Source organism: Enterococcus malodoratus (assembly GCF_027659535.1).
Lineage (GTDB): Bacteria > Bacillota > Bacilli > Lactobacillales > Enterococcaceae > Enterococcus_A > Enterococcus_A malodoratus.
This window is the reverse complement of the sequence record NZ_JAQDPG010000008.1, coordinates 124,042-181,712: the sequence shown is the minus strand read 5'-3', so window position 1 is coordinate 181,712 and position 57,671 is coordinate 124,042. Positions and strand designations below refer to the sequence as shown.

The 57,671-nt window shown below is 38.5% G+C and carries 45 protein-coding genes, 1 tRNA gene, 1 pseudogene and 1 other annotated feature (2 of these 48 only partly in view); of the genes and pseudogenes, 42 read left to right on the top strand and 5 right to left on the bottom strand.

What is annotated here, in order from left to right; translation table 11 throughout:
• From murD to ileS, 11 genes are all read left to right on the top strand, one after another.
• Window positions 1–900: the 3' portion of a UDP-N-acetylmuramoyl-L-alanine--D-glutamate ligase gene (murD, locus tag PGP85_RS14280; RefSeq protein ID WP_010740485.1), read on the top strand. Its footprint begins 465 nt before the window's first position; only the last 900 of its 1,365 coding nucleotides appear in the window; its start codon lies off the left edge, out of view; its stop codon occupies window positions 898–900.
• 9 nt (window positions 901–909) lie between these two features.
• A complete protein-coding gene (gene murG, locus PGP85_RS14275; protein ID WP_010740484.1) occupies window positions 910–2,001 on the top strand; it encodes an undecaprenyldiphospho-muramoylpentapeptide beta-N-acetylglucosaminyltransferase in 1,092 nt (363 codons plus the stop codon).
• Between the two features lie 3 nt (window positions 2,002–2,004).
• Complete coding sequence (locus PGP85_RS14270; protein ID WP_408639901.1) at window positions 2,005–3,129, top strand: cell division protein FtsQ/DivIB; 1,125 nt, start codon at window positions 2,005–2,007, stop codon at window positions 3,127–3,129.
• Window positions 3,130–3,294: 165 nt separating this feature from the next.
• A complete protein-coding gene (gene ftsA / locus PGP85_RS14265) occupies window positions 3,295–4,620 on the top strand; it encodes a cell division protein FtsA (protein WP_090402013.1) in 1,326 nt (441 codons plus the stop codon).
• Window positions 4,621–4,641: 21 nt separating this feature from the next.
• A complete protein-coding gene (ftsZ, locus tag PGP85_RS14260; protein WP_010740481.1) occupies window positions 4,642–5,880 on the top strand; it encodes a cell division protein FtsZ in 1,239 nt (412 codons plus the stop codon).
• A gap of 14 nt (window positions 5,881–5,894) precedes the next feature.
• Window positions 5,895–6,572, top strand: a complete 678-nt coding sequence (locus tag PGP85_RS14255; RefSeq protein WP_270328144.1) for a YggS family pyridoxal phosphate-dependent enzyme — start codon at window positions 5,895–5,897, stop codon at window positions 6,570–6,572.
• A 9-nt stretch (window positions 6,573–6,581) separates the two neighbouring features.
• Entirely contained in the window at window positions 6,582–7,199 is a 618-nt protein-coding gene (gene sepF, locus PGP85_RS14250; RefSeq protein WP_178981928.1) for a cell division protein SepF, read from the top strand.
• Between the two features lie 13 nt (window positions 7,200–7,212).
• A complete protein-coding gene (locus tag PGP85_RS14245) occupies window positions 7,213–7,488 on the top strand; it encodes a YggT family protein (protein WP_010740478.1) in 276 nt (91 codons plus the stop codon).
• A 12-nt stretch (window positions 7,489–7,500) separates the two neighbouring features.
• A complete protein-coding gene (locus tag PGP85_RS14240; protein WP_010740477.1) occupies window positions 7,501–8,283 on the top strand; it encodes a YlmH family RNA-binding protein in 783 nt (260 codons plus the stop codon).
• Window positions 8,284–8,304: 21 nt separating this feature from the next.
• A complete protein-coding gene (locus PGP85_RS14235) occupies window positions 8,305–9,012 on the top strand; it encodes a DivIVA domain-containing protein (protein WP_010740476.1) in 708 nt (235 codons plus the stop codon).
• Window positions 9,013–9,014: 2 nt separating this feature from the next.
• Window positions 9,015–9,221: a binding site (T-box leader), on the top strand.
• Window positions 9,222–9,273: 52 nt separating this feature from the next.
• Window positions 9,274–12,057: an isoleucine--tRNA ligase gene (ileS, locus tag PGP85_RS14230; protein ID WP_270328141.1), complete on the top strand. Its 2,784-nt coding sequence runs from the start codon at window positions 9,274–9,276 to the stop codon at window positions 12,055–12,057.
• A gap of 98 nt (window positions 12,058–12,155) precedes the next feature.
• Here the strand turns inward: ileS and zwf are convergent, their stop codons facing one another.
• Both zwf and PGP85_RS14220 read right to left on the bottom strand, forming a co-directional pair.
• Entirely contained in the window at window positions 12,156–13,670 is a 1,515-nt protein-coding gene (zwf, locus tag PGP85_RS14225) for a glucose-6-phosphate dehydrogenase (RefSeq protein WP_178981932.1), read from the bottom strand.
• Window positions 13,671–13,748: 78 nt separating this feature from the next.
• Window positions 13,749–14,396, bottom strand: coding sequence for a metal-dependent transcriptional regulator (locus PGP85_RS14220; RefSeq protein ID WP_010740473.1), 648 nt, complete (start codon window positions 14,394–14,396; stop codon window positions 13,749–13,751).
• 210 nt (window positions 14,397–14,606) lie between these two features.
• Between PGP85_RS14220 and gltB the strand changes: the two genes are divergently transcribed.
• Together gltB and PGP85_RS14210 are read left to right on the top strand one after the other, a co-directional pair.
• Window positions 14,607–19,103, top strand: a complete 4,497-nt coding sequence (gene gltB / locus PGP85_RS14215) for a glutamate synthase large subunit (RefSeq protein WP_408639900.1) — start codon at window positions 14,607–14,609, stop codon at window positions 19,101–19,103.
• A 1-nt stretch (window position 19,104) separates the two neighbouring features.
• On the top strand, window positions 19,105–20,541 hold the full coding sequence (locus tag PGP85_RS14210; protein WP_178981936.1) for a glutamate synthase subunit beta: 1,437 nt from the start codon (window positions 19,105–19,107) through the stop codon (window positions 20,539–20,541).
• 35 nt (window positions 20,542–20,576) lie between these two features.
• Here the strand turns inward: PGP85_RS14210 and PGP85_RS14205 are convergent, their stop codons facing one another.
• Entirely contained in the window at window positions 20,577–20,933 is a 357-nt protein-coding gene (locus PGP85_RS14205) for a DUF4828 domain-containing protein (protein ID WP_010740470.1), read from the bottom strand.
• A 250-nt stretch (window positions 20,934–21,183) separates the two neighbouring features.
• Between PGP85_RS14205 and sfsA the strand changes: the two genes are divergently transcribed.
• The 4 genes from sfsA (at window position 21,184) to PGP85_RS14185 (ending at window position 24,395) form a co-directional block, all read left to right on the top strand.
• The gene (gene sfsA / locus PGP85_RS14200) at window positions 21,184–21,915 is read left to right on the top strand and encodes a DNA/RNA nuclease SfsA (RefSeq protein ID WP_178981938.1); all 732 of its coding nucleotides are present in this window, start codon (window positions 21,184–21,186) and stop codon (window positions 21,913–21,915) included.
• 14 nt (window positions 21,916–21,929) lie between these two features.
• On the top strand, window positions 21,930–22,931 hold the full coding sequence (locus tag PGP85_RS14195; protein ID WP_178981941.1) for a Gfo/Idh/MocA family protein: 1,002 nt from the start codon (window positions 21,930–21,932) through the stop codon (window positions 22,929–22,931).
• An 8-nt stretch (window positions 22,932–22,939) separates the two neighbouring features.
• Window positions 22,940–24,118: a DEAD/DEAH box helicase gene (locus PGP85_RS14190; RefSeq protein ID WP_178981943.1), complete on the top strand. Its 1,179-nt coding sequence runs from the start codon at window positions 22,940–22,942 to the stop codon at window positions 24,116–24,118.
• A gap of 203 nt (window positions 24,119–24,321) precedes the next feature.
• A tRNA-Arg gene (locus PGP85_RS14185) sits at window positions 24,322–24,395 on the top strand.
• Between the two features lie 47 nt (window positions 24,396–24,442).
• Here PGP85_RS14185 and PGP85_RS14180 read toward each other — a convergent pair.
• Window positions 24,443–25,681 (bottom strand): aminopeptidase, encoded by a 1,239-nt coding sequence (locus tag PGP85_RS14180; RefSeq protein ID WP_178981945.1) that lies wholly within the window; start codon window positions 25,679–25,681, stop codon window positions 24,443–24,445.
• A gap of 111 nt (window positions 25,682–25,792) precedes the next feature.
• The gene (locus PGP85_RS14175; protein WP_178981947.1) at window positions 25,793–26,236 is read right to left on the bottom strand and encodes a flavodoxin; all 444 of its coding nucleotides are present in this window, start codon (window positions 26,234–26,236) and stop codon (window positions 25,793–25,795) included.
• 217 nt (window positions 26,237–26,453) lie between these two features.
• On the opposite strand from PGP85_RS14175, the gene map reads away from it, so the two are divergent.
• The 25 genes and pseudogenes from map to PGP85_RS14055 all read left to right on the top strand — a co-directional run.
• Window positions 26,454–27,218, top strand: a complete 765-nt coding sequence (map, locus tag PGP85_RS14170; protein WP_010740464.1) for a type I methionyl aminopeptidase — start codon at window positions 26,454–26,456, stop codon at window positions 27,216–27,218.
• Between the two features lie 15 nt (window positions 27,219–27,233).
• A complete protein-coding gene (locus PGP85_RS14165; RefSeq protein WP_010740463.1) occupies window positions 27,234–28,157 on the top strand; it encodes a YihY/virulence factor BrkB family protein in 924 nt (307 codons plus the stop codon).
• 88 nt (window positions 28,158–28,245) lie between these two features.
• The gene (locus tag PGP85_RS14160; RefSeq protein WP_010740462.1) at window positions 28,246–29,364 is read left to right on the top strand and encodes a glycosyltransferase family 4 protein; all 1,119 of its coding nucleotides are present in this window, start codon (window positions 28,246–28,248) and stop codon (window positions 29,362–29,364) included.
• A 15-nt stretch (window positions 29,365–29,379) separates the two neighbouring features.
• Window positions 29,380–30,174 carry a glycosyltransferase gene (locus PGP85_RS14155; protein ID WP_270328129.1) on the top strand — a complete coding sequence of 265 codons (795 nt, stop codon included), beginning with the start codon at window positions 29,380–29,382 and terminating at the stop codon, window positions 30,172–30,174.
• A gap of 15 nt (window positions 30,175–30,189) precedes the next feature.
• Window positions 30,190–30,927 carry a glycosyltransferase family 2 protein gene (locus PGP85_RS14150; protein WP_010740460.1) on the top strand — a complete coding sequence of 246 codons (738 nt, stop codon included), beginning with the start codon at window positions 30,190–30,192 and terminating at the stop codon, window positions 30,925–30,927.
• A gap of 152 nt (window positions 30,928–31,079) precedes the next feature.
• Window positions 31,080–31,949, top strand: coding sequence for a glucose-1-phosphate thymidylyltransferase RfbA (gene rfbA, locus PGP85_RS14145; RefSeq protein ID WP_010740459.1), 870 nt, complete (start codon window positions 31,080–31,082; stop codon window positions 31,947–31,949).
• Between the two features lie 11 nt (window positions 31,950–31,960).
• On the top strand, window positions 31,961–32,533 hold the full coding sequence (gene rfbC / locus PGP85_RS14140) for a dTDP-4-dehydrorhamnose 3,5-epimerase (RefSeq protein ID WP_099050646.1): 573 nt from the start codon (window positions 31,961–31,963) through the stop codon (window positions 32,531–32,533).
• 131 nt (window positions 32,534–32,664) lie between these two features.
• Entirely contained in the window at window positions 32,665–33,693 is a 1,029-nt protein-coding gene (rfbB, locus tag PGP85_RS14135; RefSeq protein WP_270328127.1) for a dTDP-glucose 4,6-dehydratase, read from the top strand.
• 58 nt (window positions 33,694–33,751) lie between these two features.
• Window positions 33,752–34,597: a dTDP-4-dehydrorhamnose reductase gene (gene rfbD / locus PGP85_RS14130; protein WP_270328125.1), complete on the top strand. Its 846-nt coding sequence runs from the start codon at window positions 33,752–33,754 to the stop codon at window positions 34,595–34,597.
• Window positions 34,598–34,615: 18 nt separating this feature from the next.
• A complete protein-coding gene (locus PGP85_RS14125; protein WP_270328123.1) occupies window positions 34,616–35,473 on the top strand; it encodes a glycosyltransferase in 858 nt (285 codons plus the stop codon).
• Window positions 35,445–37,547, top strand: a complete 2,103-nt coding sequence (locus tag PGP85_RS14120) for a DUF7657 domain-containing protein (protein ID WP_270328121.1) — start codon at window positions 35,445–35,447, stop codon at window positions 37,545–37,547. The genes PGP85_RS14125 and PGP85_RS14120 overlap by 29 nt, the downstream gene beginning before the upstream one ends.
• A gap of 20 nt (window positions 37,548–37,567) precedes the next feature.
• On the top strand, window positions 37,568–38,827 hold the full coding sequence (locus PGP85_RS14115; RefSeq protein WP_251866253.1) for an EpaQ family protein: 1,260 nt from the start codon (window positions 37,568–37,570) through the stop codon (window positions 38,825–38,827).
• A 351-nt stretch (window positions 38,828–39,178) separates the two neighbouring features.
• Window positions 39,179–39,562, top strand: coding sequence for a hypothetical protein (locus tag PGP85_RS14110; protein WP_178981955.1), 384 nt, complete (start codon window positions 39,179–39,181; stop codon window positions 39,560–39,562).
• A 47-nt stretch (window positions 39,563–39,609) separates the two neighbouring features.
• Complete coding sequence (locus PGP85_RS14105) at window positions 39,610–40,269, top strand: DUF2922 family protein (protein ID WP_178981957.1); 660 nt, start codon at window positions 39,610–39,612, stop codon at window positions 40,267–40,269.
• Between the two features lie 352 nt (window positions 40,270–40,621).
• The gene (locus tag PGP85_RS14100) at window positions 40,622–41,434 is read left to right on the top strand and encodes an ABC transporter permease (RefSeq protein WP_010740450.1); all 813 of its coding nucleotides are present in this window, start codon (window positions 40,622–40,624) and stop codon (window positions 41,432–41,434) included.
• Between the two features lie 14 nt (window positions 41,435–41,448).
• Window positions 41,449–42,654 carry an ABC transporter ATP-binding protein gene (locus PGP85_RS14095; RefSeq protein WP_010740449.1) on the top strand — a complete coding sequence of 402 codons (1,206 nt, stop codon included), beginning with the start codon at window positions 41,449–41,451 and terminating at the stop codon, window positions 42,652–42,654.
• A gap of 2 nt (window positions 42,655–42,656) precedes the next feature.
• Entirely contained in the window at window positions 42,657–45,818 is a 3,162-nt protein-coding gene (locus PGP85_RS14090) for a glycosyltransferase (protein WP_178981959.1), read from the top strand.
• A gap of 4 nt (window positions 45,819–45,822) precedes the next feature.
• The gene (locus PGP85_RS14085) at window positions 45,823–47,967 is read left to right on the top strand and encodes a glycosyltransferase family 2 protein (protein ID WP_090402054.1); all 2,145 of its coding nucleotides are present in this window, start codon (window positions 45,823–45,825) and stop codon (window positions 47,965–47,967) included.
• 92 nt (window positions 47,968–48,059) lie between these two features.
• Window positions 48,060–49,769, top strand: coding sequence for a hypothetical protein (locus PGP85_RS21325; protein ID WP_333490241.1), 1,710 nt, complete (start codon window positions 48,060–48,062; stop codon window positions 49,767–49,769).
• A 32-nt stretch (window positions 49,770–49,801) separates the two neighbouring features.
• Window positions 49,802–51,049: pseudogene (locus PGP85_RS21320) on the top strand (LTA synthase family protein).
• Window positions 51,050–51,557: 508 nt separating this feature from the next.
• The gene (locus PGP85_RS14075) at window positions 51,558–52,523 is read left to right on the top strand and encodes a glycosyltransferase family 2 protein (RefSeq protein ID WP_090402057.1); all 966 of its coding nucleotides are present in this window, start codon (window positions 51,558–51,560) and stop codon (window positions 52,521–52,523) included.
• A 203-nt stretch (window positions 52,524–52,726) separates the two neighbouring features.
• Window positions 52,727–54,055, top strand: a complete 1,329-nt coding sequence (locus tag PGP85_RS14070) for a glycosyltransferase family protein (protein ID WP_333490240.1) — start codon at window positions 52,727–52,729, stop codon at window positions 54,053–54,055.
• 461 nt (window positions 54,056–54,516) lie between these two features.
• Window positions 54,517–55,908 carry a sugar transferase gene (locus PGP85_RS14065; protein WP_270328112.1) on the top strand — a complete coding sequence of 464 codons (1,392 nt, stop codon included), beginning with the start codon at window positions 54,517–54,519 and terminating at the stop codon, window positions 55,906–55,908.
• A gap of 14 nt (window positions 55,909–55,922) precedes the next feature.
• Window positions 55,923–56,963, top strand: a complete 1,041-nt coding sequence (locus tag PGP85_RS14060) for a glycosyltransferase family 2 protein (protein ID WP_090402063.1) — start codon at window positions 55,923–55,925, stop codon at window positions 56,961–56,963.
• 15 nt (window positions 56,964–56,978) lie between these two features.
• Window positions 56,979–57,671: the 5' portion of a LicD family protein gene (locus PGP85_RS14055; protein WP_090402065.1), read on the top strand. 180 nt of this gene lie beyond the right edge of the window; the window shows 693 of its 873 coding nt (coding positions 1–693); it begins with the start codon at window positions 56,979–56,981; its stop codon lies beyond the right edge, outside the window.

Sequence of the window (57,671 nt, the reverse complement as noted above, 5' to 3'; positions counted from 1 at the left end):
GTGGCTGCTAAAGCAATGGCAGAAGATGATATCGTTATGGAACTCTCTAGTTTTCAATTAATGGGAATAAAAGACTTCAAGCCACAGATCGCTGTTATTACTAATATTTATGAGGCACATCTGGACTACCATAAAACACGTGAAAACTATGTAGCGGCTAAATGGTCGATTCAGGAAAATATGACCGCAGATGGTCATCTAATTCTAAATTGGAATTCTAAGGAATTACAAGAAATGAGCCAACAAACTAAGGCGCAAGTTATTCCTTTTTCAACAAAGGAAAAAATTGCTAATGGGGCTTATTTATTAGACGGTGGTTTATATTATGAAGAAGAAAAAATCATGGAGGCTGCTGAACTGGGTGTACCAGGTGCACACAATATTGAAAATGCGTTAGCAGCAATCATCGTTGCAAAACTAAAAGGTGTTTCTAACGAAGGAATTCGAACAGCATTGAGCAATTTTCATGGTGTACCACATAGAACTCAATACGTGGATACAATCAACGGACGAAAATTTTACAATGACTCGAAAGCAACGAACAGTTTAGCTACTGAAATGGCTTTAAGCGGTTTTGATAATGACCGTTTGATTTTATTGGCCGGTGGCTTAGACCGTGGAAATGGGTTTGATGAATTGATTCCGGCTTTTGAAGGGGTCAAGGCTGTCATTCTGTTTGGCGAAACGAAGGATAAATTGGCTGATACTGCAAGGCGTGCCGGGATTCAAACAATTATTATGACCTCAAATGTTGAAACGGCAGTTCCTTTGGCCTATGAACAAAGTGAGGCCGGTGATAATATTTTGTTATCCCCTGCAAATGCAAGTTGGGATCAGTATCCTAACTTCGAAATTCGCGGAGATAAATTTATGCATGCTGTAAAGCAATTAGAAAAGTAGGGAAATGAAATGAGAATACTTGTTACAGGCGGCGGCACGGGTGGACATATATATCCAGCCTTGGCATTTATCCGCTACGTACAAAAGATCCAGCCTGATTCTGAATTTTTATATGTAGGTACTCATCGTGGGTTGGAAAATAAAATCGTGCCTGAGACAGGCATCTCTTTTAAAACAATCAAAATTCAAGGGTTTAAGCGGAAGCTTTCGCTCGATAATATCAAAACGGTTCAATTATTTCTTGAGAGTATCAAGCGGTCAAAAGAAATTCTGCGAGAATTCAAACCCGATGTCGTAATTGGAACGGGTGGTTATGTTTCTGGATCGGTGGTTTATGCAGCCGCTCGGATGAAGATTCCGACGATTGTTCATGAACAAAATAGTGTTCCAGGTATGACAAATAAATTTTTAAGTCGTTTTGCTGACCGAGTGGGAATTTGTTTCCCTGATGCAGCTCAATATTTTCCAGAAAGCAAAACTGTCTTAGTGGGCAATCCAAGAGCACAAGAAGTTGTGACTAGTGGCAAATCGGAAGTTTTGGAGCAATATGGTTTATTACCAGATATTCCTACCGTATTGATTTTTGGAGGAAGCCAAGGAGCTCTTAAAATCAATCAAGCAGTTATTCAGGCACTACCCAAATTTTCACAAAAAGATTATCAGGTTCTCTACGCATCAGGTGATCGGTACTATAACGAAATAAAAGAGAAATTCGACGTAGAAAAAATCAACCGAAATTTATCATTGCAACCGTACATTAAAAATATGACTGATGTTATGGCAAATGTTGATTTATTGATTGGACGTGCCGGTGCAACGTCAATCGCAGAACTTACAGCTTTGGGATTACCGGCAATCTTGATCCCAAGCCCATATGTGACAAATGACCATCAAACAAAGAACGCTCAAAGTTTGGTTAATGCTGGTGCTGTAAAAATGATTCCAGATGCTGACTTAACGGGTGAGAGTTTGATAGATGCAGTAGATGAAATTATGAACGACTCTGAAAAAAGAGAGGCGATGGCGAAAGCCTCCCGCCAAGAAGGAATACCGGACGCGGCGGAACGTCTATGGTCATTGGTAAACGAGATCGTCGGATAATTTTTGGAGGTGAGGATCATTAGTCGTGAAGAGTTTCCAGAAGAAAATAAGGAGCAGCAAGAAGAACAAAAACCAAAACAAGAAAATTTGACTCCATGGCAATTAGCAAACATGGAATACTTAAAACAAAAAAATCTTGAAAATGGTGAAGCTGAGCCATCACAAGTACCACAGAAAAATCCTGAACAATCTGTCGAAACGGCAAGCACTAATGAATCTGTCATTGAAAAAAAGGAAGAACCTAAAAAGCCAGATTCAGAAGTGGTAGATGCCGTTATTGAGGAAGATGAGACAGAAGCGGTATCCAATGGACCAAAAAATGGCTCCTTTTTAGACCGATTACCGAATATCAGACATGAACGCAATCGTCGCCTCTTACGCAGAACTTCCATTCTGATCGGATTATTTTCGATACCTGCTGTGTTACTATTGTATTATATTTCGCCGTTGGGTAAGCTGGGCGGAGTGAGTGTAAAAGGCAACGAGAATATTTCGGCAGAAGTAATAGAAAAAGAACTCAATTTTACTATTGGCGATAATCTTTGGAGTCAGTATTTTGATCGTGAAGCGAATGTAAAACGATTAAAGAAACAGGAGCTGCAAATTGAGAACGCGGAAGTTCACATTGACGGTCTCAATAGTTTTGAAGTGAAAATCAAAGAGTATCCTGAAGTTGCCTATTTGGAAAGTGATGGGAAGTATTCTCCGGTTATTTCAAATGGAAAAATTATTCCAATCGAAGTCCCAAAAAATAATGGTGATTTGCCTATCTTAGAAAGTTTTACGGGTTCGAAACGAATTCTAAAGGTATTAGAAGGGTATAAAAAATTATCCGGAGAAGTAAAACAGGGAATTTCTCAGATAAAATACGCACCAACGAGTGAAAATAAAGAACTATTGGAAATTTTCATGAATGATGGAAATAAAGTTCTGGTAAGTATCAATGATTTGGGAGAAAAAATGAAATATTATCCCCAAATCGCTAAACAAATGAATGACAAACAAATTAAAGGTGTCGTAGATATGGAGGCTGGGATATACAGCTATCCATACGATGAAAAATCCGATACAGAGGATGCGACACAAAACTCGACAGATCAATCTGGAACGGCTGTTGGAAATGATTAAATTTATTACAAGAAAATGTTGAATCTTCTTTTTCATTCTAGGCAAAATGTGTTAAAATTGAAGGCAGTGAATTACTTGCAAAAAATTATATTTCATGCTTAACAGTAACTTAAAATATTAAATCTGAATAAAGCATTTATTTGAAAATAGGAGGGAATCCCATTCATGGCAAAAGCAGGAATGTATGTAGGCCTTGATATCGGGACAACATCGATAAAAGTTGTTGTTGCCGAGTACATCGATAGCCAAATGAATATCATTGGTGTTGGAAACGCAAAATCAGAGGGAATCAACCGTGGGATTATCGTAGACATCGATAAAACAGTACAAGCGATTCAACGGGCAGTAAAACAGGCCGAGGAAAAAGCTGGGATTCAAATTAAAAGTGTCAGCGTAGGATTACCTGCCAACTTATTAGAAGTTGAGACTTGTCAGGGGATGATCGCTGTTAACAATGAGTCAAAAGAGATTATGGATGAAGATGTTCGTAATGTCGCTTCAGCAGCAATGGTTCGTTCTGTTCCTCCTGAAAGACAAATTGTTGCGCTATTACCTCAGGAATTTACTGTTGACGGTTTTGAAGGAATTAAAGACCCAAGAGGAATGATCGGCGTTCGTCTTGAAATGTTCGGTTTAGTCTTTACTGGTCCTAAAACAATCATTCATAACATTACAAAATGCGTAGAAAAGGCAGGGTTATCTGTTGCTGAAACAGTGATTACATCCCTAGCTTTAACAGAATCGACATTATCTGATGGTGAAAAAGATTTTGGAACGATCGTAATTGATATGGGTGGCGGACAAACTACAACGGCAGTTATGCACGATAAACAATTGAAATTCACTCACGTAGATCAAGAAGGTGGAGAGTTCGTTACAAAAGATATCTCCATCGTTTTAAATACATCATTTAATAATGCAGAAGCTTTAAAAATCAATTATGGGGATGCGTATCCTAGCCGTACATCAGCTGATGAGGATTTTCCAGTTGATGTCATTGGGAAGACAGAACCAGTGAAAGTTGATGAACGGTATTTAGCTGAGATTATCGAAGCTCGGTTAGAACAAATTTTCCGTAAAGCAAAAGAATCTTTAGATGAGATTGAAGCACTTGATTTGCCGGGCGGAGTTGTTTTAACTGGTGGAGCTGCAAGCTTACCGGGCGTGGTCGACTTGGCCGAAGATATTTTTGGTACGACAGTTAAATTGCATGTGCCAAATCAAATGGGCTTGAGAAATCCGGTCTTTACAAATGTCATCAGCATCGTCAATTATTCAGCTGAATTAAGCGATGTTTACCATTTGGCGAAATCAGCTGTTACGGGTGAAAAAGTATCTTTATCTTCTTCACCACAGACAAATGCAGTATCAACAGCACCTGTATACGATGATTACGAAGCATCAAATGATTATGAAGAAGAAACAAAACCAAAAAATGAAGAAAAAGTAACCGGGAAGATTAAAGACTTCTTCTCTAATATTTTTGACTAATCTGTAGGAGGAATAAAAAACATGGAATTCTCAATAGATAACAATATTAACGAAGGTGCTGTTATTAAGGTTATCGGTGTTGGCGGTGGCGGTGGCAATGCCATCAACCGTATGATCGAGGAAAACGTCAAAGGCGTTGAGTTCATCGCATCAAACACTGATGTACAAGCCCTTAAAAATTCAAAAGCAGAAACAGTTATTCAATTAGGCCCTAAATATACTCGTGGTTTAGGTGCTGGATCACAACCTGAAGTTGGTCAAAAATCAGCAGAAGAAAGTGAACAAGCAATCCAAGATGCCTTAGAGGGTGCAGACATGGTCTTCATTACAGCCGGCATGGGCGGAGGTACTGGTACGGGTGCTGCTCCGATCGTTGCGAAAATCGCTAAAGACCTTGGCGCGCTGACAGTTGGTGTAGTTACACGCCCATTCAGCTTTGAAGGACCAAAACGTGGTCGTTTTGCTGCAGAAGGTATCTCATTATTAAAAGAGAATGTCGATACGTTATTGATCATTTCAAATAACCGTTTACTTGAAGTTGTTGATAAAAAGACTCCGATGCTTGAAGCATTCCGTGAAGCAGACAATGTCTTACGTCAAGGGGTTCAAGGTATTTCAGACTTGATCACTGCTCCTGGTTATGTGAACTTGGACTTCGCCGATGTGAAAACAGTGATGGCTAATCAAGGAACTGCCTTGATGGGTATCGGTGTAGCAAGTGGTGAAGATCGTGTAGTTGAAGCAACGAAAAAAGCTATTTCATCTCCATTATTAGAGACATCAATCGATGGAGCAGAACAAGTACTATTAAATATTACTGGCGGCTTAGATATGACGCTATTTGAAGCACAAGATGCTTCTGACATTGTTGCAAGTGCGGCAACAGGCGATGTAAATATCATCTTAGGTACATCAATCAGCGAAGAATTAGGCGATGAAATTCGCGTTACAGTAATTGCGACAGGAATTGATCCAACAAAAAAGGAGCGTAAGGCTACACGTAATACACAACGTGCTAGTCAAATCCAATCAGTTCCGCAAAAGCAAAATTTAGATATTGAGCCTGCAAGAAATAATGAAGGCCAATCTGCTTTTGGTGAATGGGATATTCGTAAAGAAGAAAACATCCGTCCAAAGGTTGAAGAAACGCAATTTGATAACATCGAAAAGAAAGAGTTCGAAACTTTCAATCGTGAAGAAGTAAAACCTGAAAAAGACGAAGAACTTGATACACCACCATTCTTTCGCCGTAGAAAATAAGAGGGGGAGAGCACATGATCGCTGAAAACTTGCATAGAATCGAGCAAGAGATTCAGGAGTCGTGTGCTCTTGTTTCACGTAACCCGGAAGATATTACCATGGTTGCGGTGACCAAGAGTGTCGACTCCAATGCAGCAAATGAACTCGTTGAATTAGGTGTAACAGATTTAGCAGAAAATCGAGTAGATAAGTTACTTGAAAAAAAGCAAAGTCTTTCGCAAAATCAACAGATTAAATGGCATCTTATTGGCAATTTACAGCGTCGCAAGGTAAAATTGATTATAAATGAGATTGATTACTTTCATGCATTAGATAGTTTACGTTTGGCACAAGAAATTCAAAAACGTGCAGAACACCAAATAAATTGTTTCATTGAAGTAAATGTTTCGGGGGAAGAATCAAAGCATGGTATCCAGCCAAAGGAGCTTCCTTCCTTTATCGAAGAGTTAGAAGGATTAGATAAGATAAATGTGATCGGCTTGATGACAATGGCTCCTTATGAGGCTAGTCAGCAAGAGGTTCGCGATATTTTTTCTACCTTGAAACTGCTTCAAGAAAGTATGAAAAAATTAAACTTGCAGTATGCGCCATGCACAGAATTGAGTATGGGAATGAGCCAAGACTTCAAAACGGCAATTGAAGAAGGTGCCACCTTTGTTCGAATCGGAACGGCACTATTTAGGAAAGGTTAGGTAAAGTTAATGGGAATTAGTCTAGCAAAGATCACTGATTTTTTTGGTTTAGCAGATGATGACATGTATGAAGAAGTAGCAGCGCCTGCACCAAAAAAGCAGGTTAGCCGCCCAGTAAGCACGCCTAAGAAAAAAGAACGCGTGACGGCACGTCCTATATACCAAAAACAGGAACGTCCAAAGGAAAAAACTCAGCCAGTGGTGAATAGTCAACCGACGAATAGACGGGCTGAGAATGTAGTAAAAAAGGCAGAAAGTATGCCGAAGAAAAATGAAAAAGTAGTCTCTATGCCAAACAATAACACTCGGGCACAACGACTTGCACCAAGGGTGGAAGAAAAGAGAAAAGACCGTATTTCAGTAGTTGAACCAAGAGCCTACAATGAAGCGATGACTATCGCAAAACGAGTGGGTCAAGGTGAAGTGGTCCTGATCAACTTCCAATCTCTAGATGAAATGAAAGCACGCCGCGTCGTAGATTTTCTAACCGGCGCAGTCTTTATGATCGATGGTGATATCAAACGTGTCGGAAATGAAATGTTTTTATGTACACCAACGAATGTTGAAATTACCAGCTCTACATTGAGTTCTATGGTTGATGACGACATTTATGGATTAGAAATGTAAAGGAGCCGCTTATTTGGAACTGATTATTACACTTTTTAATATTTTGAATCGATTGGTTTATCTCTATACGATTCTTTTAGTAGTTTACGCATTGATGTCATGGTTCCCAGGAGCTTATCAATCGAGATTTGGCCAGCTTTTAGGTCGAATCTGTGAGCCCTTTCTTGATTTGTTTCGACGTTTGCCTTTACAATTTGGCGGAATCGATTTTTCAATTATGGCAGCTATCTTAGCATTGAATATTGCGATGGAGGTTTTACAAAAAATTCTGATTAATCTTATTTATTAAGGAGGTGGCAATATGAATGCAAATGTCTATCAACATTTTAGACCGGAAGAGCATCCATTTGTTGAAAGTGTTGGCGATTGGTTAGAACAAGTTGAAAGCCAATATGCTCCTTATTTAACGAATTTTTTAGACCCTCGACAGGCATATATATTGGAAACTTTGATTCGTGAGAACAGCGAATTGAAATTCTCGTTTTATGGCGGATATGAAAATGCGGAACGTTGTCGTTGTATGATTTACCCAGATTATTATGAACCTCAATTAGATGATTTTGAGTTAGTAATGATTGAGATCAATTATCCGCAGAAGTTTACCGAGCTTTCTCATGGGAAGATTTTGGGAACACTGATGAATGCGGGAATCAAGCGAGACTATTTTGGTGATATTATTTCTGACGGTGATCGTTGGCAAATTTTCTTAGCAAAAGAATCCGCTAGTTATATCGAGAATCAAGTAACTAAAATTGGACGTGTAACCGTTCATTTAGAGGAACGTCCGTACACAGATATCATTATTCCCAAGGATAGTTGGGTCGAAGAAACTACGACGGCTACTTCACTGAGATTAGATGCGATTATTTCAACCGTTTATAATATCTCACGCCAACGTTCAAAACAGTTAGTTGAAGCTAATAAAGTTAAAGTAAATTGGTCGGTTAATGAACGGCCGGATTACTTACTTGATTTATTAGATGTTATTTCTGTTCGTGGATTCGGACGAATTCAAATTCAAGGTCTAGAAGGAAAAACAAAGAAAGAAAAATTTCGTTTGCGCTTAGGCGTTTTGCGAAAATAAATTTATGAGGTGAACAAAAAAATGGCATTAACTCCATTAGATATTCAAAACAAAAGTTTCTCCACCAAGATGCGTGGTTATAATCAAGATGAAGTCGATGATTTTTTAGATATGATCGTCCGTGACTATGAGGACAGTATCGCAAAAAATCGTGAATTAGAAAAATCACTGAAACATTCAGAAGAAAAGCTGGAATACTTCAATGAATTGAAAGAAGCTTTGAATCAATCAATCGTTGTAGCGCAAGATACTGCTGATAAGGTTAAATCTTCAGCTAGCAAGGAATCTGAAGTGATTGTTACGTCCGCTCAAAACCGGGCAGATGAACTAATCTCTAATGCAATGCAAAAAGCGAACTTGTTAACGACAACAGCTGAAGACAAAGCGAAAGAAATCTTAACTGATGCAACTTCTAAAGCACGTCAATTGGCTGCTGAAACAAATGACTTGAAGAAGAAAACACGTGTGTTCCACCAACAATTACTATTGTTGTTAGAAACACAAATCGATCAAGCGCGCAGCGGCGATTGGGAAGAAGTGCTTAAGCCAATGTCTTCATACGTTGGTGATGGACATGAAATTCTGAAGGAAGTTTTAGCGAACGAACTTGACAATGATGCTTCGCTTGCAGTAGACTCAGGTGAACCAATCATCACTCCTGAACCTCAAGATGAAGATATGGGATTAACGATTGATATTCCTGAATTGATTAAATCAGACGAAGATTAAGCTATCTAGAACAGAAAAGCTGATTAGATTCTTTTAGCGAGCCGATGACAGTGAAAGTTCGGCAGACCCTCTAATCGGAAAGATCCTCTAGATCATTTGATTGTGAACTATATAATAGTAGCAATCAACGCGTCATTGCGTTAAAGATGGTTAGAGGAAACTTTTTGAGTTTCAAATTTGGGTGGTACCACGACAAGCTCGTCCCTTAGCGGATGCGCTTGTTTTTTTGTGTAGAAATATTTTTAAAGGAGACGATCAATAGTGAAGACAAAAGAAACCCTTCAACTAGGAAAAACCGGCTTCCCAATGCGCGGTAATTTACCAAACCGCGAAGGTCAATGGGAAAAAGAGTGGGAAGAAAATAAAATTTATGAGAAGCGCCAAAAATTAAATGAAGGAAAACCAACCTTTGTTTTACATGATGGCCCTCCCTATGCTAATGGGAATATTCATATTGGACATGCTTTAAATAAAATTAGTAAAGATATCATTGTTCGTTCAAAATCTATGACTGGATTTCGTGCACCGTACGTCCCTGGTTGGGATACACATGGTTTGCCAATCGAGCAGGTTTTAGCAAACAAAGGAATCAAGCGTAAAGAAATGACGATGGCTGAATATCGTAAAAAATGTGAAGAGTATGCATTGTCACAAGTTGATAAGCAACGAGAAGATTTCAAACGTTTAGGAATTGCTGGTGAATGGGAAAATCCTTACGTGACTTTGACGCCTGACTATGAAGCTGCTGAGATTCGTGTTTTTGGTAAGATGGCTGAAAAAGGGTACATTTATAAAGGATTGAAACCAATCTATTGGTCACCATCAAGTGAATCATCATTAGCAGAAGCTGAAGTTGAATATAAAGACGTGAAATCTCCTTCAATTTTTGTGGCTTTCAAAGTCAAGGATGGTAAGGGCATTTTAGATACAGATACTTCGTTTATTATCTGGACAACAACACCATGGACATTACCAGCGAACCAAGGGATTTCGGTAAATCCGGCTTATACCTATATTGTTGTAGAAGAAGCTGATAAAAAGTATGTTATTGCGAAGGATCTATTAGAGACGGTCGCTAAAGAATTGGACTGGGAAGATCCTAAGATCATTAAAGAGGTTTCTGGAAAAGATCTTGAATACATGACAGCACAACATCCATTTTACGATCGTGACTCATTAGTTGTTTTAGGAGATCATGTCACATTGGATGCTGGGACTGGATTGGTTCATACGTCACCTGGGCACGGGGAAGATGATTACTTTGCTTGGAAAAAATATAGCAACGATATTATCTCACCTGTTGATGATCGCGGGGTAATGACAGCTGATGCACCAGGGTTTGAAGGAGTATTTTACGATAAAGTCAATCCTATGGTCACAGATCTATTAGAAAAAAATGGCGCATTGTTGAAGTTAGAATTCTTCACGCATAGCTATCCGCATGACTGGCGGACGAAAAAACCAATTATTTATCGTGCGACACCACAATGGTTTGCTTCGATTGATAAATTCCGTCAAGATATCTTAGACGAAATTGAAAAAGTAGATTGGATCATTCCGTGGGGCAAAACACGTCTGTACAACATGATCCGCGATCGCGGCGACTGGGTTATTTCTCGTCAGCGTGCGTGGGGTGTACCGCTGCCAATCTTCTATGGAGAAGATGGAGAAGCAATCATTACACCAGAAACAACGGAACATGTAGCGCAATTATTTGCTGAGCATGGATCAAATGTCTGGTTTGAACGGGAAGCAAAAGACTTATTACCTGAAGGCTTTACCCATCCAAGTTCACCAAATGGCGAATTCACTAAAGAAACTGATATTATGGATGTTTGGTTTGATTCTGGTTCCTCACATGAAGCAGTCTTACGTCAACGTGAAAACTTAACGTTCCCAGCTGACATGTATTTGGAAGGTTCTGACCAATATCGCGGCTGGTTCAACTCAAGTATCACAACAAGTGTGGCAATTAATGGTGTGGCTCCATACAAATCTGTTCTTTCTCAAGGCTTCACTTTGGATGGAGAAGGCCGTAAGATGAGTAAATCTTTAGGCAATACAATTGTTCCAGATAAAGTAATCAGACAGATGGGTGCGGATATTTTACGTCTATGGGTCAGCAGTGTTGATTACGAGGCTGATGTACGAGTATCGATGGATATTTTGAATCAGGTTTCGGAAGTTTATCGTAAAATTCGGAATACAATGCGTTTCTTATTAGCGAATACCACGGACTTTGAACCTAAAGAACATGCAGTAGCTTACGAAGAATTGCGTTCAGTTGATAAGTATATGCTTGTACGCTTAAATGATGTCGTTAAAACGATTCGTGAAAGCTATGATAAATATGATTTCACGCAAATCTATAAAACCGTTGTGAATTTCTTGACGGTTGATTTGTCTTCATTCTACTTGGATTTTGCGAAGGATGTTGTGTACATTCAAGCAGAAGACAGCTACGAACGTCGTTGCATGCAAACAGTCTTCTATCAAGCGGCTGTAGCATTGACGAAATTGTTGACACCAATCATTCCTCATACGACTGAAGAAATCTGGACATATTTGAAAGAGGAAGATGAATATGTTCAATTAGCGGAATTGCCTAGCTATGAAGAATTCCCTAACCAAGCCGAATTGTTGGATACGTGGAAAGCCTTTATGGATTTCCGTGATAAAGTGTTGAAAGCTTTGGAAGAAGCACGTAACGAAAAAGTGATTGGGAAATCTTTAGAAGCGAAAGTAACGATTTATCCAAATGAGCAAGTTGCGGCGATGTTAACAGCGCTAGATGCAGACCTTGCACAATTATTGATCGTATCACCAGATTCATTCAGCATTTCGAAAGAGGAGACACCAGAAAATGCGATGGTATTTGATGATGTAGCCATCTTAGTAGAAAAAGCTGACGGCGAAGTTTGCGATCGTTGCCGCCAAATGCGAACAACGGTTGGTGAAGATGAAAAATTACCAACTTTATGTGCTTCATGTGCGCATATCGTAGAGGAAAACTATCCTGAAGCTGTAGCCGAAGGATTGGAATAAAAGTATCTATATATAATAGAAGGAACCCGAGTCGAATTGTCGGCCCGGGTTTCTTTGTGTAAAGAAAAGGCTGAGAAGTTCTCCCAGCCTTAAACGATTTATTTTAATTGTCCGCGTTCACGGTACCATTGGTCTGGCTGCCAAGCCCATTCGTGTCCGTTCTTGGCTAAAAGATCAAAGGCGCATTGTGGTCCCATTGTCCCAGCTGCATAATTTGGGAAACCTGGTGTCGTTTGGTCCCAAGTGTTACGAATTCGGTCAACGATCTCCCATGAGTTTGCTACTTCGTCCCAGTGAGAGAAATTGGTGCCGTCACCATTTAGGGCATCTAACAATAATTTTTCGTAAGCTTCAGGACTGTTTTCAGTCACTTCAGCACTTTGACGGAAATCTAATTTTACTGGCTCAGTGTTGAAGCCTTGACCAATTTTCTTTCCATTTAAAGTTAGCGAAAAGCCTTCTGTTGGTTGAATGTAGATGGTCAAAATGTTTTGTGGCAACTCTTCACCATCGGCTACCTCTTGCTCAAAGTTGAAGACATTTACTGGAACTTGTTTAAAGACGATATTAATACGTGTGCCTTTTTCAGTCATTCGCTTACCCGTCCGAACATAGAAGGGAACACCAGACCAGCGGAAATTATCGATCAAGAATTTTCCAGCAACGAAAGTTTCCATCAAGGAATCTTCTGCGACATTTGGCTCGTCATGATAGGCAATAAATTGTTTATCATCTAACGCACCAGCGTCATATTGACCACGAACGAAATTCTGCAAAACTTCTTCAGAATCATAGCGGCGAATTGCTTGTAAAACTTTAACCTTTTCTTCGCGGATCGATTTATTTGAGAACGAGGTCGGTACTTCCATCGCTAATAAAGCAACGACTTGCAGGATATGATTTTGGACCATATCTTTTAGCGCACCACTGTTTTCATAATACCCTCCGCGATCTTCAACACCTAATGCTTCAGAGAAAGTGATCTGAACATTTTCGATATAGCGGTTATTCCAAAGGGATTCGAAGATATTATTAGCAAAACGAATGACGGAAATATTTTGAATCATTTCTTTGCCTAAATAGTGATCGATTCGGAAAATATCTTGTTCCGGAAAAACATTTCGAATTTGATTATTCAACTCATTGGCTGAATCATAATCAAAGCCAAATGGTTTTTCAATCACCAAACGGTTGTATCCCGTTGTTGTCAAAATTTCCTGAGACTTCAGATGATTGACGATGGTACCGAAAAATTGAGGTGCCATGGCCAAGTAATAAACCCGATTGCCTTGCAACGAATATTTTTCATCTAATTGATCCGCTAGTTCTTTCAGCTGATCATAATGTTCTGTGTCATTCACGTTGTGGGAAAGATAATAGAAGTGATTAGAAAATTCTTGCGCTTCTTCCTCAGTTGCGTTTAAGTCTTTGATGGTCTCACGAACGATTTCTCGGTAGTGATCGTCGCTCCATGGCCGTCTAGCGGTCCCAATCACAGCAAAGTGTTGTGCTAAGTTGCCCTTTTTATATAAACGAAACAACGAAGGGTAAAGTTTTCGTTTCGCTAAGTCGCCGGTTCCACCAAAAATGGTGAATAATGCTGCTTGTTCCATACAATTCACTCCTAGTTCGATTTAATGAATTTATTTTTCTGAAGAGAGAAAAATAAGTTTGATGGTTATTTGTCGTTTCTACAACGAATCAACAAAAATGGTTGACGCTGCTTTATAACTAATTGAAACCTCTTTTTGGTCATTTTGTAAAGTAATTGGTCCTTCATAGGCAGCAATATTTGTGATTGTGTATTCTTCGTGGATCTTAACGCCAAGGTCCATCAAGTAATCAAGCAAGTCTTTTTCGTCTAAGACGCGAGCGATCCGGATGTTTGTTCCTTCTGGATAGCTTGCCAAAGTCTGACGATCTTTTTCATGGACGATTTGATCTTCTTGCGGGATCATGCCGCCGTGCGGGCAAAAGGTTGGATGATTCAAGTACGTATCCAATTTTTGTTCAAGTTGTGTGGATGTCACATGCTCTAATACTTCTGCTTCATCATGGACTTCATTCCATGAATAGCCGAGATGATCAACTAGGAATACTTCCCATAAACGGTGCTTACGCACGAGGGTGCTGGCTTTTTCTAAACCAGCCGGTGTTAGTTGTACGCCTTGATAAGGGGAGTGTTCAACAAGACCTTCCTTAACCAGTTTATTAATCATTTCGCTGACAGAAGCTCCAGAAATGGACAAACCAGCGACGATTTTTTTATTGCTAACTTTTTCTTTGTCGCCACCTAATTCTAATATTAATTTTAAGTAATCTTCGCGATTCGGTGTCATTGATGTTCATCCTTTCATAACGAAGCATATCAGATTAAGTTTACCAAATAAATCCCATTTTTTCCATTTGATTGGACTTTTCTTTTTAAAGAAATGAATCGGTAATAACAAAGGTAATTAAAAAAATATTCTAAGAACACTTGCCTATTTTTTTAAAAAAAGGTAGTATATTAAAAATAAATGAGAATTGTCAAACTATTTAAAGGATTGATGTCAATGACAAAGCAACAAGTAACAGAGGCCCCGACCATGTATGATCCCTCATTTGAGAAGGATGCATGTGGTATGGGCTTTATTGCTCAGATGGAAGGCAACGCTTCACATCAATTGGTGAAGCATGCACTAACGATGTTAGAACGAATGAACCATCGTGGCGGAACTGGTGCAGAACCTGAAACTGGTGACGGTGCAGGAATTTTAGCGACAATTCCAGACAAATTTTTTCAACGAGAAGCAAAAGCGGCAGGGGCAATATTACCTGATCGTGGTCAATATGCGGTAGGAATGTTCTTTTTACCCGCGGATGAAAAACACAAAAACGGTTTGCAGCAGGCACTTGTAAAAGAAATCGAAGCTGCGGGCTACTTAGTTTCTTGGCAGCGGGATGTTCCATTCCAATATGAAAATTGCGGACCGGGCGCTCAAAAGGTCATGCCCAGCTTTGTGCAATTATTCATAAAGCGGCCGTTAGAGGTTCAGACGGATCGTGATTTTGAAGATCGCATGTATCGGTTACGCCGCAAGTTAGAAAAAACGTATCACGCGGGGGAAATGGCGATCTGCAGTCTTTCCAGCAAAACGATCGTTTATAAAGGAATGCTGCATGCCTACCAAGTCGGAATCTTTTATGATGATTTACAGGATGAAGATTTTGCAGCAAGTATCGCAGTCGTACATTCTCGTTTCTCTACTAACACTTTTCCAAGTTGGGATCGGGCGCAACCCTTCCGTTTCTTAGCTCATAATGGAGAGATCAATACGCTGCGCGGTTCAGAAAATTGGATGAAGAGTCACGGTATCGAGGTTTATAACGAAGAAGATTCTGACTCTGCTAAGTTAGAAAACTGTATGGAGTATTTATATCGCAACGGTCGTGATATTCCTCACGCATTGATGATGATGGTCCCAGAGGCGTGGTCAGAAGAGGCCGGCTTAGGGGAAGAAATGACTGCTTTTCAAGAATACAATGCTAGTTTTATGGCGCCATGGGATGGACCAGCGGCATTGTGTTTCACAGATGGAGAAATGGTTGGAGCAACTTTGGACCGGAACGGCTTGCGGCCTTCCCGCTATTCAATTACTAAAGACGGTTTCGTTCAAGTGGCTTCAGAATCTGGCGTAGTCGATTTTGCACCCTCGAATGTGATTGAAAAGGGTGTCTTGGGACCGGCGAATATGATCCTAGTTGACACGATTGCCGGAAAATTTTATCGCAATCAAGAAATTAAAGAAAAGTATGCAAAAGCACATACCTATAAAGCGTGGTTAGCCGAAAATCGGATTGAATTGTCACAGCTTGCTGAAACTGAATTCAAAGATACGGCAATGACTCAAAAAGAATTACAAAGAATGTGGAAATTGAATGGTTATACCGATGAAATTATTCGCGGAGCGCTTTTACAGATGGCGGAAAAAGGCGAAGAACCGGTACTTTCAATGGGCTATGATTCGCCCTTAGCCGTTTTGAGTGATCAGCCGCAATCGCTCTTCACGTATTTTAAACAGCAATTTGCGCAAGTGACCAACCCGCCGATTGATGCGATTCGCGAGCAATTGGTAATCGGGACAGAGATGTTTTTAGGGCGTGATGGCGATATTCGAGTAGATGATGCTCATAACTGTCAGAAGTTAAAAATTAAGAGTCCCGTTCTTAGTACGGCTGATTTTCTAAAAATTGCTCAGCTAAATACTAAAGAGCAAAAAGCGGTAACTATCTCAACGTTATATTCAATCGGCAGCCACAATGCATTAGAAGACGGCTTGGAACACATGTTTAAAGAGGCGGAATCCGCAATCGACAATGGCGGAACGATTTTGATTTTAAGTGATCGCGGTTCAGAACAAGCAAAAATGGCGATGCCGATCTTATTAGCTGTATCCGGATTGCACAATTATTTAGTGCGAAAGGGAAAAGCTTCATTGGCAAGTCTGGTGGTTGATTCCGCAGAGGTTTGCGAAGTTCACCATTTTGCCACTTTGATCGGTTATGGTGCCAGCGGGATTCATCCTTATGGCGCGTATGCCACGCTGAACGATTTCACCATTGAAAATGGCTTAGAAAATTATCGTAAAGCGGCCGAAAAAGGGATCGTGAAAGTGATGTCTCGAATGGGGATTTCAACGATTGCTGGGTACCATGGCGCGCAATTGTTTGAGGTAGTTGGAATCAGTCAGCCTGTTACAGATAAATATTTCACGGGAACAGCTAGTCGTATCGGCGGGTTATCATTGCATCAAATTGCGGAAGAATACTTGCAGCGTCATCAATTGGCGTATGGACCGCAGCAAAATGATCTGCTGGCTTCAGGCGGAAGTTTCCAGTATAAGGCAGACGGCGAACATCATTTGTTCAATCCAAAGACGATCTATAATTTCCAACAAGCGGTCCGTGCAGGCGATTACCAATTGTTTAAGCATTATGTCGCGGAAATGAACCAAGAGGCGTTAGACGAACCAACGAATTTACGCGCACTGTGGGAGTTCAAAAATGAACGACCTTCAGTAAAACTATCCGAAGTAGAACCGGCTAGTAAGATCGTGAAACGATTCAAAGTTGGAGCGATGTCATACGGTTCATTAAGTGAAGAGGCGCATCAATGTATTGCGGAAGCCATGAACAGCATCGGCGCTAAATCCAATAGCGGTGAAGGCGGAGAAAATCGCAAACGATTCAAACCACAAGCGGACGGCAAAAACTTTAATAGTAAAATTAAACAAGTTGCTTCTGGTCGTTTTGGGGTAAATGCGGAATACTTGATGAGTGCGGAAGAATTACAGATCAAAATGGCACAAGGCGCGAAACCAGGTGAAGGTGGACAATTGCCGGGGAATAAGGTTTTCCCTTGGGTAGCAGAGATTCGCGGCTCCACACCGGGTGTACGATTGATTTCACCACCGCCGCACCATGATATTTATTCGATCGAAGATTTGGCGCAATTGATTTATGACTTAAAAGCGATTAATCCGTATGCGAAGATCAATGTCAAGTTGGTTTCGAGTACAGGTGTTGGTACGATTGCCACTGGTGTAGTAAAGGCTGGGGCAGATGTTGTCGTGATTTCTGGCTATGATGGTGGAACGGGCGCTTCGCCGCGAAACTCGATTCGTGATGCGGGCTTACCATGGGAAATGGGTGTTGCTGAGGCTCATCAAACATTAGCAATGAATAATTTACGTCAACGAATGACGTTAGAGACCGATGGAAAGCTGATGACTGGTCGCGATGTTGCGATGGCGATCCTACTTGGTGCAGAAGAATATAGTTTTGCTTCGCTGGCTTTAGTTGCGATCGGCTGTGTAATGATGCGTGTCTGCAGTCTGAATACTTGTCCGGTGGGTGTGGCAACACAAAACCCGGCATTGCGGAAATTCTTTGTCGGCAAACCGGAGCACTTGATCAACATGATGTATTTTATTGCGGAAGATTTACGAGAAATTATGGCTGAATTAGGCTTCAGAAGTATCGATGAAATGATCGGTCACACAGAAGTCTTGGAACCGCGCTTTATTGCAAAAGGCAAAGCCAAATCATTGGATTTCTCACGAATCTTATCGACGAGTGTTGGGATCGAACGTAAAACGGAAGATCCGTTCAAGGAAAAACGTGAATGGCCTGAGTTGGATCATTTCGCTGAAGGTGCCATCAAAAATGGTGAGCAGGTGAAAATGAGTTATCCAATCAATAACGTTAATCGAACAGTCGGCGCGCGAATGGGCGGCTGGATCGCAGAACGTTTTGGCAACTACGAATTGACACCAGGTCAAATCAAATACACCTATACGGGGATCGCGGGGCAAAGTTTTGGCTCCTTCATTACGCAAGGAATGGAATTGAAATTGATCGGCGAGGGCAATGACTATGTTGCTAAGGGCTTGAGTGGCGGTCGTGTGATTATTGTACCGCCCAAAGATGCCGCCTATGATGTCGAAAATTCGCCAATCGTCGGAAATGTGGTCTGCTTCGGTGCAAATCGCGGGGAAGGCTATTTCCGCGGAAAAGCCGGCGAACGCTTCTGTGTTCGTAATAGCGGGGCGAATGTTGTTGTCGAAGGTGTCGGTGATCATGGCTGTGAATACATGACCGGCGGTGTCGCTGTTATCTTAGGTCCAACGGGTCGAAATTTCGCAGCAGGGATGTCCGGTGGTGTTGCATATGTCTATGATCCAACCGATACTTTTACTGATAAATGCAATTTGGAGATGGTTGACCTCTTCAAATTGGGTGAAACTGGTGAAGATGCAGTCTTGAAGGAAATGATCGAGAAGCATTTAGCTTACACTGACTCAGTAAAAGCGGCTGAACTATTAAATGATTGGGAAAATGCTCAAAAACATTTTGTCAAAGTGTATCCGAGAGAATATCACGAGATGGTTCGTGTGACAGAGGAATTAGCGAAGACAGGTCTAACCGGTGAAGAATTGATCGAGAAGGCCTTCATCGAAGTGATCGGCGAACAAACGGTACCGGCTGGAAAGGGGCGTGGCTAGCATGGCAGATCCATTTGGCTTTTTAAAATATCCGCGTAAGGACAATCCTTATCGACCAGTCGATGAACGGGTTCAGGATTGGGAAGAATTACAAACGCCGCTTAGTGTCGAGGAACGCAAAGAACAAGCAGCTCGCTGTATGAACTGCGGCATTCCATTTTGTCATACCGGTATTTTTTACGGCGGTAAACGAGCAGTCTCAGGTTGTCCTAATGACAACCTGATTCCAGAATGGAACGATTTTGTTTTCCGCGGTGATTTCAAGAACGCATTTGATCGCTTAGCAAAAACCAATCCATTACCAGAAATGACGGGTCGGGTGTGTCCAGCTCCGTGTGAGAAATCTTGTACTGAAGGATTAAACGGTTCAGGTGTAGCAATTCATGATAATGAACGCTTTATCATCGACAATGCTTTTGAAAATGACTGGGTCAAAGCAGACGGAATGCCGAATGAACGGACAGACTTTAAAGTGGCGATCATCGGTTCGGGTCCGGCTGGTCTTTCCGCAGCATGGCGTTTAAATCAACTAGGTCATCAGGTAACGGTTTATGAACGTAGTGATCGTGCCGGCGGCCTGTTGATGTATGGGATTCCTAATATGAAATTGGATAAAGAAATCGTTCAGCGTCGAATCGATGTGATGGAGGAAGTCGGTATTACCTTCGTTTTGAATACTGAGGTCGGAGTAGATATCACGGCAAATGAATTACAAGATCGTTATGATCGGATCGTTATTGCTAGTGGTGCCAGTGTTCCTCGTGATTTAAAAATTAATGGACGTGAGTTGCATGGCATTCAGTTTGCGGTGGATTATTTAACTGACTGTACCAAAGAGGTCTTGCAGCATGGAAAAAAGGTAGTCGATAAAAAATTAGCAGGAAAGCATGTGATCGTGATCGGCGGGGGAGATACAGGGAACGACTGTATTGGTTCTGCGATTCGCCAAGGTGCTGCTTCTGTTAAACAATTGGAGATTACCCCTCAATTACCGGCAAGTCGTACGGGCAATAATCCGTGGCCAGAATATTCGATGATTAATCGTCAAGGGTACGGACAAGCAGAAGGCGCAGTGGAAAATCCGGAATTAACAGCCTATAACACCTCGACAACGGCTTTTATTGGTGCTGAACGGGGTCAAGTGATTGCGATTGAAACAACGGAAGTCGATAATCGGTTCCAGCCAATCAAGGGAACTGAGAAAACGTTAAAAGCTGATTTAGTTCTATTGGCGATGGGTTTCACAGGAGCCGAGAAGAATTTATTAGATGCTTTCAATGTACAAGAGATTTATGAAGATTACACCACGAATAATGAAAAAGTTTATGTAGCTGGGGATGCCAGACGGGGGCCAAGTCTTGTGATTTGGGGAATTCGCGAAGGACGAAAAGCTGCAGAAAATGTGGATCAACTGTTGCGATCATTGATTCATCAATAAAAAAACGGATGCCAAAGTTCTGGCATCCGTTTTTGCTATTTTTTTACAGGAATAATGGGCAGTGATACATCGTCCAATTCGTCATAAAGGGTATCGGGTGTCCCATTTTTTGTTTTGATCAATAAATGATAGCCGTATTGATCTTGAATCGCTAGTTTTTGCTCACTTAGCTCAATGAGCTGGTAGATGATGGCGCTGCCATCTAGAATAATTGAAAGATCCGGGTAAATCGTAATGGTGTGATGTCTGTGTTCTTTCGGATGAGTGAACTCCCAAGAACCGACATAAATGCTATTTAGGTCCTTCGCTTCACGTTTGCGAACAAATTTTGAACTCACTGCTGCCACACCAAGCGACGTCGCGCTGAGGAAGACGGGCCATTTCAATCTCATCAAAAAACTCCTTTCTCAATTTAACGGATACAATTTTCAAAAAAACAGTGTTTTTTCGAGCCAAAGGGCTTTTCCGTTAAATATCCTTCACCTAGTCCTATTTAGGGATAATCGACTTTCTCCGAAGAAACTGAAAAAGCATTACTGAAATCCTTTCACACAGGCTTTGTTATACTATATAATAAAGTCTGTCATCTTTCCATCAGGCTTAAGGACTATTTAACTTTTTTTAGAAGGATTTTGATAAAAAATGAAGTATTCAGCAATTCACTTGGCTATTTTTATTGAAAGAAGCAATCGGTTTATCGCTCGCTGTCGATTAGTGGAGACAGGCGAAGAAATTATTACCCATGTAAAAAACACAGGACGCAGCAAAGAATTACTACTGCCTGATACCCTGGTGTCTGTAAATCATCAGCCATCAGAAAAACGCAAAACGGCTTATGATTTGATTGCGGTCAAAAAAGGGGAGATGTGGATCAATATTGATTCGCAGATACCAAATGCACTAGCAGCTGAGGGGATTTTAGCAGGCAAGATTCAATTACCAGACTTAAAAGGCTCAATTAATTATTTAAAACGAGAATACACCTTTGAACATTCGAAATTCGATATTTATTTTGAAACGGATCAGCAGGAAAAAGGATTCGTAGAAGTGAAGGGTATGACATTGGAAAATCACGGGATAGGTGCTTTTCCTGATGCACCGACAGTGAGAGGACTGAAACATGTAGAAGAACTGCGATTAGCCCAAACCATGGGCTATCACTGTTATGTCTTATTCGTAGTACAATTTCCGGTGATTTCAGCAGCCACGATACACCGTGAGATGCAGCCAGCGCTTTATGAAGCAGTGGGTAAGGCTGAGGCAGACGGCGTACGGATTTTAGCGTATAATTGTGAGGTAGATCAGGAGACTATTTCGATCAAAGAGGCTGTTCCCTTTGATTTGAAACAAAAATTTATTGATCCAAATCAATGAAAGGCGGAAAAAGCATGATTAATTTAGGTATCATCGGCACAAATTGGATCACCGATCAATTTGTTCAAGCAGCACATGAAACAGGGAGTTACCAGTTAGCCGCAATTTATTCACGACGTTTAGAGACGGCACAAAAGTTCGGTGAAAAATATGGTGATGTTGAATATGCGACAGATCTGGATACTTTTTTCGGTATCGAACATTTGAATACAGTCTACATTGCTTCACCAAATAGCTTGCATTTTGAACAAGCGAAGCAAGGAATTTTAGCTGGAAAAAATGTGATCGTAGAAAAGCCGGCCTTTTCAACACCTAAGGAAATGGATGAAATTATTGAACTAGCGAATCAGAAAAAGGTCTTTTTCTTTGAAGCAGCCCGTAATATTCATGAGAAAGCCTTCAAAGTAGTAGCTGATTTTCTACCGATGAAGGATCAGATCATTGGTGCGGACTTCAGTTTTATGAAATACTCTTCACGCTATGATCAAGTGTTGGATGGTCAAGAACCCAATATTTTTTCACCTCATTTTTCAGGAGGAGCATTAGCGGACTTAGGAGTATATCCAATCTATGCCGCCTTGGCTTGGTTTGGTATGCCGAAAGAAAGCATTTATTTTGGACAAAAAATTTCGACCGGTGTTGATGGAATTGGAACGGGTATTTTGCGTTATGAAAATTTTGACATCACTATTCGAACAGGCAAGATCGGTGACAGTTTCCAACAATCAGAAATTTATCTGGCAAATGGAACGCTGGTACTGAATGCAGTCAATTCGATCGATGAGGCAATTTTCCATGATCGTAATCATCAACGCAGAGAAAAACTAAACGTTCATCAATTGGAAAATCCGATGGTGGAAGAAGCAGCAGAGTTTGCACAAGTAATCTTAAATCCAACCGATCGCAAGTTAGGTACCGATTATGAAGCGTGGGTTGAATTGTCCCGTAACGTGAACCAAGTAATTTATGATATGCGAAAAAGTGCGGGCATTATTTTTGATGCCGACGAGAAATAGAGGAAATTATGAATAATCAGGATTTTGTCCCATTTTTACAAGAAAATTGGAACGAGGCAGGCTTTCAAAAACCTGCATTGATCCAATCAAAAGTATATACACCAATTATCGAAGGCGCCAATCTTGTTGGGATTGCTCCGACCGGCAGCGGCAAAACGCTGGCTTATTTATTGCCGTTAATCAATCAACTTGAGGCAGGCAAACCTAGTCAGGTTTTAATCTTAACTTCTTCACAGGAATTGGCGATGCAAGTGGTTGAAGTGGCTCGTAAGTGGTTGGCTGGTTCAGGCATGAAAGTACAGCCTTTGATTGGTGGCGCCAACGTAAAACGGCAACAAGACGCACTAAAGAAAAAACCAGAACTATTGATTGGTACTCCAGGCCGTGTCTTAGAATTAATCACAGCTAAAAAAATCAAAACCCCAAACATCAAAACCTTGGTCTTTGATGAGGTCGATCAACTAATTCAAGGGCAAAGTCTGCAACTGATTCAAAAAATTCTGAAAGCTAGCGATAACGACGCTCAGCATCTATATTTATCTGCCACGGCGGATACTGTTTTAGATGAATTGAATAATTTTGAATCTGATTTATTGGTAATAGATGTTTCAAAGGAAGACGATAGCCAAGGTGAGGTACAGCATTTCTATTTGGAAACCAGCGATCGAAAAAAAGTCGATCAATTACGCCGTCTGCTGAATCTGCCTGCTTTTTGGGGAATGATTTTCTTTAATCAGTTAAGCGATATGGGAAGTGCCGAGGAAAAATTACTTTTCCATCATTTACCGGTTGTGAGTCTTGCGTCAGATCAATCAAAAATGTCTCGTAAAGGTGCGATCGAACAATTCAAAAAGCATCAAGCGTTAGGATTGTTGACGACAGATTTAGCTAGTCGCGGATTAGACATTGAGTCTTTGCCATTTGTGATTAATGCGAATGTTCCATTGAGTGAAGAGAGCTACTTGCACCGTGCAGGACGCGTAGGACGAATGGGGAAAACGGGAGTGGTGATTACTTTTGTCACACCACAAGAAAAAACGGATTTAACCAAAATAGCAAAGAAACTTGATTTAACGTTAGCACCGATCTATTTATTCGGAGGAGAATTACTAACGGAAGAACCGATAAAGCAAAGTGATCCCAAAAAGAAGAAGAGTAAAAAGAGTAAAGGGAAAAGACGGAAATAAGTCTTTTCCTTTTTTTTCGATTTTATTTAGTAGATTAATCGAGTTCATCATGAACGAAAATGATTTGGATTCTTAGATGAGAAAAATTCATTAATTAGTAACAATTGATGAGCGCTTTCTTTTCTTTATTTCGGCTAACTTCATTAAATTTAAGTTAGCCATCTTGCTAAAATAAGTTAAAATCGCTACAATGGTATAGGCATGTTCTCGTAGCTCAGTAGGATAGAGCGATCGCCTCCTAAGCGATAGGTCGCTGGTTCGATTCCAGTCGAGAACATAAAATACCCACTTAGAAAATTTTCTAAGTGGGTATTTTTAATTTTACTAAGCCCAATCACCATTTCTGAAAATAGGGACTTTAGTTCCATCTTTACGAATGCCGTCGATATCCATCTGTGCAGATCCCACCATGAAATCAACGTGGGTTTGGCTGCTATTTAGACCAGCATCAGCTAATTCCGTTTTAGACATTTCAGTTCCGCCCTCAACGCTGAAAGGATAAGCGGCACCAAGTGCTAAGTGGTTCGACGCATTTTCATCAAAAAGCGTATTAAAGAATGTAATTCCCGATTGAGAGATAGGTGAAGGATCTGGAACTAAGGCAACTTCCCCTAGATGTTTGGCGCCTTCGTCTATATCTAATAATGAGGCCAAGACATCGGCACCTTCTTTCGCAGAAAACTCCACAACTTTTCCATCTTTAAAAGTGAATTTCATTTCGTTTAGGGTTGTTCCAGCATAACTCAATGGTTTTGTACTAGTAATGACACCATCAACGCGATTACGATCTGGTGCAGTGAAGACTTCTTCTGTCGGCATGTTAGCCATAAACTCTTTACCATCTGCAGCAAAACTGCCAGCGCCTTCCCAAACATGATTTTCTGGTAACCCGATCACGATATCTGTGCCTGGAGCAGTGTAATGAAGGGCATAAAATTGTTCTTTGTTTAAACGTTCAGCTTGTTCACGCATCGTTGCGTCGTGTTTTTCCCAAGCCTTGATGGGATCATCTGCATAAATGCGTGTGGTCTTGAAGATTTCATCCCAAAGTTTATCAACTTGTTCTTCTGTTGATGTTAGTTCAGGAAAAACCTTCTGTGCCCAAGCGGGACTAGAAGCGGCTACGACTGTCCAACGCAATTTGTTCGATTGCGTGGCCTCCATTACGGCTTGCAAGGCTTTTCCTCGTGCTGATTGGAAGGCAGCTACGCGCTTTGTATCTACGCCCAACAAGGCATCTGGATTTTGCGAAACAATGCTGATTCGAGTTACTCGTTTTTCAGCAAATGTATTTGCCTCATCCACCTTATAGGCGGGAACTTCATTGATCCGATCGTCTGCGGCATGGCTCAAAAACTCTCGTTGGATTTCGTCATCATTCCACTGAACGATAACCTCTGCGGCACCTAATTGGTAAGCTTCCTTTGTGACAAGTCGGGCCAAGGGTGCTTGTTCAACACTGGCATAAACGACAACTGTGTCTTCTTTTTGGACATTTACACCAACGTTTGCAATCAAGTGAGCGTATTTTTTTAATAAGGTATCAAAATTAGGTAAGACCATTCCTATCCCTCCGTTTCGTTAATCTCATTCTAGCATTTCTTAGATTTTCTCAAAAGAAAATGCGTTCAAAAAAAGATGTACCAAATATTCTTGGTACATCTTTGAGATAAATCAAGCCACTGCTTCAGCAATTTTCTTTGCGAAGGCTTCTAAATTCTCAATGTCTTCTTCCTCTGCTGCCATCTCAACCTTTACACTGTCGGCCCCGCGAGTTGCGCCAGTTTTTTCAAAGGCTGCATCGAAGTCATCAACAGATTTACAGTATTGATCGTAAAAGGTATCTCCTGAACCGCAGACGCCGAAAATTTTTCCACTTAGATCTAGCTCTTGCAGATCTTCATAAAAGTCAACGATTTCATCAGGCAGATCGCCTTCACCATAGGTATATGTTGCAACGACACAAATATCCGCGTCTTGAAAATCTTCCGCCTCGACTTGTGTACATTCATCGATTTCTACTTCAAAATCCAGATTTTCGAAAGCTTCAGCGACAATGTCGGCGATTTCTTCGGTATTTCCAGTCATACTGGCATAAACGATTTTTGCTAATGTCAAAAAAATTCCTCCTTAGCTTTAAGCTAAATTTAAGCCAATTATACCAAACTTAATTCAAAAGGAAAACGCAGACTTCTAACCATTTGTTCGCTTAATGGGGTTATGTTAAAATGGACAAGATGAAAAAGGATGTTCGTCCAGATTTTACTGGATGATCTACGAAAATATTTTCACCGGAATAATAAATACATTTTAATAGAAATAAGGAGACGAGAGTATGATTACGTTAAAATCACCCCGTGAAATTGAAATGATGAATGAGTCAGGCGAATTATTGGCTGATGTCCATCGCCATTTACGGGATTTTATAAAACCCGGTGTCACGAGTATGGAAATTGAGAAATTTGTTAAAAACTTTATTGAAAGCCACGGCGGTATCGCTGCACAAATTGGTTTTGAAGGCTACGAATATGCGACGTGCTGCAGTATCAATGATGAGATTTGTCACGGATTCCCAAGAAATAAAGCCTTAAAAAAAGGTGATTTAATCAAAGTGGACATGTGTGTCGAATACAAAGGGGCTATGTCAGATTCTTGCTGGTCTTATGCAGTAGGAGAAGTCTCACCTGAAATCGAACGTTTGATGGAAGTAACTAAAAAAGCCATGTATTTAGGAATTGAACAAGCACAGGTTGGAAATCGAATCGGCGATATCGGGCATGCAATCCAAACATATGCTGAAGGCGAAGGTTTTTCAGTCGTACGTGATTTTGTTGGACACGGCATTGGCCCAACGATTCATGAAGAACCAGCGATCCCGCATTATGGTGTTGCCGGAAAAGGATTACGCTTAAGAGAAGGTATGGTCATCACGATTGAACCAATGATCAATACCGGTGTTTGGCAAATGAAGATGGATCCAAATGGCTGGACTGCTTATACACGTGATGGCGGCTGGTGTGCACAATATGAACACACTTTGGCGATTACGAAAGAAGGACCAAAAATTTTGACTTCACAAGGCGAAGAAGGAACTTATTAAAACGACGAGGGATTTATGGGACCAATAGATAAAATTAAGAAGAATAAAAAACTAATGGATTTTATCCAATCGATCCAAAAACATTTAGCAGAGACAGAAATAGGCGACCGCTCCGTGGTAGTTGCCTATTATTTGTTGCTGTCCTTTTTTCCAATATTGATCATTGTCGGCAATCTGCTGCCATACTTCAATATCACACCAGCAACGGTTTTACCCTATCTAAGCGAGGCTATTCCGCCAAATGTTTTCAGCTTTTTGAAGCCAGCGATTACTGGACTATTGGAAAATACTTCCGGCGGTATGCTGTCTATCTCAGTTTTGGCGGCATTATGGTCATCTAGTCGAGGCATCAATGCACTGCAAACAGCCTTGAATCGGGCTTATGGTGTTGAGAACCGAGGGAACTTTGTTATCAGTCGAATCGTATCGGTGGGGATCGTCGGTATTTTAATGATGGCAATTATTGCTGTCGCGTTATTCTTTAGTGCAGGGCAAGTAATTTTGGACGCATTACAGCAATTATTACGTTTTTCACCCGATATCATTGATACTTTTTTGACTTTGCGGTGGCCTGTCACGTTGATAGGTCTGCTGGTTATCTTGGGCGGTTTATATATCGTCATTCCTAATGCGCATGTGCGTATTAAATATGCTCTGCCAGGAACGATATTTGCGACAGTTGGCTGGATTGTTCTGGCACAAGGGTTTAGCATCTATGCTCAGACCTTCGCGCAGCGCGTCTCCGGTTATCAAATCATTGGAAGTTTTATCGTTTTGATGTTTTGGTTGAACTTTGCTGCGACGATTATCATATTTGGCGGCGTATTAAATGTGGCAATCGAGGAATATCGTACGGGGCAAGAGGTTACAGAAGGCTCTAATCGAGTCAACAAATGGTTCAATAGATTGAAGGATCGTTTCATTAAAAAGAAAAAATAATCTCAAGATTTTTGAAAGATTCTGGAAGAACCTTGTAAAGAGCGTTGAATCCTATATAATAATTTTAGTTAAAAAGGCAGGTGGCAATATGTTAGTATCACTCGGGCTGATCATTAAGTATTTTTTGACCTTCTTGATCGCGTTGATTTTGACCCCGATTTTTAAAATAATTTCGGTGCAAACAGGATTGGTTGATAATCCTAATGCGCGTCGGATGAATGAAGTGCCGATGCCTAGCGCGGGTGGTCTGCCGATTTTTATTACTTTTGCTATTTCTTCATTAATTCTATTTCGCAACGTGATTCCATTCGATTATATCAGCAAGATTTTAATCGGTGGCTTAATCATCGTTATTACAGGTCTTTTAGACGACAAGTATGAACTGACTCCTAGACAGAAAAGTGTCGGAATCCTCCTAGCTGGATTGGTCATTTATTTTTATGCGGATATTCAGTTTGATTTTTTCACGGCGCCATTGTTTGGTCGAATCAATCTTGAATGGCTGAGTTTGCCAGCGACATTATTTTGGATTTTTGGTATTACCAATGCACTGAATTTGATTGATGGCTTGGATGGTTTGGCATCAGGAGTATCAATTATCAGTTTGACGACAATTGGTGTGATTGGATACTTTTTCCTGCATTCTTCAACCGTTTATATTTCGTTAGCAATTTTTTGTTTAGTGGCAAGTATCATGGGGTTCTTTCCATACAATTTCCATCCTGCCAAGATTTATTTGGGGGATACGGGGGCATTGTTCTTGGGCTTTATGATGTCTGTACTGACATTACAGGGACTAAAAAATGTCACGTTTATTTCTTTGATCACACCGTTGATCATCTTAGGTGTTCCAGTGACGGATACTTTTTTTGCAATGGTTCGTCGGAAGGCTAAAAATATGCCGATCTCAGTTGCGGATAAACAGCATCTGCATCATCGACTGCTAAACCTTGGGTTTACCCATCGTGGTGCCGTGTTGACGATTTATGCAATCGCTGTGTTGTTCTCATTTTCGGCATTGTTACTGAACTATACAAGTCAAGTTGGGACGATTGTTCTGATTGTCGCGATGGTTTTTGCTTTGACATTCTTATTAGAACTTATTGGATTAATCAGTGAAAAATACAGCTTTATTACGAAAAGCTTCCGTTTCTTCGGGAACAAGGAATACCGTTCGCAAGTATTGCATAAATATTTCAAGAAATGAGTGTTGGCGTCCGTTATGAATATGAATGATACGAATGTGACTGTCAGCATCGTAACCCACAACAGTGACAAGATCTTTTTGAGTTTGGACTCACTGATTGAAACGTTAGGTGAAGATCAGACGATCCAAATTAGAATTTTTGATAATGCTTCAGAAGCGGATTATCGCAAGCATTTAGAGAGCTATCTTGCTTATCCATTCATAAAGATAATTTTCCACGAAGAGAATAAAGGCTTTGGGTTCGGTCATAACGCCAACCTTTTGGGAACTGATGGCTATGGGATCATCTTTAATCCAGACATCATCCTCTCTGAAAATCATTTAAAAGAAATGACAAATCATTTGGCTGAACAACCAGAATGCGGTTTGCTGGCGCCAAAAATTTTGAATGAAGATGGAACGACACAATATTTAATACGCAATCATTTGAATGTATTTGATTACATGCTGCGTTTCATTCCATTTAAGTTTGTTAAAAAGCTCTTTGCAAAACGTTTGGCTAAATTTGAGTGCCGCGATTTACGGGATGATCAAGATAGTTTGGTACGAATGATTTCCGGCAGCTTTATGGTGGCCGATTTGGCGAAATTCAATGAGATCGATGGCTTTGACGAGCGTTACTTCATGTATTTTGAAGACAATGACCTTTGTCGTAAAATGGAACAGGCTGGATATAAGACGGTTTATAGCCCGCAATTTACAGTCATTCACTTATACGAACGTGGAGCGGTCAAGAGTCGAAAACTGTTTTTTATCTTTTTACAGTCCATGAGAAAGTATTTTCAAAAGTGGGGCTGGCAATTTTTTTAATTTTGGAGGTAGGGAATGCAAAAGCAGCCCAAGACGAGAATCTCCGTTTGTATGGCGACATACAACGGCCGTCACTTTATTGAGGAACAATTGAACAGCATATTCCCACAACTTTCAGAACATGACGAGTTGATTATTTCCGACGACCATTCAACCGATGGAACGTGGGAATTTTTATTAGAGTTAAAGGCAAAAGATCCGCGAGTGAGACTTTTTCAAAATGACGGAAAAGGTTTAATCGCGAATTTTGCGAATGCTATCCAGCAAAGTGCTCATCCAATCATTTTTCTGAGCGATCAGGATGATATTTGGCATCTTGATAAAGTTGAAAAGACGCTGCCGTATTTTGAGAATCCGAAAACTAAAGTGGTCATTTCTGATTTAATTATCGTGGATAATGATCTTGAAATCTTAGTACCTTCCTATCAAGCGATGCGCCATACTCACTCCGGGTTTTGGCATAACATTGTGAAAAGCAGTTATATTGGTGCAGGGATGGCCTTCAGATCTGAGTTGAAAGAAATTGTTTTGCCGATTCCTGCTGAAGTACCCATGCATGATATGTGGATTGGACTGCTTGCGGATTATTATCGGGGGGTTGTTTTTATTCCTGAACAATTGGTTTATTACCGTCGCCATGGATTGAATGCATCGGAGATCAAGACGACCGCATCACGGGTTCAACAGTTCAAATGGCGCTGGAATGCTTTGCAGCTAGTCCGAAAAAGAATAAAAGAAATTAAAAAAAAGTAGCAAAACGATTTTTCTAATACCCAACATCAGGTATAATGTGTTCGTATGCAGAAAAAAGGATGACAGTTCCATTTGTTACAGTTTGAGTTACTGATCGTCTTAATCCTTTTGTGGCAAAAATAAATACACTATTAGGAACAGGGAGCGTAAGTATGAAAGGAATCATTTTAGCCGGGGGCAGCGGCACACGTTTGTACCCTTTAACCAAAGCAACTTCGAAACAGTTAATGCCAGTTTATGATAAACCTATGATCTACTATCCAATGTCTACATTGATGTTAGCGGGAATCAACGAAATTTTGATTATCTCAACACCGCAGGATACACCGCGTTTTGAAAATCTTTTTGGTGATGGACACGAATTAGGTATTCACATCGAATATGCGGTACAAGAGAGTCCAGACGGCTTGGCTCAAGCCTTTATTATTGGTGAAGAGTTCATTGGGGACGATAGCGTCTGCTTAGTTTTAGGAGACAATATTTACTACGGTGATGGACTATCACGGATGCTGCAGCGTGCGGCGAAGAAAACAGAAGGCGCAACAGTGTTTGGTTATCACGTCAATGATCCTGAACGATTTGGTGTGGTGGAGTTCGATGATGAGATGCAGGCTGTTTCAATTGAAGAAAAACCTGAAAAACCAAAATCACATTATGCTGTAACAGGGTTATATTTTTATGACAATGATGTGGTTGAGATTGCGAAAAACATCCAGCCTTCAGAACGTGGTGAGCTGGAAATCACTGATGTGAACAAGGAATATTTGAAACGCAATAAGTTATCAGTTGAAGTAATGAGCCGTGGATTTGCTTGGCTAGATACTGGTACTCACGAGTCTCTATTAGAAGCATCAACGTTTATTTCAACGATTGAAAAACGACAAAATTTAAAGGTAGCATGTCTAGAAGAAATTTCTTATCGAATGGGCTATATCACTAAAGAGAACTTGATTGAATTGGCTCAACCATTGAAGAAAAATCAGTACGGACAATACTTACTACGTTTAGCAAAAGAGGATTAAGCATGGGAAAAATCAAAGTAACAGAAACGAATTTAACAGATGTTAAGATTATTGAACCTGCCGTATTTGGCGATCATCGCGGTTTCTTCACTGAAAGTTATTCAGTGGAAGCATTTAAGGCTGCTGGGATTGATTTTGATTTTATTCAAGATAATCACTCATTATCAACACAGCCGGGTGTCTTACGGGGATTGCATTTCCAAAAAGGCAGCTCCGCACAAACCAAATTGATTCGTGTCGTAACGGGTGCGGTTCTTGACGTAATCGTAGATATCCGTAAAGGCAGTCCAACGTATGGTAAGTGGGAAGGCTATATCCTTTCAGAACACAACCACCGTCAATTACTAGTTCCTCGCGGTTTTGCTCATGGATTCGTAACGCTGACTCCAAATGTCAACTTTATGTATAAATGTGACAACTACTATGACGCGGAGGCCGACGGAGGAATCTCATTCGCTGATCCAGATTTGGCGATTGACTGGCCAATTGATATTGAAAAGGCGATCACATCTGAAAAAGACGCGAAACAACCAACGTTGAAAGAGTTCGAAGCTGAGAATCCTTTCGTATATGGTGAAATTTAAGGATAGTAGTTCCGTTTTTGTGGAATAGAAGAAGCAAAGGCCTAACTAAATGATCTGCGTGTTGAGAATCAAGCTCATTTTTAGATTTTAGAAAAATGAGTACTTTAATACGAAATAGGAGTAAAGTATAGATGAAAAATATTATCGTAACAGGCGGAGCGGGTTTTATCGGCTCAAACTTCGTTCATTATGTTGTAAACAATCATCCAGAAATCCATGTAACAGTCTTAGACAAATTGACATATGCAGGAAATAAGGAAAACCTTGCTGGTCTTCCCGAAGATCGCGTAGAATTAGTTGTTGGTGATATTGCAGATGCTGAACTAGTTGAACGCTTAGTCCAAGATACGGATGCAGTTGTTCACTATGCGGCTGAATCTCATAATGACAACTCATTGAAGGATCCATTTCCATTTGTACAAACAAATATTATTGGAACCTACACACTGATTGAAGCGTGTCGTAAAAACAATGTTCGTTATCATCATGTTTCGACTGATGAAGTATATGGCGATCTTCCACTAAGAGAAGATTTGCCAGGACATGGTGAAGGCGCAGGCGAAAAATTTACTTCGGAAACGCCTTATAATCCATCAAGTCCTTACTCATCAACTAAAGCTGGTTCAGATTTGCTGGTTAAAGCTTGGGTTCGCTCATTTGGCTTGCAAGCAACGATCTCAAACTGTTCCAATAATTATGGACCGTATCAGCATATTGAGAAATTCATTCCACGTCAAATCACAAATGTTTTGAGCGGTATTCGGCCAAAACTATATGGTGATGGTAAAAATGTACGCGACTGGATTCATACGAATGATCATTCTTCAGCCGTGTGGGCGATCTTAACTAAAGGTAAAATCGGAGAGACTTATTTGATTGGTGCCGATGGTGAAGAAGACAATAAAACGGTCATGGAAATCATTTTAGAAGAAATGGGCCAATCAAAAGATGCTTACGATCATGTAAAAGATCGTGCAGGACACGATTTGCGTTATGCAATCGATTCTACTAAATTACGTGAGGAATTAGGTTGGACACCAGAATTCACTAACTTCCGAGCTGGGATGAAAGAAACGATCAAATGGTATACCGAGCATGAAGATTGGTGGCGTGCTGAAAAAGAAGCTGTTGAAAGCAATTATGCGAAAAACGGCCAATAATACAAATTGAATCAGGCAGGTGCATCCTGCCTTTTTTTGAGAAAAGGAGTAGATATAGATGATCTTAATTACAGGTGGACACGGACAATTAGGAACTGAGCTACGTAAATTGCTGGATGAAAAGAAACTGGACTATGTTTCAACAGATGCCGATCAGTTAGATATTACCGATAAAGAAGCAACAAATACATTTATTAATGATATGAAGCCAGAAATCATTTATCATTGTGCAGCCTACACTGCTGTTGATAAAGCCGAAGATGAAGGCAAGGAATTAGATGAATTAATCAATGTTGAAGGAACACGTAATGTGGCAGAAGCAGCCAAAGCCGCTGGTTCAACGTTGATCTACATTAGTACGGACTATGTTTTTGATGGGAAGAAAAAAGATGGCATGTATCAAGTGGATGATACAACGAATCCATTAAGTGAATACGGCCGAACTAAACTTTTAGGGGAAAAAGCCGTTCAAGAGATCATGGATGATTATTATATCATTCGTACTTCGTGGGTATTTGGTATTTACGGACATAATTTCATTTATACAATGCAGAATTTGGCTAAGACTCATGATCGCTTAACAGTCGTCAATGATCAATTCGGACGTCCAACGTGGACACGTACATTAGCTGAGTTCATGACTTTTGTTATTGAGAAGAAGGCGCCTTTCGGGGTGTATCATTTATCAAATGAAGATAGTTGTTCTTGGTACGAGTTTGCTAAAGAGATCCTAAAAGATACAAAAGTAGAAGTTGCTCCTGTAACTTCAGAAGAGTATCCGCAAAAAGCAACTCGTCCGCAATATTCAATTATGGATCTAAGTAAAGCCAAAGCTCTAGGCTTTGAAATTCCGACTTGGCAAGAAGCGTTAGCAAGTTTTCTTGAATTAGAAGCGAAACAATAAAAATTGGAGGTGAAAAGTTTGTTCGAATTAGTGATAGTTTTGTATAAGATGACATTTTCAGACTCGTCTACGATCACAAGTTTGAACAAACTTCTTGCTTCAAATAACTTTTTAGAAATCAGAAGTGTCCTGATTTTTGATAATAGCGAACAGGCAAGTGTGCCGCAAGGATTAGATAAACGTTTTTGTTATTACCACAGTCCTAAAAATATTGGGTTGGCTCAAGCGTACAATTACGCAGCGGATCAAAGTGCTAAAGAGTCAGAGTGGTTATTGACCCTGGACCAAGATACGACACTTACAAGAGAGTATCTAGAAGAACTGATAACGAAGGCGTCCAATGTGCCAAAATCAGTAGCAGCGATAGCTCCAGTTATTAAAGATCATGAACAGCAGATTTCACCAGTCCGCAGCGATACATTACGTCCATTACATAAAGCATTACCTCAAAGCAATCATTCCTATTCAAGCGACGTGATGATAATCAATTCGGGGACGGCACTGCGCATTAGTTTTTTACGGGAGATAGGTGGATACAATCTAGTTTTTCCGTTGGACTATTTAGATCATTGGATGAGTTGGCGTATTCTTAGTGAAAAACGCCAGATCAATATCTTGTCAAGTGAACTGAATCATCAGTTATCGGTGTTAGATTATGCCAACAGTATGAATTTTTCTCGCTATCGAGCAATTTTACAGGCTGAAAAATGCTATTATTCTTTATATAAAACACAATTACTTGCGCGATATCGTAGACAACTATTTCTTCGAGGATGCAAACAATTTATTACTGGAAAATTCAATTATGGGACGATCACATTTAAATTTTTATTCTCAGGAGGAAATAATGGAATCAAGAACACAAAAGCGAACTAGGGAAGTACCGTCATATAATGAAAAACCGAAAGTAAATCCTTTTCTATGGTTCATTGATCAATTTATTCGTTTTCGATATATCATTGGGGTACTTTTTCTTATTATAATTGTCGCATTAAATCTAAATGGGAGTTCCATCGGTTCTTGGGACAAAATTGTTTCTGAGCGAAGTGATGATAAGAAATCGGATGTGATCTTCGGTGAAAATCGTGAGGTTCGTTCAGATGAATGGATGGTTCAAACACCTTTTTATTTCTCGCAAGCAGAAAGCGACTATCCAGTTGTAAATAAGCAGTACGGTAAAGAAGGGCAAAATATGATCATCGCCTACAATTCACCGGTGAAGGATTTAACTGTGATCGGCAAACCGTTTAATTGGGGCTTTTTCTTTTTAGGAAAAGAACGCGGGCTCTCTTTTTATTGGGGATTTAAAATCATCAGTATGCTGCTATTGAGCTTTGAGCTGGTTATGATTTTAACGAAACGCAACAAATATTTGTCCTTGCTGGGCTCGTTTTGGATTACTTTTTCTCCGTCAATTCAATGGTGGTTTATGCAGCATGTGGGTGATCTGATGTTTTTCACATTGGCAATCATGGTGGCAAGTTATTATTTTATCGCGAAGCATGAAAATGTTTTGATGCGGCTGTTTATGATGGCGCTGATTGTCATTAATGGGATTGGCTTTGTTCTGGTGCTGTACCCGGCCCATCAGGTACCATTGGTTTATCTGATTTTGTTCTGGCTGTTTGGAACGTTGATCCATTTCAGAAAAGAACTGGTCTTAGATATTTGGGACCTGCCGATTATTATCGGTGGATTGGGAATTATCGGTTTTGTTCTTTTCCATTTTTATAGTACATCAAAAGACGCGATTGATGCGACGCTTAATACGATTTATCCAGGACATCGAGAGGCTGAAGGCGGAGGAAGACCGCAGTCTGATTTCTTCTTATTCCTGACAAACTGGAAAATTCCGTTTGATAATTTTAATTTCCATGGAACGAATAATGGCGAAGTTGCTTCCTACTTCAATTTCCTTCCATTAACAGTCCTATTGTCACCATTTATTTTCTTTTCTAAAAAGGGCAGGGAAGAAAAATACATGGGAGCAATTTTAGGTTTGTTCTGTCTCTTTATTTTTGGCTGGACATACTTTGGCTATAGTCATGGCATTGCGAAAGTTTTAATGCTGACGTATGTAACCAGCACGCGCAGCTTAGTAACGTTAGGTTTCGGCGCTGTCTTGCTGTCTTTATGGATGATCAATTTTATTTGGGAATATACAAAAATTCCTTGGTGGATAAAATTGATTTTCTTAGGACTTATTATGATTATGGCAACTCATTCGGTAACATCCTCTATTATGGGATTGTATTTCAATAACTTTGAAATTTTTATGACGTTAGTAGTATTTGCTTTAATCATGTTTGCTTTGTTGTTTAAACTAAAGAAGTTTTTTATACTGGCAATGACTATTCTCATTTTAGTCTCTGGAATTTCGGTGAATCCAATCGTTCATGGAACCGGGGCAATTGATAAGAAAACATTGGCTGAAGAAATCGTTAAGATCAAAAAAGAAGATCCGAATGCACTATGGCTGTCAGAAGATAATCTTTACAACTTTACACCGGCATTAGGAGTCAAGACGATCAACTCAGTCCGTTTTTACCCAGATATGAAATTATGGCACAAAATTGATCCTAAGCATAAGAATGAAAAGTATTATAATAGATATGCACACGTACGAGCTTTTATCGATAAAGGAAAGACGGATTTTCGTTTGGATCGACCAGATAATTTTACGGTCAATCTTAATTTTACCGATTGTAAAAAGCTGGGGATTAAATATGTAATCAGTAACCGGCCGCTTGAAGATTATAATGCATTGAATTACGCGCAGTTTGAAAAATTGTATGGTCCAGATAAGGATAAGTGGACGATTTATCGCTTAACATTTACTTCGGATGAAGCACAAGCCGAAGCAGATGTAGATATTGCCCCAATTGGCGGAACGAATAATTACCAAGAAATCCCTCAACCAGCACCAGCTGAAGATGGATATATTAATTAATCGAAGTTCGGAGGAAAAAAATGATACAAATAAAAAGAAGCACATCAAATCTATTAAATTTAATTAGTGCGTGTATTCTGATTGGAATGACGTTGCTGTGCTTTTTCCTTTGGACAAAGGGTATTGGAACTCAAGGAATGTTCAATATCTATGCTAATATGAATCGTTATATGCCTATCGGAGCAACGATCGTTTTGCTATTAAACGTTTATCGTCTGAAGCTGGGAGATCTGATTTGGATTGGTGTCGGGATACTTTCAATTCTCTTTTTTCATCAGTTTGATGAGCTAAGACAGGCGGGGTTCTTGCAGGATATTACAATCGCTTTGATTATTTTGATAGTATTGGATTTCAAATTAGTCGAATTTACAAAAGAATTACGGCTGATCTTTGCTGGTTTGATGGGAATGGTTCTATTAATCACAGCTTATCGAATATTTACGGAAATTCCTGATCCAGTTGCAGGTATGAGCATTTGGGATAAAAGCAATAAGCTGCAGGAGATTTGGATCAATACGAATACCATCGGCAGCAGTGTGATGTGCTCAAGTTTTTTGGCGGCGACGCTGTTGCAGTCACTTGAACGAAGCTGGGCAAGAATTTTAAAATACCCAGTTTACCTTGTTGCGTTAGCTTGTACATGGGTCGTTCAATCACAGGCTGCATTTATTGCAGTTGTAGTGTTTGTACTCTTTGATGTATGGCCCATTTTTTTGAAAGAAAAGGTCAAATGGGGATACGGAATCGGCTACAGTGTTTTTCTGATTGGCATCTTTCCTTTGTCGTTGTTTTTGGCAAACTCCAGCAGCATCGATTTGTTTACCGGACGGGAAGATATTTGGAAACATTTTTACGATACCTTGTTTGAAGTGAAGGAACAGTTCTTGGTAGGCATGCCGCCCTTTACGTTTCAGCGTGGGCAACAGATTCTAGGAAATCATAATAGTTACAATGCAACTCTAGGTCAATTTGGTTTAGTTGGATTAGTGTTGATGAGTATGTTTATCTTATATAATGTTTGGCTGATCATCGTTAAAGAGGATACACAGGCAACGCAATTAAGCTTCATTATTGCTTTTTTTGCTGTACTTATGCAGTCAACGATGGAAGATACATTGATGGCGCCATATTGGATTCCGATTACATTTTGTTTATTAGGACTTGCTTGGCAAAAGAATCCAATAGATGAGGATTTTTATGATTACTCGGTAAATGTTTTCGATCCAACGGAAGAAGAAGCGTTTGAGGTGAGAACGACACGCAAAAGCCGACGAGGCTAGAAGGCTAGGTTTCGGACGAGTTGTCCTAGTAGAATAGAAAAATGAAGCATCTCAGATGAATTCAATTGTTAAAGAGTTCGTTTGAGATGCTTTTTTGTTTTAAATAAGTATAGATGACAATCATTTAAAGATTAGAAAGCTATTATCTATGGAGAATGAATATGAGAAATAGAAAATCGGTTGTTATTTATGGAGGGAGAGTTTATTAAGAATACGGTAATAGAAAGCGGCAAGTCTTTTATGTTAATTCAAAATAAAGAATATGGTGTTGAAAACCCCATTATAAAAGGCTTATTTTATGTGTATAGAGATCTCAGGTGAAAATAATTCTTAAAAGAGAAGGAGGAACATATGGAAGAATATGGGTTAAGCAGAAACCAGCTTTTTACCTTAACACGCAAGACCTTGGAAAAGCGAGTAAACAATTATTACCAAGCGACCAATGACGGTAATGGTGCGATTGAAATATTGATAGCGATTCAAGTGAGAGAAGAGTTATGCGACGCTGACTTTTCAATGATGCTGATGGAGTTAGTTCAACACATTTTCTTACGCACACGTTCTACGGCAGCAATGCGACGATACTATCTTTACTTTGCTGAATATTTCGAGAAAAAAGAATGGCGGCTATTATCTATTAAATTATTTCCCGCGAAAACGTATATCGCTGAAAAGCTCCGGGCTTTATATACTCAATTTATTAAAGAACCTTTGGCAGGATTAGTCGGTTCATGACGAAGAACCTAGTAACGGTACGAAATAAAATAGAAAGGAAAGAGACGATGAACACATTAAAAGCAGAATTCGAAAATAGTAATGGGAAAATTCATTATTTACAGTTGAAAAATTTCGATCTGACGAAGACCGGAGAAGAAATCAAAGCATCTTTAACAAAATTGACTAAGTTGAACCTATTTGAAAAGAATGGTGTCGGCCTATTTAAGAAGGTCCGTCATGCGACACTAATCAAAACGACTGAAACGATTATTTTTGATGATCGCATCGATGCACATGCTGAATTGATGGATTCCTCATTAAACAATACGGAATCACACGTTCAAATAGAAGAAACGGCCTCAGTAGTTGAAGAGCCTAGACAAGCTATTCGCGAGCAGGAGGAGGTTCAGATGGCTCATGATTTCGTTGTCTTGGAAGAGAAACCAGAACCCGATGTATTGATCCAAACCATCGAACTACCTGAACAAGTAAATCCAAGAGAACTAACTCAAAGCGATGCTTTGTCAATAGTCGTTTCCTGTATGCCCGACGACTATACATTGGAAAATATTCAGATTGAGGACAATAAATTGCCTACGAGGCTTATTTTGACAGAAAGACTTAAGAAGTCAGAAACACAGGATATGGAAATCGCGCAGGCTCTACCAGATGTACCAAAGAAAAAACGGAAAAGATTGTTAGATCGAATCCAAAAGCGAGAGTAGCTCGCTGCATTTTTCCCATTAGAAAATCCAACGTTGGTATGGGAGAAAGTCAGAATTTTTAACTTGGAAAGAAAATTTAATAAAAATTTTAGCTCGCCGAAATGGCGGGCTATTTGTCGTAGGCATCGATAGACAGAGAGTATCAAAAATCTATGTTACATGTGATGAATCAACAATCGAAGCGATAAGGTCATTTTAGCGGTAGCGAGTAAAGAAAATAAGGCATTGCGAGGCAGTTGGAATTAACGAAGCTTTTCTTAATAATCTTGCTTTTACATATATCTTTCTGTAGAATAATAACGTTAATCAACTGTAGAAATAATAAATCAAGCGTTAGATGAGAGGAATAAAAATGTTTAAAGACTTACTTAGTTTTTTTAAAGAAATTTTTCAAAATCGTACCTTACTAAAACAATTTTCAGTGAATGATTTCAAAGCGCGTTATGCTGGGTCGGCTCTGGGAATTTTTTGGGCCTTTGCTAATCCGTTAGTGATGGTAGTTACTTATTGGTTTGTCTTCGGGGTCGGATTCAAGGCAGCGATGACGGATGGAAAATATCCATTCATTGTTTTTCTATTAACAGGGCTGGTACCATGGATGTACTTTTCAGAAGTATTAGGTTCAGCAACGAATGTTTTTCGCGAATATAGCTATTTAGTAAAAAAAGTCGTATTCAATATTCGCATTTTGCCATCTGTTAAATTATTTTCGGGATTATTTATGCATATCTTTTTCATCGCTATCGCTTTGATAGTAGCGATTTTTAATCACGCGATTCCGAATCTGCACATGTTACAGCTGCTTTACTATCTTTTCGCGATGATGATGTTTTTAACAGGACTGACTTGGATTACTTCTTCCATTCAGCCATTTTTCCCGGACATCAATCAATTTATTGGTGTGATTATGCAGGCACTAATGTGGGGAACGCCGGTACTGTGGAGTATCAATCAATTTGCGGCCCACCCAACAATTCAATTTATTTTAAAATTCAATCCTATGTTTTATGTGGTCCAAGGATACCGAGACGCGTTCTTTGGTGAACAATGGTTTTGGGAAAAACCGTTGTTAACGATCTATTTCTGGGTTGTGACTTTGATTCTATTAGTGGTCGGCAGCATTGTCTTCAAACGCTTGAAACCACATTTTTCTGATGTTCTATAAGGAGATAAATTTAAATGACTGAAACAGTAATCGAAATTAACCACTTAACTAAAAAATATGATATGTATAAAAAGCCTTCTGATCGTTTGAAGGAGGCGCTGAGCCCAACAAGAAAAACCTATCATGAAGTTTTTTACGCATTGAATGATGTGAATGTAGAAGTAAAAAAAGGCGAAATGATCGGATTTATCGGAGAAAATGGTTCTGGTAAATCAACGATTCTAAAGATCATTACGGGTGTTTTGACACCTTCAGAAGGCGAAGTAAAAATCGAGGGAAATATCGCAGCACTTTTGGAACTAGGCTCCGGATTCAATCCAGAATACAGCGGATATGAAAATATTTTCCTTAACGGGATGGTTCTAGGCTTTTCTCGTGAAGAAATGATGGATAAAGTTGATGATATTATCAATTTTGCTGATATTGGCGACCATTTATATCAACCGGTCAAAACCTATTCAAGCGGGATGTTTGTGCGTCTTGCTTTTGCTGTGGCGATCAACGTCGATCCTGATATTTTGATCGTCGATGAAGCATTAGCGGTTGGTGACTTGGAATTCCAGTTAAAATGTATGGAAAAATTTACCGAATTGCGGAATGCCGGAAAAACGATTCTATTCGTTTCTCATGATGTAAATGCGGTTCGTCGTTTCTGTGACCGAGTGTATTGGTTGAAAAATGGGGTTGTTGAAGCAGAAGGCGAAACAATGGATATTACAGAGAACTACGAAAACTTCTTGAAGAAAAAATCATTGAAAACCATTGACCGTGACAACTCTACTTCAGAAGACTTTTCTGCTTACGATATCGTAGAAGTGAAGTCGGCTGAACTATTGGATGGCGACCTGCAACCTTTAGAAATTATTGAACAAGACAGCAAGGTCGTTGTGAAAGTGACTTATAATGTAAAAGATGACTCGATCAAGAAGCCTGTATTAGGTGTGGCGATTCGTACAGTCGACAACAATTATGTTTGCGGTTTGAACACGTTATTGGACGAAGAATCGATTCCTTGGAAAAAAGGGGAGAATGTCTTCTATTTAGAATATGAAAAGATGGCACTTCTAGGCGGCGAGTATTACTTCGACGTAGCTGTTTTTGAAGAAAATGCGACCGTGCCGTTGGTTTATAAAACAAGATATTTGACCATGTTCATCTCTGGCAAATATGTCGGTGAAGGCATCGTCGTATTGGATCATAAGTGGAAGGATACGATTTAATTATGAAGTATGATTTTGATTTATCGCTTGAAGAGCATACAAGTGTGGGGAAAATCATCAGTCAGATCACTGAAGGTTCTTCCGTTTTAGAATTTGGTCCTGGTAATGGCCGAATGACACAATATTTGATCAACGAAAAAAAATGTGAAGTATCGATCGTCGAATTTGATCCGGTCTTATTTGAGCACGTCATGGGCTTTGCCCAGGACGGCTTTTTAGGAAATATCGAAGAATACAAATGGAATGATCATTTTGCAGATAAGAAGTTTGATTTTATTATCTTTGCGGATGTTCTAGAGCATTTGACGGATTCAGAAAAGGCGCTTGAAGAAGCAAGTAAATTCCTGGCACCTAATGGGGAGATACTATTAACTTTCCCAAATTTGGCACACAATTCAGTGATGATTGATTTATTCAACAATCGATTAGACTGGAAACAATATGGACTGCTGGATCGGACTCATAATAGTTTTTATACTCAGCATGGTTTTGAAGAGCTGTTTGAACGAATTGGCTTATCCATCCGCCGTGAGGATTTTACCTATTCGCAGGTTGGTCAGAATGAATTATCAGCAAGCTATGAAGAATTGCCGGAAATGGTTCGCTATGATTTCAAAAACCGTCCTTTTGGCGAAGTCTATCAGTATTTCTATGCGTTGCGGAAAGAGCCGGTTGAACGACCAGAACGGGTCGAACCGATTAATTCAAATTATAATAAGCAGATACAATTGGCTTATTTAATTGATGGTAAATTTGAAATTGAACCTTACATTCTCAACAATCAAACCGGGGAAAATAAGGTCACCGAACATCAAGCACCAGAGCATACAGACCAATTACGGATCGTAATCGGTAAGGTTCCTGCGGCAATTCAACTATCGGTTGTCGTTGATAATAAATTATTGACCGTCAAAGAGACGAACGCTTCTTGGTATCAAGAAGATCTATTTATGTTTCCTGCAGTACTAGAGGAACCGTATGTGATCGTGGATGGTGCGATGGTTGCGGGTAAATCATTTACTGTAAACGTCAATGTACTGAATGAAGAAGAATTTTTCCCGTCAGAAATAAAAGTGATGGAAGATGTAGCAAATGAAAAAGAAAAGAATCGTTTGCTAACATTGAAGTTGAACTATCTGGACCATTATAAGTATCAGCTAAATAATATTCCTTATGTAGAACCAAGTGCTGAAATGGAAGGAATCAAACTGACGATCGAATCAATCGAAAATAACGAGTCCGAAAACGAAGCAATCATCAAGGGCTGGGGATTTTCCGAAGCGACGAAAACGCCATTGAAGTACTTATTGGCTGAATCAATGAATCGGCTGCAGGTCAATTTTATTTATCGTCCGGATGTGAATGAAGTCTTTGGCATCGACTCGACTGAGAAGTTTGGGTTTATTTTAACGGCTAAAAATATGCAAGTGCTGGATGCAGTAAAATTATTTATTCTAGATGATCAAGATCAGATTTATCCAGTTATTGCGAAGCATTCACAACAGGTGAATACACCGGTGGCGAGAAAAATTCGTCATTTACTGGGCTCCATCAAACGAAATGGCTTTTCTGGAGCGGTGAAGAATTATCAACGTTCAAAACAACAAAGCGCAAATTATGAAGAGTGGATGACCAAGGTTGAGGAACCAACGCGTGCACAACTAATCGAGGCTTCAAAAGAATTAGCCTTCCAACCAAAGATTTCATTGGTTGTGCCGGTTTATAATGTCGATGAAAAATGGCTGCGTGCTTGTGTGAAATCATTGACGGATCAAATTTACGCAAACTGGGAGCTGTGCTTGGCAGATGATGCCTCGCCAAAAGCCCATATCAAACCGCTACTACAAGAACTAGCGGCTGCAGACGAACGAGTGAAAATTGTTCTGCGTGAAAAAAATGGACATATCTCAGAGGCGACAAATTCCGCAATTGATATTGCGACGGGGGATTATATTGGGTTCTTGGACAATGATGATATTTTGGCTGACACAGCATTATTGGCTGTTGTTAATGCTTTGAACGAAGATCAGAGTCGAGAATTTATTTACACCGATGAAGACAAGTTATCGATGAGCGGCAAACGGTTTGACCCATTCTTCAAACCTAATTGGAATGAAACATTATTACTGGGACACAACTATATTACTCATTTTGTCGTTGTGAAACGTTCGATCGTAGAGAAAGTCGGCGGGTTACGAACCGAGTTTAATGGCAGTCAAGATTATGACTTTGTTTTACGGGCCACCGAAGCGGCAAAAGAAATCTACCATGTTCCTAATATCCTTTATCACTGGCGCACAATCGAAACATCAGTAGCGATGGACCCACAGAGTAAAGAATATGCCTATGTAGCTGGACAAAATTCGGTTCAAGCAGCTATTGAACGGCGCAATTTAGATGGTGTTGTATCAATGACGAAAAATTATGGTGCCTATAAGGTCGATTTCAAATATGAGAGCGAACCAAAAGTTTCAATCATTTTAAGCGGCAAATCAAGCGAGAAACAATTGATGAAACTATTAACGACGGATTGGTCTAAATTTGAAATCTTAACCAATAATGCCGCAGTTACCGATGAGCGTATTCGTACGTTTTCTAGTAAGAATGAAAATGACTTAGCGAAAGAAGCAACCGGGGAATTCTTAGTATTCTTAACCGAAGAACTTGTTCCTACTCAAATCACTTGGCTAAAAGAAGCGATGAACTTTGTTCGTTTGCCGAATGTTGGTGCAGTCACAGGCAAAGTGATTAGTAAAGATGAAGCTATCTTGAATTGTGGTGTGATTATTGATCCAGCACACGAGCGTGTTGTGTATGAGCAGCAAGGACTATCTAACAAAACGATTGGAACGTATTTCCGCCCGGCCTTGCCGCGTGAAATTTATACAACGACCGAAGATGTGATCATTATCAGTAAAGAGAATTTCTTCTCGCTGGATGGTTTTGATCTGACCTTGCCAACTGCAATCAAAGGAATCGACTTTTCGATCCGCTTAGCAAAAGAAAACAAGAAACTGATTTTCGATCCTTATTTTGAAGTACGCTATCCAGGCGAAAATCACTTTAATATCAAAAAAGAAGCCTATGATGCTTTGACCAATAAATACTCTCAAGAATTGAACGATCCATTGATCAATCCAAATCAATTCAGCATAGGAGGTTAATCCGATGGCAAAAAATGAACAAGTTTGCATTGATCAATGCAGGTTTCAGCCAGAGACGAAGCAATTAGAGATTAAAGGGTGGGCGCTGGCGTTAGATTCAAAAGAAGTGCCTACACTCGATATACACTCTGAAAATGTGGTAAGTGAGAAAATCGAATGGTATCCTCGTTCAGACGTAGCTGCTGCTCATAAAACCAGTGCTAGTCTGAAAATGGGCTTTGATATCACTATTGAAGCAGTGAATCCGGCAGAGAAGGTCTCATTGACGTTTCATTTCGGAGAGCATACTCATAACGAATCGTTTATTCCAAATGAAAATATTGCTAAAGAACCCAAACAACCGTCACAAATACATGCTTTGTACGGTAAAGCTCGCAAAGGCCTAGGTTACTTGAAGCGTAATGGTTTAAAAAATACATTGCGCCGGATCCGGCTGGAGCAGGATAAACAATCTGATGAAAACTATCAACAATGGATTGCTGAAAATGAGAATTGGAATGTAGATACAATCAAGGCAGAAATTGAAGCATTTGATTATCAGCCAATGATATCTATTTTGATGCCGGTTTATAATGTAGAGGAAAAATGGCTGGCGAAATGTATCGAATCGGTTCAAAATCAGTTTTACCCCAATTGGGAACTATGTATGGCCGACGATCATTCTACTGATGCGTCCGTGAGACCGTTGCTAGAAAAATATGCTGCCAATGATTCGCGTATCAAGATCGTTTTTCGTTCCGAAAATGGTCATATCTCTAAGGCAACAAATTCTGCATTAGAAATCGCGACAGGTGAGTTCGTCGCCCTATTAGATAACGATGACGAACTAGCACCGATTGCTCTCTATGAGGTTGTAAAATGTCTGAATAAAAATGCTGATTTAGATTTGATCTATAGCGACGAAGACAAGATCGATATGGCCGGCAAACGATTTGATCCAGCTTTTAAACCAGATTGGTCACCGGATTTATTGCTGGGAACGAATTACATTTCACACTTAGGAGTCTATCGTCGTTCGATTATGGAAAAAATCGGCGGGTTCCGTGTAGGCTATGAAGGTTCACAGGATTATGACCTAGTCTTGCGCTTCACCGAACAAACCTCCGACGAACGAATTGCGCACATTCCGCAGGTTTTATATTATTGGCGTATTCTACCAAGTTCAACAGCAGCAGATCAATCAACAAAGAGCTATGCTTTTGATGCTGGATTAAAAGCTGTCCAAGCTGCAATCGAACGCCGTGGAATCGAAGCAACTGTTAACCATGCGGCAGGAAATGGCTTATATGATGTTGATTACCAAGTACTTTCGGAAGAGTTAGTCAGTGTAATCATTCCTACGCGCAACGGATATGACGATGTGAAACGCTGTGTAGATTCAATCATCGAAAAGACGACCTATCCGAATTATGAAATCGTTATGGCGGACAATGGTAGCGATCAACCTGAAATGAAGGATCTTTATACTAAGTATCAGCAACAGTTAGGTGAACGATTTGTGGTGGAATCAATCGATATTCCATTCAATTATTCCCGCATCAATAACTTAGCTGCAAAAGTCGCTAAAGGAAAATATTTGCTGTTCCTGAATAATGATACCGAGGTGATCACACCTGAATGGATGACCAAAATGGTGTCTTTCGCACAGCTTAAACGTATCGGCTGTGTCGGCGCAAAATTATACTATCCAAACAATACAATTCAACATGCCGGCGTTATTCTAGGCATGGGTGGTGCCGCCGGACACGGACACCATACTTTCCCACGCGGAGACTTCGGCTATTTTGGAAAACTTGAGATCAACGTTGATTATTTAGCGGTTACAGCAGCTTGTCTAATGATTCGAGCAAAAGATTTTGCTGAAATCGGCGGATTCAATGAAGAGTTAACTGTGGCCTTCAATGATGTTGATCTATGCTTAAAGGAATACGAAAGAGGCCATAATAACGTGTGGCTGCATGGCGTAGAACTGTATCACTTCGAATCCCAATCCCGCGGATACGAAAATACACCAGAAAAACAAGCCCGCTTCGAAAAAGAAACCAAGTACATGGAAGACACTTGGACCAGCTATATTGAAAATGATCCATATTACAATCCCAATTTGACGAGGGTTGGCGGAGATTTTTCGGTGAGGGTTGGGGAGTAACCAATTTCAATTAGTGACTTATTTTGTTTTATTGGGTAAGTGAATTATGTATGGTTCTTAAAATTGAGTAACAAAAGAGGTGAACGAAATATATGAGATCAAAACATAGGAATAAGTATGGTGTAGTAACAATTGCATTTGCCTGTTTCTTTATGATAGTTCAACGTATTCTTATATCAGCTACAGTTATACCAGAATACACAGAAAATCCAACTAGGTTTTATGTGTATAATATTTTACTTGCTCTTACTTCTGTTGGAGGAAACATTTTGGCTTTATATTTGGGTTATCACTCGAATAAAATAGCTGGAAAGAAACCCATTAATAAAATAGCGGGGTTCTATTTGATATATCTTATTTTAACGCTGTTGATCAATATAGGTTGCTTATCAATTAATATCCGAGACTATTGGATAATTCTTTTTCCAATTAGTCAAAATGTTTTCGGGTTTGCAGTGTCATTTATTTTGGTATTTTTATTAAGTCCTGTAATAATTACTCACTTGGATAAACTTTCTAATTACAACTTGAAGAGCATGGTTACTTTATTATCGTTACTTTTTGTAGTATTACCAACTCTATTTGGAAAGGATCTTTTTAGTTTTTCAGAAGGAAAGAGTATATTATGGGTAGCATATTTATTTTTTGCTGGTTATTTCATCAAACGTTTTAATTTAGTAAATAGATATAAAAATAGGTTTGTACAATTGATTATAAGCGGACTAATTCTTTCGGTTTTAGTGGTTGTAATGACTAAAGTATCAATGTATGTTCATGGTAATACTAGTACAGTAAATAGATTTAGCGTGCCTTGGTCTCTTTTTTCGGTTTATTACTCGGTTAGTTTGCTTATTTTTGGGGAAACCATAAATAATAAATTTAATTTTTTGAGTTTATGCTTTAAAAATATTTCAAACTATTTACTTAGCGTTCTGATACTGGTTAATTGGCCAGCTATGAATCATATTATTTCGGAAAGATATAAAGTTTCTTTTTTTACTTCATCGATTAAATGGATTCTAGGTATTATTTTATTGACAATGCTTTATCTAGTCATTTCAAGTATCCTGTGTTTTTTAGTATTTCTATTTCAAAAGACTACATTGTATAAAAAAATTGAGAGTAAACTGATGGTAAGTGATCGGACACAACTGATTGAGAAACTGTTGTACCTCAAAGAGTGGATAAATAAGCGAAGAAGGCTATTTTTTGTTGCAATATTCTTTTACATTTTTACTATTATGCAGATGTTTTTACTTTTAGATTATAAAACTCCGAATGCGGCTATTCTATCAATATTAACAATTTTTACAAAACGACAAACTCAATTATTTTTGAATGTTATTATCATAATGGGCTTTTTTATTTTACTATTTCTGGTTATTAAACGTTTTTGGTACACATTCACGTTTACTTTAATACTTGATATGTTATTGACCATTTCAACGATACTGAAAATCAAATTTAGACAAGAACCCATCTTACCTTCTGATTTAGTATTTTTATCGGATATTAACGAGCTACTTAGTATGATTAGTCCGATGATAATCATTGTTGTGTTAATCGCAATAGTCGTATTAACTATTGCGACAGGGATTATTCAACATCGGGCCAGTAAAAACTATAAGTTAGAAATTAGTGGCAAAAGAAGATTTATAAATATTTTTCTCTTATTGGTTCTCTTTTCTGGGGTATTTTTGGTAAATCATCCGAATTCTCCGTCTAATATTCTTTTCAAATTTTTTAGGATTGATCCTCAATTTTACGATAAAAAGGGGGCGCTGCTGTTAATGGTCCTTTGATTCAGTTTATCAGTAATATTGATGTAAAAGTAATGGTCCCCCCTCCTGATTACTCAAAAAAAAGTATTCAAAAAATTATGGAAAAATATGAAGAGATTGGGAACAATATAAATGATCAACGAAACGATTGGGCCGAGGACCAAACAGTGATATTTTTGTTAAGCGAAAGTTTTAGCGACCCGTCTAGATTACCTAATATCACACTAAAGGCTGATCCAATACCGATTTTTAAGAGTATTTCTAGTCAAACAGCACATGGTATAATGTTGTCTTCTGCCTATGGGGGGGGGACAGCCAATATGGAGTGGCAAACCTTAACTGGGATGGATATGAGTAATTTAGATGCAACCCTACCAACACCGTATACACAATTAGTGAATAAGCAAGATAAGATACCTAGCGTACTTAATCTGTTTGATGAGACAGTTGCAATACATCCATATTGGGGATCATTTTACAATCGAACTAATGTTTTTAAAAAACTTGGATTTGACAAATTTCATTATTTGGAAAGTTCAGATGGATTTAAGCATACTGAAAAAATTGAAAAAAATCCCTATGTTTCTGATGAATCAGCATATAATGAAACACTAGATGTGATTAATAGCAATAGCAATGGGAATAAAACTCAATTTATTCAACTTACGACTATGCAAAATCATATGCCATATAGTAATTATTACGAGCAAAATGAGTTTGATCATAAAGGAACCGTTGTGACTAAAGAAAATTAAGAAGTAATGAACACATACCTAAAGGGGTTAAGCTATTCAGATGAGGCTTTGAAAAATTTCATTAAAGAGATTGACGATATTAAAAGGCCAATTACTTTAGTTTTTTATGGAGATCATTTGCCAGGAATATATAACAAAAATAATTTGGAAGAAGAACCGTTACTATTTCAAGAAACGGACTATTTTATATATAACAACAAGTTTTTAGATGAGCGGAAAGACCATGAAGAGACAAGTTTTGTTTCACCATATGTATTCTCGGCTTTAGCATTTGAAAAGGCCAATATAAAAGTAACACCATTCTATGCATTATTGACCCAAGTATCAGAAAATATTCCTGCGACAACAAATGACCCGAATTCCAGCAGTCAGAATAGTTTTAATGGACAGAAAATATTTGTTAATGATAAAAATGAGGTATTAGATGATAATTCTCTTTCAAATAAGCAAAAGGAATTACTAAGTGACTATTTGCTTATTCAATATGATTTAGTTGCGGGGCAGCAGTATTCTGCAGATTGGGCTTCTAAAAAGGTAGTAAAATAAGTGTATAGTATCATTAATTTCGAGGATTCTTATAAATATGAAATGAAGCGTCCGTTTTAACAACTACTTCGTTTTGATGATTTTGAATAAGTAAGCCTTTAGAACAATTGTATCTACACGTTTAGTTTATTACATTTAGAATTTCTATATCTATGTATAGTAAGTAGGATAACCAGTATGCCACATTCAGAATAAAATGTTTTAAGTGTTAATATGATTATCCAATGTAACTCGAAAATAGATTTTATATGGATGATTAGAATAAATTTAGGTAACTTTTTTGTTTTGATTCGAGAACTATCAAAGTTCTTTTAGCTTATAGTATCTTTTTTCGAAATTCTCATTAGTAAATGTAATGCTTACTGTATAAAACTAGTTATATTGACGAGGTTGATTTAATTTTGTTAGATTTAACTGAGTCATACCAATTCATAAATTGGTATGTGTTTTTGTGATAGAATGGAGATTGAATTTTTTTGTTATAGTTTATTTAGAGGAGATTAAAAAAATGAATGAAATCTTGGCTATAGTTGTTCCTTGTTACAATGAGGAGGAAATGTTAGATTATACTGCAAAAAAATTAAAAGATAAGTTAAATGATTTAAGTAGTAAAGTGCAAATATCCAAAAAAAGTTATATTGTATTTGTTGATGATGGATCAACTGATCAAACATGGGAAAAAATATCTGAACTTTCGAAAAAAAGTTCCATTTTTGTAGGAATCAAATTAACGAAAAATCAAGGACATCAAAACGCTTTGTTAGCAGGATTAATGAGTGTTAAAAATCAGTGTGATATATCAATTTCAATTGATGCTGATTTGCAAGATGACATCAATTGTTTTGAAGATATGATCAATAAGTTTCATGAAGGTAGTGAAATAGTGTATGGTGTTAGAAATAATCGTCATAGTGACTCTGTTTTTAAAAAAATCACTGCCCAATCGTACTACAAAGTTTTAAGAATCTTAGGGGCGAATATTGTATATAATCATGCTGATTTCAGATTGATGAGTAATAAAGCTTTAGAAGGTTTATCTAGTTTTTCCGAAGTAAACTTATTTTTAAGAGGTTTGGTACCAATGGTTGGTTATAGTAGTTCATCGGTATACTATACTCGAGATGAACGTTTGGCAGGAGAGAGCAAATACCCTTTGAAAAAAATGCTATTTCTTGCATTCGAAGGAATTACTTCTTTAAGTGTTTCTTTATTGAGATTTATAACACTCTTAGGTGTCGCTGTTTCACTTATTAGCATTTTAATGCTATTTTACATTTTAATACGTCATTTTCAAGACAAAACTATCTCTGGTTGGAGTAGTTTAATCGTTTCGGTTTGGTTTTTGGGAGGAATCATATTGTTCTCGTTGGGTATCATAGGAGAGTATGTTGGTAAAATTTATCTTGAAACAAAAAAAAGGCCTAGATATATCATTGAAGAAATTACTCACAGTGAAATGAATGGAGAACTATGAAAAGAATATCGAAGTACTTACTAGAACAAATTAATTATTGCTATCTATTTTTCGTAGGATTAACCTTTTTCGGAGCGATCCGATCAAAAAATTTAAATATTTCCGAACTTCCGCATATGTTTGTTTTCTTTCTGTTTTTTTCAGTGATAATCTTATTTATAATTTTAGCTCATTCATCTTTAAAAAGTAGCGTTATATTATTTATGAAAAGAGCATTGTTTTTTTTTAAAAGAAAAATTTTTATAATTACATTAATTCTTTTTATATCCACTATTACTTGTCAAATTTTTGTCTTGATGAATGTAACGACAGCAATTGGATGGGACGTTGGTGGGGTTATCTCTAATGTAAGTAATCCAAGCAGGATTAATGATTATTTGTCTGTCTATCCAAATAATCAATTATATTTTTTTATTATGTATTTTTACAACATAGTAATATCTTCATTTTCCCCCGAACTTAGCGGACAATGGATAATATTTCAGATATTTAATATCATTCTAATTGATGTAGCAGCTCTGATCTTGTACATGGGTACGAAAGAGTTATTTAACAAGAAAGTGGCTTATCTAAGTTTATATTTGTATATGGGGTTGTTTATGCTTTCACCATGGATAATGGTTCCTTATACTGATCAAATTAGTCTATTATTAGTAACTATAGTTTTGTATTTATACTCAAATTTGAAAAATATTTCTGGATTGCCATTTTTATTAACTGTAATAGTTCTAGGAATAATTATAGGAGTATCCTTTTTGATTAAACCATCTTCTATTATTTATGCTGTTGCTTGGGCTATCATGAAGATAATCAAATATATAGAGAGGCCTTATTGGGCTTGGAAAAATATCATTCTGAGTGGTCTAGTCGTTATTTCATTTTGTCTTCCGCTTATTATCTTCGATCATTTTATGAGTAACCAAGAAATCGTCAAAATTGATTCTAAAAAAGCAATGCCTTGGACACACTTTGTGATGATGGGTCTTAGTGGGAACGGTGGTTATAACGCTGACGATGTGAAACGCGATAAAGATATAAAGGATCCAGCTTTGCGAAAAGAGTCTAACGTAGATATCATTAAACAACGTTTGCGGAACCATAAGCCGTACGGATATACTGCGTTTTTAATCCAAAAACATTTTAATAATACTGATCGAGGAGATTTCGGGTGGGGAACTGATGGAACTCCACAAATTCCCAAAGAAAAATCAAAAAATAGAATTCAATCATTTTTGAGAGATTTGTATTATCAACAAGGGAAAAAGACTAGTATAATTCGTTTCTGTATGCAAGTAATTTGGTTAATAATAATAATCGGTCTAATATATTCTCATAGAATCAATAAAGATCATTTTATTGTATTTTGTATGAAATTGACTATTATTGGTGCTTTTCTTTATTTATTACTATTCGAAGGCGGAAGGTCTAGATATTTAATTCAATACTTGCCCTTTTTTTTGATTATTTCTTCAAATGGATTAATTAGTTGGTTAAACTCCTACTCTAATAGAATAGAGCGATTTTCTATCTAAACGTCTTTATTAATTGATTAAGTTTAAGAAATTTGATCATCAGGATTAATAATAAACTTAACAGAAGGCTGAAGTCAGAATGTAATTATAAATAGAGTGTTAAAAGTTCTTGGAGTTTAACTAAAAGATAGTTTTATCCTATTTTACAGTCTAATATTAAGCGAGTAATAGAAATGATTATTATTACTGAGGTTTTTATCAGTAAAAAAAATGTGTGGGTCTCTTAAACGAAGAAAGAATTAACATTAATTGAATAGTAGCAAATCTTTGACTACTTTTCAGTGTGTTTTTTTAAATCTACATATCCAGGAGAAACTTCAGAACAAAAAGCAAGGACATTAATTGATATGACCTGCTTTTTGTTCTTTTCTTTTTCATTACTTTTCTTAGGAAAGCTACTCTTTTTTTTGCCTGTATGGTAAGATGTGTAATGGATTATTTCGTGGATTAGGAGTGTTTGTATGAATAAAAGTGGTGAATGGAGCGCCGCCCGTCGTATTTTTATCATTTTGATGGATGTGGTTGTTTATAATTTTTCCGTCTATTTTAGTTTTTGGCTAAAGTTTGGTGGAACCATTCCAGAAAGAAACTTCCAGACGTTTGAAAGTTCCGCGCTATTTATTTCTGTTTTCTTTGTAATTTTGAATGTCTTACTAGGAACGTATGTATTTTATAATCGGATTGTCAGTGACATCGTCTTTGTGACAGTTATTGGCCAGTTCTTGATGGCTCTTGGAATTATGATTATTACCTTTGCTGGACGTTGGTTTGCATTTCCAAGAACAGTTATTTTGCTATCGTTCTTATTGGGAACCATATTACTGATTGTCTATCGTACGATTATCTATAAGGCCTATATGAGATTGAGTTCAGATAAAAAGGTGACGATTCTTGGCTTTGAGAAGGATGTTGCTCCTGCAATTCAAAACTTCGCCTCGCAAAAAAATAATAAACATAAAGTACAGTCAGTTGTATTAGATCATTTTTATGATAACCTAGTTAGGATCATTGAAGATGTAGATATTGTTTATTTAGCATCAGAAATTGAGGAATCTGAAAAAATCAAAGTGTATCAACTTGTTACTAAGAAGGAAAAGAAATTGTTCCTAAACACGACATTTGAAAATTTGGTAACTATTAATCCCAATATTATGAACTTTGAAGATGAAAGCATTATTGAATCTTCAGGGTTCAAAATTCCCTCAGAAGATGCAATGCTTAAGCGACTTTTTGACATTGTAGTTTCGCTAATCTTATTGGTGATTGCTTCTCCATTTATGCTAATTACCGCTATCCTAGTAAAAGCAACATCACCGGGACCAATTATCTATAAACAAATTCGAATTACACAAGATCAAAGAGAATTCCCGATTTATAAGTTTCGTTCGATGAGTGCAACAGCGGAATCTAAATCTGGACCAGTGCTAGCTAAAAGTAATGATGCTCGAGTAACTCCAGTTGGTAAATTTATCCGTGCAGTACGTTTTGATGAATTGCCTCAATTGATCAATGTCCTAAAGGGAGATATGTCTATCATTGGTCCGCGTCCAGAGCGGCCATTTTTTGTGGAGCAGTTCAATCAAGAAAATCCTTATTATTATTTGCGGCACAATGTTCGTGCAGGAATTACCGGTTACGCGCAAGTTTATGGAAAATACGCGTCTGATTATAATAGCAAGTTAAAATTCGATTTACTATACATCAAGAAATATTCATTCATGTTGGATTTGAAAATATTGTTACAAACAATTAAAATTCTGTTTGATAAGGTTTCTTCTCAAGGTTTAGAAGAAGAAGAAGTATGTACATCGTTAGATAAAATGGATTTTCCGAAAGAAAAAATTCTTCAATAATTTGAGGTGAAAGAATGTCTACACCAAAATTTAGTATTATTATTCCGGTTTATAACGCTGAAATGACTATTACTAAAACCATTGAGGTTTTAAAAGAACTTGATGATTTACCGTTTGAGGTATTATTGATTAATGATGGCTCTCGTGATAATACGGAAAAAACGATAAAGGATAGTATTGGTGATGATGAAAGATTTCTTTTATTCACTAAAAAAAATGAAGGTCCAGGTTTGGCGAGAAACTATGGAATTGAACATGCAAAAGGTGACTATCTTCTATTTTTTGATGCAGATGATTTTCCTGAGAAAACGATATTGAAGGATTACTCAACGGTCATTTCAGATAACTTAGAATTGGATCTAATTATCAGTTCTTTTACTTTTAGAACCCTCAATCAAGAAAAAATTGTTGATGAGAAAAAGTATCTAGTTGATGAATATATTTATAGTAGTAATAAAGAGTTCCTAGCAGATATGTATGAATTAATGAGTAAGCAGTTGATGTATGTTGTGTGGAACAAGTGCTATCGACGAGATATTATTATAAATCATAATATACGGTTTAAAAACTATCGTAGCTGTGAGGATCGAATTTTCAATTTGGACTATTACAAGTATTGTTCGTTAGTCGTGATGAATCCGAAAGTTGAGTATATTTATGAGTTTGATGGTGGTCAAGGTATCACAAATCAATATAATGAAGATAAGTTTGCTACTTTTAAAGAGTTTTATGAGCGAGGCAATGCTATCACTAATAATGAGAATAAAGAAGGGATGGCGGCCTTATTACTTAAAGGAACGACATCAGTAATTTTTTCTATTTTAGAAACAGAGGAAATTAATAGAAAACAAAAAAAAATTGAAATTAATTCAATTTTGAATGACGCCTCGATTATAGAAGCTAGGAAGAGTGCGGTCACTGATACTACGGCAAAAAAAATTACTAAACTGCTTTTTAATATGCCAAAACCTATCTTAATGTTGGTACTTAGCACTGGTTCATTTGTTGAATCAAAGTTGCCTAGAGTAATGGCGCTATTAAAAAGAAAATATTAATGATTGAGGGATTGTATGTACAGTACAGACAAGCAGTTGCGTCAAGTACAAGAAACCAGTTTGAAACTCGCAAAATACTTCTCTGATTTTTGCGATAAGAATGAATTGTTATGCTACTTGTGTGGTGGAGGAGCCATTGGTTCAATTCGCCATCAAGGTTTTATCCCTTGGGATGATGATTTAGATTTTTTTATGCCTAGGGCTGATTACGAGAGATTAATGGTACTCTGGAAAGAACAGGAAAGCAATAATAAATATGTTTTATTGAGAGCCGAGAAAGAATATAATGATCGGAATTCATTCACTACGCTAAGAGATAAAGAAACAACGTTCATCAAAACCTATCAGGAAGATTTAGATATTAGCCATGGAATTCAAATTGATATTTTTCCTTTGGACATTGCTCCTCAAAAAAACTATCAAAGGAAAATCCAAAAATTTTGGGCATTAGTCTATGCTATTTACTGTAGTCAACAAATTCCACAAAATCACGGAAAATTTTTTGCTGGACTGGGGAAAACCCTCTTAGCTTTGGCACCTACTGCACATAATAAATTTCACGTTTGGAAATTTGCAGAGAAAAAAATGATGAAGTTCAATTCGATGAAAACCGATTTTGTTACTGAATTATGTGTTGGTCCTCGATATATGGGAAATGTATATCCCGAAAAGGACTTTTCGGCTGCGAAGAAGGTTAGTTTTGAAGAC

Coding starts and splice junctions, on each gene's coding strand:
- PGP85_RS14195 (WP_178981941.1), top strand. CDS start 21,930: ATGATTAATTTAGGTATCATCGGCACAAATTGGATCACCGATCAATTT.
- PGP85_RS14155 (WP_270328129.1), top strand. CDS start 29,380: ATGAATATGAATGATACGAATGTGACTGTCAGCATCGTAACCCACAAC.
- rfbA (WP_010740459.1), top strand. CDS start 31,080: ATGAAAGGAATCATTTTAGCCGGGGGCAGCGGCACACGTTTGTACCCT.
- PGP85_RS14150 (WP_010740460.1), top strand. CDS start 30,190: ATGCAAAAGCAGCCCAAGACGAGAATCTCCGTTTGTATGGCGACATAC.
- PGP85_RS14085 (WP_090402054.1), top strand. CDS start 45,823: ATGGCAAAAAATGAACAAGTTTGCATTGATCAATGCAGGTTTCAGCCA.
- ftsZ (WP_010740481.1), top strand. CDS start 4,642: ATGGAATTCTCAATAGATAACAATATTAACGAAGGTGCTGTTATTAAG.
- PGP85_RS21325 (WP_333490241.1), top strand. CDS start 48,060: ATGAGATCAAAACATAGGAATAAGTATGGTGTAGTAACAATTGCATTT.
- PGP85_RS14165 (WP_010740463.1), top strand. CDS start 27,234: ATGGGACCAATAGATAAAATTAAGAAGAATAAAAAACTAATGGATTTT.
- PGP85_RS14160 (WP_010740462.1), top strand. CDS start 28,246: ATGTTAGTATCACTCGGGCTGATCATTAAGTATTTTTTGACCTTCTTG.
- PGP85_RS14255 (WP_270328144.1), top strand. CDS start 5,895: ATGATCGCTGAAAACTTGCATAGAATCGAGCAAGAGATTCAGGAGTCG.
- sfsA (WP_178981938.1), top strand. CDS start 21,184: ATGAAGTATTCAGCAATTCACTTGGCTATTTTTATTGAAAGAAGCAAT.
- PGP85_RS14095 (WP_010740449.1), top strand. CDS start 41,449: ATGACTGAAACAGTAATCGAAATTAACCACTTAACTAAAAAATATGAT.
- rfbB (WP_270328127.1), top strand. CDS start 32,665: ATGAAAAATATTATCGTAACAGGCGGAGCGGGTTTTATCGGCTCAAAC.
- PGP85_RS14100 (WP_010740450.1), top strand. CDS start 40,622: ATGTTTAAAGACTTACTTAGTTTTTTTAAAGAAATTTTTCAAAATCGT.
- PGP85_RS14210 (WP_178981936.1), top strand. CDS start 19,105: ATGGCAGATCCATTTGGCTTTTTAAAATATCCGCGTAAGGACAATCCT.
- PGP85_RS14180 (WP_178981945.1), bottom strand. CDS start 25,681: ATGGTCTTACCTAATTTTGATACCTTATTAAAAAAATACGCTCACTTG.
- PGP85_RS14205 (WP_010740470.1), bottom strand. CDS start 20,933: ATGAGATTGAAATGGCCCGTCTTCCTCAGCGCGACGTCGCTTGGTGTG.
- sepF (WP_178981928.1), top strand. CDS start 6,582: ATGGGAATTAGTCTAGCAAAGATCACTGATTTTTTTGGTTTAGCAGAT.
- rfbD (WP_270328125.1), top strand. CDS start 33,752: ATGATCTTAATTACAGGTGGACACGGACAATTAGGAACTGAGCTACGT.
- zwf (WP_178981932.1), bottom strand. CDS start 13,670: ATGGAACAAGCAGCATTATTCACCATTTTTGGTGGAACCGGCGACTTA.
- murG (WP_010740484.1), top strand. CDS start 910: ATGAGAATACTTGTTACAGGCGGCGGCACGGGTGGACATATATATCCA.
- map (WP_010740464.1), top strand. CDS start 26,454: ATGATTACGTTAAAATCACCCCGTGAAATTGAAATGATGAATGAGTCA.
- PGP85_RS14235 (WP_010740476.1), top strand. CDS start 8,305: ATGGCATTAACTCCATTAGATATTCAAAACAAAAGTTTCTCCACCAAG.
- PGP85_RS14105 (WP_178981957.1), top strand. CDS start 39,610: ATGAACACATTAAAAGCAGAATTCGAAAATAGTAATGGGAAAATTCAT.
- PGP85_RS14115 (WP_251866253.1), top strand. CDS start 37,568: ATGATACAAATAAAAAGAAGCACATCAAATCTATTAAATTTAATTAGT.
- PGP85_RS14070 (WP_333490240.1), top strand. CDS start 52,727: ATGAAAAGAGCATTGTTTTTTTTTAAAAGAAAAATTTTTATAATTACA.
- PGP85_RS14060 (WP_090402063.1), top strand. CDS start 55,923: ATGTCTACACCAAAATTTAGTATTATTATTCCGGTTTATAACGCTGAA.
- PGP85_RS14220 (WP_010740473.1), bottom strand. CDS start 14,396: ATGACACCGAATCGCGAAGATTACTTAAAATTAATATTAGAATTAGGT.
- PGP85_RS14090 (WP_178981959.1), top strand. CDS start 42,657: ATGAAGTATGATTTTGATTTATCGCTTGAAGAGCATACAAGTGTGGGG.
- ftsA (WP_090402013.1), top strand. CDS start 3,295: ATGGCAAAAGCAGGAATGTATGTAGGCCTTGATATCGGGACAACATCG.
- gltB (WP_408639900.1), top strand. CDS start 14,607: ATGTCAATGACAAAGCAACAAGTAACAGAGGCCCCGACCATGTATGAT.
- PGP85_RS14110 (WP_178981955.1), top strand. CDS start 39,179: ATGGAAGAATATGGGTTAAGCAGAAACCAGCTTTTTACCTTAACACGC.
- PGP85_RS14075 (WP_090402057.1), top strand. CDS start 51,558: ATGAATGAAATCTTGGCTATAGTTGTTCCTTGTTACAATGAGGAGGAA.
- PGP85_RS14120 (WP_270328121.1), top strand. CDS start 35,445: ATGGAATCAAGAACACAAAAGCGAACTAGGGAAGTACCGTCATATAAT.
- PGP85_RS14065 (WP_270328112.1), top strand. CDS start 54,517: ATGAATAAAAGTGGTGAATGGAGCGCCGCCCGTCGTATTTTTATCATT.
- PGP85_RS14190 (WP_178981943.1), top strand. CDS start 22,940: ATGAATAATCAGGATTTTGTCCCATTTTTACAAGAAAATTGGAACGAG.
- PGP85_RS14240 (WP_010740477.1), top strand. CDS start 7,501: ATGAATGCAAATGTCTATCAACATTTTAGACCGGAAGAGCATCCATTT.